The 57,671-nt window shown below is 56.5% G+C and carries 49 protein-coding genes and 1 tRNA gene (2 of these 50 running past the window's edge); 14 read left to right on the forward strand and 36 right to left on the reverse strand.

What is annotated here, in order from left to right:
- From obgE to Q1B27_RS05030, 8 genes are all read right to left on the reverse strand, one after another.
- Positions 1–925 carry the 5' portion of a GTPase ObgE gene (gene obgE, locus Q1B27_RS04995; RefSeq protein WP_299844454.1) on the reverse strand. The gene continues 113 nt to the left of window position 1, outside the view, so the window shows 925 of its 1,038 coding nt (coding positions 1–925); it begins with the start codon at positions 923–925; its stop codon lies beyond the left edge, outside the window.
- Between the two features lie 41 nt (positions 926–966).
- Positions 967–1,491 (reverse strand): GNAT family N-acetyltransferase, encoded by a 525-nt coding sequence (locus Q1B27_RS05000; RefSeq protein ID WP_299844457.1) that lies wholly within the window; start codon positions 1,489–1,491, stop codon positions 967–969.
- Positions 1,488–2,030: a GNAT family protein gene (locus Q1B27_RS05005; RefSeq protein WP_299844460.1), complete on the reverse strand. Its 543-nt coding sequence runs from the start codon at positions 2,028–2,030 to the stop codon at positions 1,488–1,490. The genes Q1B27_RS05000 and Q1B27_RS05005 overlap by 4 nt, the downstream gene beginning before the upstream one ends.
- Positions 2,027–2,632 carry a LysE family translocator gene (locus Q1B27_RS05010; protein WP_299844463.1) on the reverse strand — a complete coding sequence of 202 codons (606 nt, stop codon included), beginning with the start codon at positions 2,630–2,632 and terminating at the stop codon, positions 2,027–2,029. Before Q1B27_RS05010 ends, Q1B27_RS05005 begins: the two co-directional genes overlap by 4 nt.
- Before the next feature lie 82 nt (positions 2,633–2,714).
- Complete coding sequence (gene rpmA / locus Q1B27_RS05015) at positions 2,715–2,984, reverse strand: 50S ribosomal protein L27 (protein ID WP_299844466.1); 270 nt, start codon at positions 2,982–2,984, stop codon at positions 2,715–2,717.
- Positions 2,985–2,995: 11 nt separating this feature from the next.
- Entirely contained in the window at positions 2,996–3,694 is a 699-nt protein-coding gene (locus Q1B27_RS05020; protein WP_299844469.1) for a 50S ribosomal protein L21, read from the reverse strand.
- 190 nt (positions 3,695–3,884) lie between these two features.
- Positions 3,885–4,712 (reverse strand): DUF2059 domain-containing protein, encoded by an 828-nt coding sequence (locus tag Q1B27_RS05025; protein ID WP_299844472.1) that lies wholly within the window; start codon positions 4,710–4,712, stop codon positions 3,885–3,887.
- Positions 4,712–5,527: a DUF2059 domain-containing protein gene (locus tag Q1B27_RS05030; RefSeq protein ID WP_299844475.1), complete on the reverse strand. Its 816-nt coding sequence runs from the start codon at positions 5,525–5,527 to the stop codon at positions 4,712–4,714. The genes Q1B27_RS05025 and Q1B27_RS05030 overlap by 1 nt, the downstream gene beginning before the upstream one ends.
- 143 nt (positions 5,528–5,670) lie before the next feature.
- On the opposite strand from Q1B27_RS05030, the gene Q1B27_RS05035 reads away from it, so the two are divergent.
- Positions 5,671–5,760: transfer RNA gene (locus tag Q1B27_RS05035), tRNA-Ser, on the forward strand.
- A gap of 95 nt (positions 5,761–5,855) precedes the next feature.
- Here Q1B27_RS05035 and Q1B27_RS05040 read toward each other — a convergent pair.
- Positions 5,856–6,479, reverse strand: coding sequence for a peroxidase-related enzyme (locus Q1B27_RS05040; RefSeq protein ID WP_299844478.1), 624 nt, complete (start codon positions 6,477–6,479; stop codon positions 5,856–5,858).
- Positions 6,480–6,490: 11 nt separating this feature from the next.
- The gene (locus Q1B27_RS05045) at positions 6,491–7,567 is read right to left on the reverse strand and encodes a hypothetical protein (RefSeq protein ID WP_299844481.1); all 1,077 of its coding nucleotides are present in this window, start codon (positions 7,565–7,567) and stop codon (positions 6,491–6,493) included.
- A gap of 121 nt (positions 7,568–7,688) precedes the next feature.
- Here Q1B27_RS05045 and Q1B27_RS05050 point away from each other — a divergent pair, with 121 nt between their 5' ends.
- The 5 genes from Q1B27_RS05050 to Q1B27_RS05070 are packed head-to-tail and all read left to right on the forward strand — an operon-like array spanning position 7,689 to position 13,714.
- A complete protein-coding gene (locus tag Q1B27_RS05050) occupies positions 7,689–8,966 on the forward strand; it encodes an FAD-dependent oxidoreductase (RefSeq protein ID WP_299844484.1) in 1,278 nt (425 codons plus the stop codon).
- Between the two features lie 13 nt (positions 8,967–8,979).
- Positions 8,980–9,252 carry a sarcosine oxidase subunit delta gene (locus Q1B27_RS05055; protein WP_299844487.1) on the forward strand — a complete coding sequence of 91 codons (273 nt, stop codon included), beginning with the start codon at positions 8,980–8,982 and terminating at the stop codon, positions 9,250–9,252.
- A complete protein-coding gene (locus Q1B27_RS05060; protein ID WP_299844490.1) occupies positions 9,249–12,125 on the forward strand; it encodes a 2Fe-2S iron-sulfur cluster-binding protein in 2,877 nt (958 codons plus the stop codon). Before Q1B27_RS05055 ends, Q1B27_RS05060 begins: the two co-directional genes overlap by 4 nt.
- Complete coding sequence (locus Q1B27_RS05065) at positions 12,118–12,669, forward strand: hypothetical protein (protein WP_299844493.1); 552 nt, start codon at positions 12,118–12,120, stop codon at positions 12,667–12,669. Before Q1B27_RS05060 ends, Q1B27_RS05065 begins: the two co-directional genes overlap by 8 nt.
- A gap of 1 nt (position 12,670) precedes the next feature.
- Positions 12,671–13,714 carry an aromatic ring-hydroxylating dioxygenase subunit alpha gene (locus tag Q1B27_RS05070; protein WP_299844496.1) on the forward strand — a complete coding sequence of 348 codons (1,044 nt, stop codon included), beginning with the start codon at positions 12,671–12,673 and terminating at the stop codon, positions 13,712–13,714.
- Positions 13,715–13,827: 113 nt separating this feature from the next.
- On the opposite strand, the gene Q1B27_RS05075 is transcribed toward Q1B27_RS05070, so the two are convergent.
- Positions 13,828–14,733, reverse strand: a complete 906-nt coding sequence (locus Q1B27_RS05075) for a LysR family transcriptional regulator (protein WP_299844898.1) — start codon at positions 14,731–14,733, stop codon at positions 13,828–13,830.
- 243 nt (positions 14,734–14,976) lie between these two features.
- On the opposite strand from Q1B27_RS05075, the gene Q1B27_RS05080 reads away from it, so the two are divergent.
- Positions 14,977–15,765 (forward strand): SDR family NAD(P)-dependent oxidoreductase, encoded by a 789-nt coding sequence (locus Q1B27_RS05080; RefSeq protein ID WP_299844499.1) that lies wholly within the window; start codon positions 14,977–14,979, stop codon positions 15,763–15,765.
- 89 nt (positions 15,766–15,854) lie between these two features.
- The gene (locus Q1B27_RS05085) at positions 15,855–16,700 is read left to right on the forward strand and encodes an enoyl-CoA hydratase/isomerase family protein (protein WP_299844501.1); all 846 of its coding nucleotides are present in this window, start codon (positions 15,855–15,857) and stop codon (positions 16,698–16,700) included.
- A gap of 401 nt (positions 16,701–17,101) precedes the next feature.
- On the opposite strand, the gene Q1B27_RS05090 is transcribed toward Q1B27_RS05085, so the two are convergent.
- The 9 genes from Q1B27_RS05090 to Q1B27_RS05130 form a co-directional block, all read right to left on the reverse strand.
- Positions 17,102–18,118, reverse strand: coding sequence for a succinylglutamate desuccinylase/aspartoacylase family protein (locus Q1B27_RS05090; RefSeq protein ID WP_299844504.1), 1,017 nt, complete (start codon positions 18,116–18,118; stop codon positions 17,102–17,104).
- Complete coding sequence (locus Q1B27_RS05095) at positions 18,112–19,599, reverse strand: aromatic amino acid lyase (protein WP_299844507.1); 1,488 nt, start codon at positions 19,597–19,599, stop codon at positions 18,112–18,114. Before Q1B27_RS05095 ends, Q1B27_RS05090 begins: the two co-directional genes overlap by 7 nt.
- Positions 19,596–21,107, reverse strand: a complete 1,512-nt coding sequence (locus Q1B27_RS05100; RefSeq protein ID WP_299844510.1) for a trimethylamine methyltransferase family protein — start codon at positions 21,105–21,107, stop codon at positions 19,596–19,598. The genes Q1B27_RS05095 and Q1B27_RS05100 overlap by 4 nt, the downstream gene beginning before the upstream one ends.
- A gap of 110 nt (positions 21,108–21,217) precedes the next feature.
- A complete protein-coding gene (locus Q1B27_RS05105; RefSeq protein ID WP_299844512.1) occupies positions 21,218–21,967 on the reverse strand; it encodes an aspartate/glutamate racemase family protein in 750 nt (249 codons plus the stop codon).
- 15 nt (positions 21,968–21,982) lie between these two features.
- Positions 21,983–24,391 carry an FAD-dependent oxidoreductase gene (locus tag Q1B27_RS05110; RefSeq protein ID WP_299844515.1) on the reverse strand — a complete coding sequence of 803 codons (2,409 nt, stop codon included), beginning with the start codon at positions 24,389–24,391 and terminating at the stop codon, positions 21,983–21,985.
- 49 nt (positions 24,392–24,440) lie between these two features.
- Complete coding sequence (locus tag Q1B27_RS05115) at positions 24,441–26,093, reverse strand: ABC transporter ATP-binding protein (RefSeq protein ID WP_299844517.1); 1,653 nt, start codon at positions 26,091–26,093, stop codon at positions 24,441–24,443.
- A gap of 1 nt (position 26,094) precedes the next feature.
- Complete coding sequence (locus tag Q1B27_RS05120; RefSeq protein ID WP_299844520.1) at positions 26,095–26,958, reverse strand: ABC transporter permease; 864 nt, start codon at positions 26,956–26,958, stop codon at positions 26,095–26,097.
- On the reverse strand, positions 26,955–27,908 hold the full coding sequence (locus Q1B27_RS05125; RefSeq protein ID WP_299844525.1) for an ABC transporter permease: 954 nt from the start codon (positions 27,906–27,908) through the stop codon (positions 26,955–26,957). The genes Q1B27_RS05120 and Q1B27_RS05125 overlap by 4 nt, the downstream gene beginning before the upstream one ends.
- Before the next feature lie 114 nt (positions 27,909–28,022).
- Entirely contained in the window at positions 28,023–28,685 is a 663-nt protein-coding gene (locus tag Q1B27_RS05130; RefSeq protein ID WP_299844528.1) for a GntR family transcriptional regulator, read from the reverse strand.
- A gap of 219 nt (positions 28,686–28,904) precedes the next feature.
- On the opposite strand from Q1B27_RS05130, the gene Q1B27_RS05135 reads away from it, so the two are divergent.
- The 4 genes from Q1B27_RS05135 (at position 28,905) to Q1B27_RS05150 (ending at position 34,986) form a co-directional block, all read left to right on the forward strand.
- Positions 28,905–30,503 carry an ABC transporter substrate-binding protein gene (locus Q1B27_RS05135; protein WP_299844531.1) on the forward strand — a complete coding sequence of 533 codons (1,599 nt, stop codon included), beginning with the start codon at positions 28,905–28,907 and terminating at the stop codon, positions 30,501–30,503.
- Between the two features lie 66 nt (positions 30,504–30,569).
- Positions 30,570–31,982, forward strand: a complete 1,413-nt coding sequence (locus Q1B27_RS05140; protein ID WP_299844534.1) for a trimethylamine methyltransferase family protein — start codon at positions 30,570–30,572, stop codon at positions 31,980–31,982.
- 1 nt (position 31,983) lies between these two features.
- Positions 31,984–32,631 carry a glutathione S-transferase family protein gene (locus tag Q1B27_RS05145; RefSeq protein WP_299844537.1) on the forward strand — a complete coding sequence of 216 codons (648 nt, stop codon included), beginning with the start codon at positions 31,984–31,986 and terminating at the stop codon, positions 32,629–32,631.
- A 444-nt stretch (positions 32,632–33,075) separates the two neighbouring features.
- Positions 33,076–34,986, forward strand: coding sequence for an acyltransferase family protein (locus tag Q1B27_RS05150; RefSeq protein WP_299844540.1), 1,911 nt, complete (start codon positions 33,076–33,078; stop codon positions 34,984–34,986).
- A gap of 26 nt (positions 34,987–35,012) precedes the next feature.
- On the opposite strand, the gene Q1B27_RS05155 is transcribed toward Q1B27_RS05150, so the two are convergent.
- Positions 35,013–35,642, reverse strand: coding sequence for a pyridoxamine 5'-phosphate oxidase family protein (locus Q1B27_RS05155; protein WP_299844543.1), 630 nt, complete (start codon positions 35,640–35,642; stop codon positions 35,013–35,015).
- A 9-nt stretch (positions 35,643–35,651) separates the two neighbouring features.
- The gene (locus Q1B27_RS05160; protein WP_299844545.1) at positions 35,652–36,116 is read right to left on the reverse strand and encodes a nuclear transport factor 2 family protein; all 465 of its coding nucleotides are present in this window, start codon (positions 36,114–36,116) and stop codon (positions 35,652–35,654) included.
- Between the two features lie 135 nt (positions 36,117–36,251).
- Between Q1B27_RS05160 and Q1B27_RS05165 the strand changes: the two genes are divergently transcribed.
- On the forward strand, positions 36,252–36,815 hold the full coding sequence (locus tag Q1B27_RS05165) for a TetR/AcrR family transcriptional regulator (RefSeq protein WP_299844901.1): 564 nt from the start codon (positions 36,252–36,254) through the stop codon (positions 36,813–36,815).
- Here Q1B27_RS05165 and Q1B27_RS05170 read toward each other — a convergent pair.
- Positions 36,812–37,684 (reverse strand): NAD(P)-dependent oxidoreductase, encoded by an 873-nt coding sequence (locus Q1B27_RS05170; RefSeq protein WP_299844548.1) that lies wholly within the window; start codon positions 37,682–37,684, stop codon positions 36,812–36,814. The genes Q1B27_RS05165 and Q1B27_RS05170 overlap by 4 nt on opposite strands.
- Positions 37,685–37,761: 77 nt before the next feature.
- On the opposite strand from Q1B27_RS05170, the gene Q1B27_RS05175 reads away from it, so the two are divergent.
- Positions 37,762–40,236, forward strand: a complete 2,475-nt coding sequence (locus Q1B27_RS05175) for a penicillin acylase family protein (protein ID WP_299844551.1) — start codon at positions 37,762–37,764, stop codon at positions 40,234–40,236.
- Between the two features lies 1 nt (position 40,237).
- Here the strand turns inward: Q1B27_RS05175 and Q1B27_RS05180 are convergent, their stop codons facing one another.
- The 13 genes from Q1B27_RS05180 to Q1B27_RS05240 form a co-directional block, all read right to left on the reverse strand.
- The gene (locus tag Q1B27_RS05180) at positions 40,238–41,359 is read right to left on the reverse strand and encodes a M56 family metallopeptidase (RefSeq protein WP_299844554.1); all 1,122 of its coding nucleotides are present in this window, start codon (positions 41,357–41,359) and stop codon (positions 40,238–40,240) included.
- A complete protein-coding gene (locus Q1B27_RS05185) occupies positions 41,349–41,744 on the reverse strand; it encodes a BlaI/MecI/CopY family transcriptional regulator (RefSeq protein ID WP_299844557.1) in 396 nt (131 codons plus the stop codon). The genes Q1B27_RS05180 and Q1B27_RS05185 overlap by 11 nt, the downstream gene beginning before the upstream one ends.
- 80 nt (positions 41,745–41,824) lie before the next feature.
- On the reverse strand, positions 41,825–42,103 hold the full coding sequence (locus tag Q1B27_RS05190; RefSeq protein ID WP_299844559.1) for a DUF2160 domain-containing protein: 279 nt from the start codon (positions 42,101–42,103) through the stop codon (positions 41,825–41,827).
- A 1-nt stretch (position 42,104) separates the two neighbouring features.
- Positions 42,105–42,902 carry a carbohydrate ABC transporter permease gene (locus Q1B27_RS05195; protein ID WP_299844561.1) on the reverse strand — a complete coding sequence of 266 codons (798 nt, stop codon included), beginning with the start codon at positions 42,900–42,902 and terminating at the stop codon, positions 42,105–42,107.
- Positions 42,899–43,762, reverse strand: coding sequence for a carbohydrate ABC transporter permease (locus Q1B27_RS05200; RefSeq protein ID WP_299844564.1), 864 nt, complete (start codon positions 43,760–43,762; stop codon positions 42,899–42,901). The genes Q1B27_RS05195 and Q1B27_RS05200 overlap by 4 nt, the downstream gene beginning before the upstream one ends.
- Positions 43,759–44,835 carry an ABC transporter ATP-binding protein gene (locus tag Q1B27_RS05205; protein WP_299844567.1) on the reverse strand — a complete coding sequence of 359 codons (1,077 nt, stop codon included), beginning with the start codon at positions 44,833–44,835 and terminating at the stop codon, positions 43,759–43,761. Before Q1B27_RS05205 ends, Q1B27_RS05200 begins: the two co-directional genes overlap by 4 nt.
- Positions 44,835–45,911, reverse strand: coding sequence for an ABC transporter ATP-binding protein (locus tag Q1B27_RS05210; RefSeq protein WP_299844569.1), 1,077 nt, complete (start codon positions 45,909–45,911; stop codon positions 44,835–44,837). Before Q1B27_RS05210 ends, Q1B27_RS05205 begins: the two co-directional genes overlap by 1 nt.
- Positions 45,912–46,016: 105 nt before the next feature.
- The gene (locus Q1B27_RS05215) at positions 46,017–47,756 is read right to left on the reverse strand and encodes an ABC transporter substrate-binding protein (RefSeq protein WP_299844572.1); all 1,740 of its coding nucleotides are present in this window, start codon (positions 47,754–47,756) and stop codon (positions 46,017–46,019) included.
- Positions 47,757–47,868: 112 nt separating this feature from the next.
- Positions 47,869–49,605 (reverse strand): Mur ligase family protein, encoded by a 1,737-nt coding sequence (locus tag Q1B27_RS05220; protein WP_299844574.1) that lies wholly within the window; start codon positions 49,603–49,605, stop codon positions 47,869–47,871.
- A gap of 12 nt (positions 49,606–49,617) precedes the next feature.
- On the reverse strand, positions 49,618–52,419 hold the full coding sequence (gene cphA, locus Q1B27_RS05225; protein WP_299844577.1) for a cyanophycin synthetase: 2,802 nt from the start codon (positions 52,417–52,419) through the stop codon (positions 49,618–49,620).
- A gap of 47 nt (positions 52,420–52,466) precedes the next feature.
- Entirely contained in the window at positions 52,467–53,330 is an 864-nt protein-coding gene (locus Q1B27_RS05230; protein ID WP_299844580.1) for a cyanophycinase, read from the reverse strand.
- 132 nt (positions 53,331–53,462) lie between these two features.
- Positions 53,463–56,909, reverse strand: a complete 3,447-nt coding sequence (locus Q1B27_RS05235; protein WP_299844583.1) for a translocation/assembly module TamB domain-containing protein — start codon at positions 56,907–56,909, stop codon at positions 53,463–53,465.
- Positions 56,909–57,671, reverse strand: partial view of an autotransporter assembly complex family protein gene (locus tag Q1B27_RS05240; RefSeq protein WP_299844586.1) — the final stretch only. 980 nt of this gene lie beyond the right edge of the window; only the last 763 of its 1,743 coding nucleotides appear in the window; its start codon lies beyond the right edge, outside the window — the gene reads right to left on this strand; the stop codon is at positions 56,909–56,911. Before Q1B27_RS05240 ends, Q1B27_RS05235 begins: the two co-directional genes overlap by 1 nt.

Genomic DNA, 57,671 nt, shown 5'->3' on the forward strand with positions numbered 1-57,671 from the left:
CGGACATGACCATCACCGGGCCACCGACAGCCTCTTCCAGTTCCGCCTGTTTCACGGTGCGCTCTTCATCGTTCAGCGCATCGGCCTTGTTCAGAACCGTCACCCGCGGCTTGTCAGCCAGCACACCGCCATAGGCCTCGATTTCGTGGATGATCGTCGAGTAATCCTCCGCCACGGTCTCGGACGTGCCATCAACCAGGTGCAGCAGGACAGAACAGCGCTCAACATGGCCCAGGAACAAATCACCCAACCCGCGACCCTCTGAGGCGCCGTCGATCAGCCCGGGAATATCCGCAACCACAAATTCCACATTATCAACCCCCACGACACCCAGGTTGGGGTGCAGCGTGGTAAAGGGATAGTCAGCGATCTTGGGCCGCGCGTTCGAGGTGGCGGCCAGAAAGGTCGATTTGCCAGCATTGGGCAGGCCCAGAAGGCCCACATCGGCAATCAGCTTGAGCCGCAGCCAGATGGTCCGATCGACCCCCTCCTGCCCCGGATTGGCCCGTCGCGGGGCCTGATTGGTTGAGGATTTGAAATGCAGGTTGCCAAAGCCACCATTGCCACCGCGGGCCAGTTGCACACGCTGGCCAACCTCGGTCAGATCGGCAATCACCGTTTCCTGATCCTCGTCCAGCACCTCGGTGCCCACGGGTGCGCGCAGGACAATATCGTCGCCATCCTTGCCGGTCCGCTGCTTGCCCATGCCCGGTTGGCCGTTCTTGGCAAAGAAATGCTGCTGATAGCGAAAGTCGATCAGCGTGTTCAGCCCGTCTACGACTTCGATCCAGACCGAGCCACCTTTGCCGCCGTCACCGCCGTCAGGACCACCGTATTCGATGTATTTCTCACGGCGAAAGCTGACGCAGCCGCCCCCGCCGGCACCGGACCGGATATAGACCTTTGCAAGATCAAGAAATTTCATGTTCTGGCCTTTCAGCGCCACGGGCGCATCGACGCGATACTCTAAATCGCACCTGCTCTCAAGGAGGACCAGCGTGCCCTGGTCAATTGCATTCGACGGCTGCTTACCTCGGCTTGCCGAGCCATGCTGAAGGATGTCCCCGGCCCGATATCCACAAAGCCAACTTTCTCCAGAACGCGTTTGGATCCGGTATTGCCTTCAAAATAGCATGACTGGATCTGAGTATGATCCGAGTGGTCAAAAAAACGATCCACAACCATCTGGACGGCTTCGGTCATAAGCCCCCGGCCCCAAACAGAGGGGCAAAGCCAATACCCCAGGCTCGGTTCAATGCCGATCAGGCCAACGAACGTCGCTTCATGCTCAATCGCCCATAGATTGCCCTCGCCCCCTTGGCGGACCTTGTGCAAGAAATCCTCGGCGTCATCCCGGGTATAGGGATGTGGCACCGGTACCAGCCACTTTGACACCTCGAAATCGCCGACGATCCGTTGCAACGCCTCAAGATCATCCGTCGCCAGCTCCCGCAGCACAAATCGCTGCGTTTTGAGCGTCGCGACCGTCATTGTGACAACCGGTACGAATAGGTCCAGGTGGGGACCTTGGCGCCCCGCGCAACCGAAAAGCTTTCGGCGTCACCCAGATACTGGAATCCGCAATTGGTCAGCACGCGCGCGGAAACCGCGTTGTCCTGAAACACACTGGCAAAGAAAGTGTTGCATTTCTGCGGGTTAGCCTCAATCAAGGCGGATACGGCTGCCGAGGCCACGCCGGTATTCCAATAGGCTGGGGCAACCCAATAGTCGAACTCGGATTGATTGCGATCCATGCGTGTCAGGCTGATCACCCCCATCACCTCGTCGCGATCGCTTTTTCGACCGTCCATTGCCCAAAAATCTTCGACCCGGTCATCGGCCGTTGCACGGGCGATCAATGCCTCGGTTGTGCCGGGCGGTAACGGGTGCGGGATCGAACTGGTATACATCGCCACGCGCGCATCGCTGACATTCAGTTCGATCAGGCCCGCATCCGACGCAAGCAAAGGGCGCAGATCAAACCGTTCGGATGCGATCACCGGCTGAGTAACGATAGTGTCAAGCTTCATTTGTTCTCTCCTCCGAAAAGCACGAACAGCACCGAGGCAACGGTCAACGCCGCCAGCGCCCACATCAAATAACGCTCGGCTGGTGTTCCAGCCACCGTGCGCGCGATCCGGTCCCCGCTATAGGTCCAGATCGGGTGCAGAATGGTTTGCAGGGCCAGAAATGACATGGCCACGATCAAAGTCGCCTGCAAGGCCGGGGTGCCGGGTGTCACGAAATTGGTAAATCCCGTGACGATCATTGCCCAGGCCTTGGGATTGAGCGGATGCACGATCAGCCCGGCGGCAAATCCCGGCGCTTTTTCCACGCTGCGCGTCGAATCCAGCCGCATGTTGGCAACCTTCCAGGCCAGCCAGCATATGTAGGCCGCCGAGATCCACTTCAGCGCCAGAAAGACGCCCGGCGCCTGACGTGCAAGTTCCATCAGGCCAAAGCCGATGGGCCAGATGATCAGCTGCTTGCCAAGCGCCACGCCCGCCACGAACGGCAACGCCGCCCGAAAGCCGAACCGCGCACCGGTCGCGAGCAATGCCATATTGGCAGGCCCCGGTGTACCCACCTGGCTTGCCCCGAAGGCCAGTAAGCTGATCACGGCAACGCTCATCGCAATTGCCTCCCTCACGCAAATAAAAAAGGGACCGGCGGTATCGCCGATCCCCAAATGTGTCACTACCTTTCAGGTCGGCTTATTCAGCGGCCTCCGCCACTGGCAGGACCGAAATAAAGGTGCGGCCCTTGAGGCCCTTGTGGAATTTGACGGCGCCTTCCACGGTTGCAAAGATCGTGTGATCCTTGCCTTGGCCCACGCCTTCACCCGGCCAGAACTTGTTACCGCGCTGACGCACGATGATGTTTCCGGGGATAACGGCCTGACCGCCATAAAGCTTCACGCCAAGGCGGCGACCGGCTGAGTCGCGGCCGTTACGGGATGAACCGCCTGCTTTCTTATGTGCCATCTCGTCTCTCCTTAGCCTTTAGCCAGTTCTTTGGCCTGTTCGATCCAGCCTTCACGCTCGATCCGGCCCTTGAACGACAGTTTCTCGTCCATAGCAGCAACATCCGCTTCCGTCCATGCCGCGATCTGGGCAAAGGTGGTCACGCCGGCTTCCAGCAACTTCTTCTCAAGTGCCGGACCAACACCGCTGAGTTGCTTCAGATCGTCCGCACCCTTGTCGGCCTTGGCCGCTTTCTTTGGGGCTTCTTTCTTGGGCTCAGCCTTGGCTTCAGCTTTCTTAGGTGCAGCCTTGGCTTCGGCTTTCTTGGGCTCTGCCTTTTTGGCTGGCTTGGCCGACACGGCGGCAGCCGAGACCGATCCCGCACCCATTGCGGCTTTGACGCCCGACTTGTCGCCACCTTTTTCAAGGATATCGGTTACCCGCAACAGCGTCAGTTGCTGGCGATGGCCCTTGGTGCGCTGGCTGCCGTGCTTCCGGCGGCGCTTGACGAAATGGATGACCTTGTCACCCTTGATCTGGTCGACCACTTCGGCCTGAACAGCAGCACCGTCTACCAGAGGCGCGCCGACAACCGGCTTGTCGCCGCCCAGCATCAGAATCTCGTTGAATTGAACTTTTTCACCGGCATCCGCTGCAAGTTTCTCAACACGAAGCATGTCACCCGAGGACACCTTGTATTGCTTGCCACCGGTCTTGAGGACCGCAAACATATGCTTTTCCTTCGTTTTTCGCGTCCGCCGGTCCCCCGCATCCGGGGCGTTTCGGCCTATTGGCCACCTTGAACAGCGCGCCCGTTCGGGCGATATTTCAAACCCTCGCACAGGGACCACCCCTGCCGAGATGCGCGCTTATCAAGGCAAACCGGAAACAAGTCAAGCCCAGAGTTGGCCGCGCCGAAACCTATAAAGGTTCGCTGCTCATATGCTCTGCGACAGCCAGACCCATCAGATAGGAAAGCTCTTCGTACATCTGGTCGAATGCCGCGAAAATCGCCCGGTTCAACTCGCGTCCGGCGGGCGTTCTGTAAAACGATGCGTAAACCTCGAGCTTTTCCGGCTCCAGCGGTTGATAGGCTTTTGTCAGGAAGGCGCCAAGCCATTCGCGCGAACTGCGTCGGGTTTCTTCTTCTTGTGACCAGACATCTGCCAGGATTTCACTCTCCGGCACGTCATAAACCCCGCCCTCGCTCAGCCCGCGATAGAACATCAGGCTCGCGTTCAGCGTGCCCATGACGTTGAATTCAACCAGATCGCTGTCGGATATCAACGCTTCCACCTGATCGATCAGCGCCGAATTTTCACCCTTCATCGCCTCGAATTGATCAACCGCCTCAGCTTCTATCCCGGGGTTCAGAAAGGCGCGCCGGGCGTCCAGTTCAAGCGCGACCACTTCACGACCGTCAGCGCCTGAAAAATAGTCCAGCATCGGTGTCAGATCTGCATCCGAAAGTTCATTTCGGAAATCACGACTGATCAAGATCAGCATCTTTTCTTCATCATAGATGCGCGTCACCGTCGATTTCCAGCTCTCTGCATCCGCATCAGGCAGCATATCCTGCGCAAGCTGCCCACCATAGCGCAATCCCTCTTCATGCATGATTGCGATGGTTTCATCGAATGCCAGAAGGTCCATCAGACGATCAAGATCGCTTTCACGATCCGCCAAGGCGACACTGCCAATCGGAACCAGCAGGAAAACCAATCCGATCAGCCGAAAGAAACGAGCCATCACAGCTCCTGCCCCGGTGTCAGACCCGCCATGCGACCGGCAAGCGTTTCGAACCGATTGGCCATGATCTCGTACTGAACGGCATTCATCAGGACATAGACCTGCATCATATCCGGGTGTTCCAGTGCTTCGGCATAGGCTTCCAGGTCAGCATCACTCAGATCGCGATAGGTATAGGCGGCCGAAACCAGACCCGATTCCTTCAGGGTCTGACGCAGCTGATCTTCGGATTGCTTCAAAAGCGCGCGCAGCGCGGCCTCGTCGATTTCCCGTTCCAGTACTCCGGCGTTCGACGCGGCCATCAGAAACCGAATTTGGATTTCATGCACGCCCTTCACCGCCGTGCCCGCACTGTCAATGGCATCATTCATCCGGCGCAGGTTGGCGACGCGTTCACCGCCTGCCTCCACGACGGCGCCACCAATGCTTTCGCGCGCGTCATCGTCCTGATCCATATGCGCGGCATTCTCAACTTCGACCAAACGCTGACCCAGGGGTGATGCATAGAATCCGGCTGCGTGGGTCAGCAGATCATCGCTAAGGGTCTGCGATAAAATATCCAGCGCTGTCTCTCGCATCTTCGTGGTATCGAATACTTCTTCAGACATTCGCGACCAGTCCGCCCCGAACGCACTCGCATCCATGCCAAGCATCGCGGGCGCATCCGCTGCGGAAAGCGCGATACTATCCAGCGCCACGTCAAATCCTGTAACCTCAAGAAAGGCTTGCAACCGTTCCCGATCGGCGGCGCGCGCCGAGGTCATGAAAAACGCGAAGAGCGCCACCAGGAACGGCAGCAGAATTCGTTTGGGCATCGGGGAAATCGAGGCTGACATCTGAAAGAGAACCTTATGCTTGTGTTCTTCGTCTTAAACCTAGGTAATTTCTGCCGTCAAACAATGCAAAACCCCTTGTCTCGACCCGCAAAGGCAATTACACGCCCCTCCGTGACCCCCGCGGAGAGGTGCCGGAGTGGTCGAACGGGGCGGTCTCGAAAACCGTTGTGGGTGCAAGCCTACCCAGGGTTCGAATCCCTGTCTCTCCGCCAGCAAAAAATCCTGAGTAGTTCAATATGGCGCCCAGTTGGGCTTTGCCCGAAAAACGCTAGCCTTCTTTGCTGCCAAAACCGGTATTTTTCAGAGATCACTCTGATGATTTCTCGCGCGAAGGCTCTGTGGTTTCTTTCGCTATGCCCACAGATTCCCCAAGGCGCGTCCCCAAGCCGTTGATCATCCGGGACCAATAGGCAAAGGACGCAACAAGCTGGACCAGATAGGAAATGCCCTTGTCGCAATACCCGGCCGACCGCAGCGCCTCTATGTCCGCCTCATTGACCTGCGAAGGCTCCAGCGACAATTTTTGCGCGTAGCGAAGGGCGGCGATCAGCGCGCGGTCTTTCAAAGACGTCTCCCAGGTATTGTCCCGCAATGCCGTGAGAATTTCATCGGCCTGTACCTTGTTTCCAAGATACATGGCAAAGTTGGCACCGTGATTGCGGACTGCATAGTCGCATCCGCAAAGGATCGCCACATAGGTCGCGACCAGCTCGGCCAGCCAGGGCGCCAGTGGGCTATCCTTGTTGTGCAGCAGGGCACGATAATGGTCATCTGCGGGTCTTATGGCCTGCGGTGTCTGTGACATGGCCAGATAAAGGTTTTCGACCTCGCCATCGGTATCCTTCACCGCATCATAGGCGGCGGCCAGATCGCCGCTGGCCTGATCCTGAGGTATCAGGTCGACCCAGGCGATGGCCTTCTTCTCGGCCATGGCGACCCCCTCTAGATACCAATACTATGCAGCACGGACGCGTTCAGAAGCGCGCGCTGCGACGCATCCATCATGCCCTGAATTTCCGGCTTGTCCAGAAATACGAACCTGCCTTTTTCCCACACGATCTCATCATCGAATGAGATCGTCATGTCCATCAGATGAAGCGCCGCATCACCCGGATCGTTGCCGGCCACATGCATATGCGTATAGCGCGGTGACCCATAGGCCACGGTGCCCCAACGTTCGAGATCTGCATAGGGATCGCCTTTGAAATAGGTGTTTGGATTGATCCCGGTATGCCAGGAATTGATGCGAAACGGGTCACCGCCGGTTAATGCTGCCGCGCGCTCCAACTGCGCCTTCAATCGCGCCACCAGATCGGCGGGCCCTTCAAAATCCACCATTCGGGAATTCTCGACGCGCACATGTACGGGATGGTCGATCACCAATGTACTGTCCTCATACGCGCGGGTGGACGAAGAGGTGACGAAATGCTGGATCGCCAGGGTTCCGTTCATGTTGTGACAAATGACCGGCGGAAAGATCATTACCGGGAAAAGTTCCAGCGCGAATTCGGCCACGGCCTGATCTCGCCCCGTGGCCATTTCGCTTGTCAGGTCGGTGCCGCACGCGCCAGTCAGCCGATAAGTGCGGGCCTTCAGGATCAGCCCCAGCAGTGCATCATGCACCCGCTTCATCACCCCGAAATCAGCCGATGCAAAAGGCGCGGCCAGATACCCCAGGTCCAGTGTATATGTCATCACCGCCTTGGCCTGATCTCCCGGCAGGTTGAAGCGGACCTGATCCCCCAGACGCGAGAAAAAGATCGTCCGATCCGCGCGGAGCATTGCATCGTGGACCACGCGTGGAAAATGCGAGGCATCCGCGACCGGCGCGGCCATGACCACTTCGGGCACCATGTCATGGCGTTCGGCAATTTGGGCGACAGCCTCACAAATCGCCGGATCGAAATAGACGCGGTCTCCCTCTTCGCCAACAAGAAGGATACGATCCCCGGCTTGCGCCTTGGCGCAGTTCAGCAACAGATTTCGGACACCTTGTTCGATTTCGTCCGGCACTGCCATTGCGATTGCCTACCCCCGCAGTTCTTTCTGGTCATTCCAGCTATGACTCAACTGTGATCACAGATCAATTCAAAATCTCATCCTTGCCAAGATAGCCCTCAGCCGCTAACTGTGATCACAGATGGGCACGTGGACGTATTCGAAAATGGGCTATTCAGGATTTTCTCTGCTGAAGCACGCCGTTACCGGCAACAGGCGCTGGCCCGATGTACTGGCCGAGCCCGAGATGCGCGCATCTTATGACATTGTCATCATCGGGGGTGGTGGGCATGGCCTTGCCACAGCGCATTACCTAACCTCCAATCACGGCATCACCAACGTGGCAGTTGTTGAAGCGGGGTGGATTGGCGGTGGAAATACCGCGCGCAATACCACGATCGTGCGGTCGGATTACCTGTTGAACGCCAGCTTTCAGCTTAAACATTTTGCCCTGAAACTCTGGTCGGATCTGACCCAGGACCTGAACTTCAACGTGATGTACGAACCGCGCGGTTATGTCGATCTGGCGCATTCCGATGGTGAGCTGGAGCATTTCACCCTGCGCGCCAATGCCATGCAGCTGCGCGGCGCAGATGCCGCGATCCTGACCGGCGACAGCTTGCAACAGCGGGTTCCCGAACTTGATCTGTCCGGCGCGAAACGCTTTCCCGTCGCGGGTGCGCTGGTGCAGGAGGCGGGCGGTGTTGTCCGGCACGATGCCGTGGCCTGGGGCTTTGCCCAAAACGCTGCGGCCGCGGGCATCCATATCTTCCAGAACTGCCCGGCCATCAGTTTTGATATCGACGCGGGCCGGATCATTGCCGTGACAACGCCAAAAGGCCGGATCGCCTGCAAGCAGGTGCTGATCTCGGTGGCCGGATCCAGCAGCGAAGTGGCGCAGATGGCCGGTGTCGATCTGCCGCTGACGACAATCAACGTACAGGCGCTGGTAACGGAACCGGTGAAGCCCGCGCTGGATACGGTGGTCAATTACAATGCGGGACTCAGCTATGTCAGCCAGACTTCGAAAGGCGAATTTGTTCTGGGGGGCGCAACGGATGGATATGCGTCATTCGCGCGGCGCGGCAGCTTTGAGCGGATCGAGGACGTGTTGGCCCGCGCGGTACAGATGTTTCCGTTTCTGTCCCGCCTGCGCCTGATGCGGCACTGGTCCGGCTCGGCGGATATTCCGATGGATGGCAATGCCATAATGGGGCGCACACCGATTGACGGCCTGATGATCAACGCGGGCTGGGGCTATGCCGGGTTCAAGGCGACGCCAGCGGTCGGCTGGTGCATGGCCAACTTACTGGCCACGGGGGATATGCCTGATCTGGTGGCGCCTTTTGCGCTTGAACGCTTCGCCAATGGCGCGGAACAGGATGATGCGGGCATTGGCCCCTATCCCTGGCTGCATTGATGGGGATGTTGCGATGATCCTGCTCCCCTGCCCCAATTGCGGCCCTCGCGACGAAGGTGAATTCACCTATGGCGGGCCCCAGCGACAGCTTCCATCTCTGGACGGGCAATCCGGCACGGATGACTGGCTCAAGGCGTTGTTTCACCCGCAGAACCCGCGCGGCCCCATGGTTGAGCTCTGGTATCACGCCAGTGGATGCGAGGCCTGGATTGAAGTGACGCGCGACACCGGCACGCATGAAATCATCGACGTTGCCACGAACCGCTTGCGGGACGACAAACAATGACCCGCCTGCCCAAAGGCGGTTTGATAAATCGCGATACCAGACTGGATTTCACCTTTAATGGCCGACCCATGACAGGCCATCCGGGCGACACTCTGGCGTCGGCGCTTCTGGCGAACGGTCAGCATCTGGTTGCGCGCTCGATCAAGTACCACCGCCCGCGCGGCATCCTGTCGAACGGGCTGGAAGAACCTTGCGCGATGGTCACGGTCACCGATCAAACCGGCAACACTCCGAACCTCAAAGCCACCGAAGTGATGTTGCGGGGCGGCTTACATGTCACCAGTCAGAACAACTGGCCCAGCGTGACCCATGATGCGGGATCTGCGCTGCAATTGGGCGGCAGGATGCTTGCTGCCGGATTCTATTACAAAACCTTCAAATGGCCCCGCGACGGCTGGCACAAGCGGTATGCCGGGATCATCCGCCGTTTAGCAGGGCACGGGCAAATTGATCCAAGCGCTGACAATGCGCTGTATGACAAACGTCACAGGCACTGCGATATCCTTGTCATTGGCAGCGGTGCGGCAGGCCTCTCTGCCGCGCAGACAGCCGCCCACGCTGGCGCCACGACAATCCTGATCGAGCAGGATCACGTCTTGGGTGGAAGTCTTCTGTTCAGCCGAAACCAAATCGCCGGAGAGCTTGCGGCAGACTGGGCCAATGATGCCGTTGAGGCCCTGCAGGATTTGTCGAATGTCACTGTCATGTCACGCACACTTGCGTTTGGACAATATGACCACGGGCAGATTTTGGCGGTTGAGTCGATGCCCGCGGACAGCAACGCCCGGGCCATCCTGTGGAAAATCCGCGCGCGCCGCATCCTTCTGGCCTCGGGCGCAACCGAGCGACCGATCGTCTTTCCCGGCAACGATCGTCCGGGCATCATGCTGGGCGGGGCCGTGCGCAGCTATATCCGCCGTTTCTCGGTTGCACCGGGCACGCGCGCGGTTGTGGCCGTCGCCGACCCCGACGAAGGTGAGGATACCTTTGCCGCCCTGAAAGAAGCGGGCATTGATGTGCGGGCGGTGCTGCCACCAGGTGCCGCGATCACCGGCACATCCGGGCGGCTGCACCTCAGGTCTGTTGGGTGGCGCGACCCGGGTGGCAAACGGCACCGGACCGCCTGCGACCTGCTCTGCGTTTCGGCGGGCTGGATGCCCAATGCGCATCTCTTTGCCCAGATGGAAACAGGGTTGCAGTTTGACGGGACCACGCAAAGCCTGCTGCCACCCGACACCAGCGGCCCATTGCGTCCGATCGGTGGCGCGCGGGGCATCCTGAATACCGCTGACTGCCTCACCGATGGCAAGGCCGCAGCGCATCAGGCACTGGCTGAACTGGAGATGCACAAACATCTCAACCTGCCGCGACCCGCCGCGACACCAGCCGCCCCGGGCTTTGACAGCGGTACCGGCAAGGCCTTTGTCGATCTGCAAAACGACGTGACACGGGACGATGTAGCACTGGCCATGCGCGAAGGGTATAAGGACATCGAACTGGTGAAACGCTACACCACCCTCGGCATGGGGACCGATCAGGGCAAGACCAGCTGGACCAACGGTGTTCTTGAAATCGCTACCCAATCAGGCCGCGATCCGGCTGAAATCGGCCACACGACCTATCGCCCGCCCTATTCGCCAGTCACCATCGGCGCCCTGATCGGAACCGAAACAGGCGACGAAATGGTGCCGATCCGCCACACACCATTCCACCGGGCGTTCGAGCGCATGGGATGTGTGTTCCAGACCTCTGGGGATTGGCTCTATGCGCGCTATTTCCCTCGTGATGATGAGACCATGCAGGATGCCGTGATCCGGGAATGCAATGCCGTAAGGAACGGGCTGGGCTGTGTGGACATGTCTACCCTGGGCAAGATCGACGTGCAGGGTCCGGACGCGCTGGAATTCCTCTCGCGCCTTTATTGCAACAACATCAGCACCCTCAAACCGGGCCACGTGCGCTATGCGTTGATGCTGCGCGAGGATGGGTATGTCTTTGACGATGGTACCGTCGCACAGCTCGGTGACGACCATTTCAGTGTCACGGCAACCACGGCCAATTCCGCATTCGTCTGGCGGCATATGACAAAATTCGCGCAGGTCGACTGGCCGGAACTGGACGTGACGCTGACAGACATAAGCGATCATTGGGCGTCGCTTGCCATTGCCGGGCCTCATGCCCGCGATCTGCTATTGGCACTTGCCCCTGATTTCGACTGTTCCCGCGATGGTTTTCCCTTTGCCCGCCTGCGTGAGGGGTTTCTTGGCAATGACCTTCCGGTCCGCGTCGTGTCGGTCAGTTTTTCAGGAGAGCCGTGTTTCGAGATCAACACCCCGGCGGGTTTCGCCGAAACGCTGCTCGAACGGGTCACGAAGCACGGTGCCGGATGGGACATCACCGCATACGGGCTGGAAGCATTGGATATGCTTCGGATCGAAAAAGGCCACCTGTCGATCGGCACGGAAATCGACGGCCGGAGAACCGCAGACGATCTGGGTCTGGGCGCAATGGTGTCACAAAAGAAAGACTTTATCGGTCGCACCTTGCTTCAGCGCCCTGCCCTGCAAGCCTCGGAGCGGGAGCAACTGGTAGGTCTGACGCCCGAGGATGGCAGCAGCCCGATCCCCCACGGTGCCGTTCTGAGCGACCATCCCATCTCTGGGGATGGCCGGGCCTGTGGCTGCGGTCATCTGACGGCGGCCATTCACAGCCCTGCACTGGGCCACCCCATCGCATTGGGTTTTCTCACCAATGGTCGGGTCCGAACCGGTGATGTGCTCTGGGCCCAGTCACCGGTTTCGGGCCAATCAGTACGGGTCCGCGTCGGCCCGGTCTGCGCCTATGATCCGAAAGGGGAACGTCTGCATGGCTGAGCGTCTCACCCCGGTTCCCGCCACAGATGCCAAGGGATTTCTGCCCGGTCCGCTGGGTCTTCGGCTGGATGAAACTGCCCTGTCGGTTTTTGCGCTTCAGGCACCGCCTGACACACTGGACAGCCTTGTTGCCTTCGGACAGACGAAGCCATGGCCGGATGCGGTTCTGCTGCGGCTCTGGCCGGACAGGATCTGGGCTTGCGGCACACCGCCAGAGGGAGCATTTCGGGTGACCGACATCTCGCACGGCCATACCCACCTGCAACTGCGCGGTGTCGAGGCATTGCATTTCCTTGATCTCTACACCCGCGCGGATTTATTTGCCGCGCCGGTGCGCGCCGCCAAAACCATCCGCACCCGGTTAAACCACTATGACGCCCTTTTGTGGTGGACAAACACGCGCGATGTGCATGTGCTGGTGGCGCGTTCGCTGGCGCAATCCTTCTGCGATCATCTGGGCGCGCTTGCACAACGCCACAATCCCGCCGATCCTTCCCTAACCCCGCGCCCGGTGGCCCCGGACGCCCCTGACAGAAGAGGTTGATATGTATCTCCGCAACACATGGTATGTCGCTGCATGGGACAGCGAAGTCACCCGCGAACCGCGTCAGATCAAGGTTCTGGGCGAAAAGATCGTCACCTTCCGGACCGAGGCCGGTGACCCGGTCGCGCTGATGGATGCCTGCCCGCACCGCAAGCTGCCCCTGTCGAAGGGTCGGATCAAAGGCGACAATATCGAATGCGGCTATCACGGCCTGACCTTCGATTGCGCCGGAAGCTGCGTGCGCGTCCCCGGCCAGGACCGAATTCCGCCCTCGGCCAATGTCCATTCTTACCCGGTGATCAGCCGCTATGGTCTGGTCTGGATCTGGATGGGCGACCCGGCACTGGCCGACGCCGACACGATCTTCAAGGTCGACCATTTCGACGATCCCGCCTGGGGCATGAACCGTGGCGATGCGATGCCCTTCCCCTGCAACTACCTGCTGATCACCGACAATCTGCTGGACCCCAGCCATGTGGCCTGGGTCCATCAAAGCTCCTTCGGCACCACCGCCTGCGAAGAGGAACCGCTGACCGTCACCGGCACCGATACCGGCGTGATCGTCTCGCGCTGGATGTACGACACCGAGGTCGCGCCCTTTTACAAGAAACTCGTGCCCTTCGACGGCAATTGCGACCGAGAGCAACATTACGAGGTGCGCTATCCCTCGCTCGCCTATATCAAGGCGATCTTCACCCCGGCGGGCACGGGCGGCGACGCCTCGAACCTGCCCGAGGGGGAATACTTCCAGATGGACAGCTACAATTTCATGACACCGGTCGATGAAAAGACGACGCGATACTACTGGTTCCAGATGCGCAACGTGTGTCCCGACGATGACGAGATTTCGCAATACATGAGCGACTCGGTTCAGGTGGCCTTCAACGAAGACCGCGATATTCTGATCGAGGTGCAGAAGGGGATGGACGAAAAAGTAACCCGCAACATCGACATTGCCATCGACGCAGGCCCCCTGCTCTATCGCCGCCGTCTGCAAAAACTCATCGACGCCGAAGCCAGACAGCCAGACCTGGAGGACGCATAGCAATTGTCTAACGGGTCACCAGCCAGAAACCCCGCCGGTGGGTTCAAGCCCAAATCACCCAACGCGGCAACGCGTGGCCAATGACTGCGCTGTCAGCACGGCACGCCCCGGCTTCAGTTTTCCCACGGCGGGTTATTTCCGATTTCTCCGATCAGGAAATCCATGAACACGCGAACCTTTGGCGAAAGCACGTTGGACTTGGGATAGATGAGCCACAGCACATTGCCCTCGTCGCCTTCGTACTCCGGCAAAACGCGAATGAGCTGCCCCGAGGCGATTTCTTTATGAACGCTCCATAGCCCATTCAGGGAAATGCCCGCACCGGCCAGAGTTGTGTGTTTCTGGCTGAGCCCGTCATCCATGATCAACTGGCTTTTCGCCGCGCCGGGGTTGAACTGGCCGGTATCGCCCTGTGCAGTCCTGAGCGGGCGGGGACGCAGATGCCGGAAGGCGATAAGCTTGTGACCGGCCAGATCCGACAGGGCCTTCGGCGTGCCGTGCGCCGCAAGATAGGATGGGGCAGCACAAAGGATGCGCTTGTCATCGGCCAGCTTGCGGCCTTTCAGGCTGGTATCAGGCAAGGGCGCGTTGCGCAGCGCCAAATCATAACTGCCTTCGATCAGGTCAAACTGTACATCGGACAGGTGCAGATCCAGTGTGAGGTCAGGATACTGGTCAAGAAACTTTGGCAGGATGGGCGCGATGTAAAGCTGTGCGAATGTGCTCGGGGCAGCAAATCGCAGAGTGCCGCTGACCTGGGCTGTGCCTTTGCCGAGCGCTGCCAATGCGGCCTCCTCCTGGGCGATCATTTCACGCGCAAATGGCAGGAATTCTGCGCCCTCGATAGAAAGGGACACTTTGCGCGTCGTACGATGAAGAAGTTCGGCCCCGAGGGATTGTTCCAGTTTTGCCAGTTTCGTGCTGGACACGGCCGGGGCCATGCCAATGCGGCGCCCTGCGGCGCTGATGTTCAGCATGTCGGCGGCAAGAACGAACAACCGCAACCCGTCTGTATCCAGCCCCATTATATTCAATTCCCGAATTATCAATACTAATTTACGCTGTTTATTTATCAGATGGTAGCAATCATATTCAATTCCATCGCAAGGCAGCAGGCACAGGAGGTGACAAAGATGACAGGCACGGCAACAGTCAATTACCACGTCGCGCTCAACCTGCGTTTCAATCAGGCCCCGATCGACACCACCTTGAAGCAGCGTGCGAAAGACCTGCGGCCCGACTTTCACTAAAGGACCAGAAGCATGACCAAGACCATCCTCATCACAGGTTCGACCGACGGCATTGGCCTGCTGACGGCCCGGAAACTGGCCGCTGACGGGCATCGCGTTTTGTTGCACGGGCGCAGTGCCACGAAACTAGACGCTGCCGCTGACAGTATCGACGGTGGGACCGAAAGCTTCGTCGCGGATTTGTCGGATATGTCCGCGGTGAAAGCATTGGCCGCCGAGATCCGCGCCAAACACGAAAGGCTGGATGTGCTGATCAACAATGCAGGTGTTTTGCGGGCCCCGAACCCAACGCTGGAAAACGGGTTAGATATTCGCTTTGTGGTCAACTCCTACGCGCCCTACCTGCTGACCAAGCTTTTGCTGCCAATCATCCCACAGGATGGTCGCGTGGTGAACCTGTCCTCGGCGGCACAAGCCCCGGTGGACCGATATGCGATGCTGGGCCACCGGCAACTGGATGAAATGGCTGCCTACGCGCAAAGCAAACTGGCGATCACGATCTGGACCCGCGAATGGTCCAGGGCACTACCGAACGGGCCTGCAATGATCGCGGTGAACCCCGGCTCCCTGCTGGCCTCGAAGATGGTGAAAGAGGGCTTTGGCGTGGCTGGAAAGGACATGAATATCGGTGCCGATATCCTGATCGATGCCGCACTCGGGCCCCGCTTCGCCGATGCGTCGGGCACGTATTTTGACAATGACAGTGGCGCCTTTGCAGACCCGCATCCCGCTGCACTTGACGCGGCGCATTCGGCGGAAGTGATGGCAACCATCCAGTCTGTCCTCAGCCAGCAGCGTTAAGTCTGGCGGCCCAGGCACCGCCGCAAATCCCAACCAGTTTACCCCACCCCTCGCGTCCCTGATGCCGAGGTCCAAGAAAGGACTGCCTCATGAAATATGAAAACTTTCAAACCCTCGACGTGAAAATTGAAAACGCCATCGCCACGGTCACCTTCAATTTCGGCTCCGTGAACGTACAGGGCCAGGAAATGCTGGCCGATCTCAACAGCCTGGCGATGCGGCTGGAACGGGACCGCGGCACCAGGGTCGTCGTCTTTCAATCCGCCAACCCCGAGATTTGGGTCTGTCACTATGACACCGAACTGCTGAAAGACATGTCGACCGAGGCCGTATCGCGCGATGACGCGCAGCTTTTGGATTTACAAGCCGTGTGCGAGCGCATCAGCAAGGTTCCACAAGCCACCATTGCCAAGCTTGAAGGATTTGCGCGCGGTGGCGGGCACGAATTGGCGCTGGCTCTCGACATGCGTTTTGCCGCGCGCGGCAAGTTCAAGTTCATGCAGATGGAGGTAGGCATGGGCATTCTGCCTTGCGGTGGCGGCGCATCACGCATGGCGCGTCAAACCGGCCTTGGCCGCGCGCTTGAGATCATTCTGAGCGCGCAGGATTACGATGCCGATGATGCCGAGCGTTTGGGCACCATCAACAAGGCGTTGGACCCGGATGAGATCGGGCCCTATGTCGATGCGCTGGCCCATCGCATCGCGCAGTTTCCGGCAGAATCGATTAATGCCTGCAAACAGATGGTGTACGAATCCATCGACAAACCCATTGGTGACGCCCTGAAGGCCGAGGCCTATTGGCTCTATCAAGCGACCAGCAAAACCCCTGCCATCAAACGTTTCGCCATGGCGGACGCGCAAGGCTTGCAGCACGATATCGAAAACCAGCGCAACTGGAATGAACTGGTCATGAAGGTTCAGGACATCAACTGACAGGTTTTCATAAGCCCAAAAACCGATCGCCTTGCGTTTCAGGGCGGTCGGTCATCCATTTCACTCTTACCATTCGGCCCGCAGACGGCCGAGGCACGGCACCTTCTCTGCGCTGTTTTCGGGCATTGATACAGGTGCCGCGAAATGGTGCCTTGGCCGTACGGCAGTCGCCCGTTACCGCGCGCCCTGTTAACCCGGCCAAAAACCGATTTCGACACCGACGTAATACCGACAAAATACCGACGTTATACCAACATGGGTTTTTCAGCGTTTTCAGCGAATTAACCCGATTCTCTCGCACCAAGCGCCACAGCGGGAAATTTTGGTGTTCCGGACCGCCCCGCATGGTCGACGATAGCGCTCCGTGTGCCCGGTTAGCCAGGACGAAAAGCGCACCGGCTCTACGAGCCCAATACATCACCAGCGGGGATTTCAGGGGCCACGAGACAAAGGTGATCGCCGGGGTCAACGACCGGATTGCGCCGTTTGATCGCGACAATGCCATCACGGTCTGAATAAAGCTCATCCTGTATGATGCCGAAGTTATGCAGGTCGTAAACTGTTGCCAGATGCACGCCCTTAGTGACCACGTCCCCGAGGCGCACATGGAACTGTGCCAGACCGTGATGGCGCGCTGTAACATGAACGCTGCGATCACCAATATCAATGAAACGCGTCGGTTGCGCATCCGTTTGATCAGCAATCAACCCCAGATACGCCAACAACCGTAAAGTCGCCTGCAAACCGATCTCGAAAGAGCGTTTGGAAAATCGGCCCAGCCCGCCCAATTCGCATGCCAGGAAGCGTGTCTGTTGATGATATGCCGCTGTGTCAAAATCACCGCCCGTCCCGTTAATCGGGCAGACCATGGTGAAAGGTGCGCCAAAAACCTTTGCCATTTCCAGATTGGCCTGATTCAACACCGCATCAGACCCGAGGCACAGAAAACAGCAATCGACATATTGCGTCGCCGTACCACCAGAGTGGAAATCAACAACGACATCCGCCCGCGGTATCAGGTGGGCGTCAACGAACCCAGCGATGGTTCCGGTTGGTCCCGCCCCCGCAGAACCCGGAAAACTGCGGTTCATATTGCCTTGATCCAGCGGAGAGACGCGTGAACGGTCCCGTACGGCCGGCGCATTCAGCGCGGGCAACAAAATAAGGCGGCCTGACAGGTTTTCGGGCTCAAACATCTGCATCAGGTGATGCAAAATGACCTGCCCTTCGTATTCGTCGCCGTGACTTCCAGCGGTCAGCAGAACCGTTGGCCCCGGCCCACCGCAAATGACGCCGACCGGCACACAGACCGAACTGAAGGCAAACTGGTTGTCCGAATGCTCCAACGTAATCATCCCAGTGCGTTTGCCTGGGCTGTCAAAATCGACAGAGGATCTTGCGGAGCCAAAAATCAGCATGGGTCACCTAAATTCGTCACCAATGCTTTCACAACATCAATGACAGGACAGAAATTAAAAACCTCTTGCCCTTCACGCCCCAACGGCAGCATCGGGCCAACCTGATCGTAGGCGTTTCGGACCTCGGCACCAAGACCTTCTCTTGGAAGGTCACGTATTTTTATCGCCCAGATGGCAATCAGTATTTCGTTCGCTAAAATCTGCCAGCCAAGGTCCAGTACCTCTTCGGTCCGCTGCACCGAAAGCGGCGCCATTCCGGACACGTCAATGGCCCCATCAACGATACCGTAAGAACACTCAAGCAATACCGGGACGGACAGCGTGCGCAGTTCGGCAAGGCGGGCTGCCGTCAGGTGGGGCAAGATGATGTTCTGAAAGCCACTTTCCGCCCGCGCCGGATCGGCAAACGCGGCAGGCAGGCCCGAAAATGCAGGGTTCTGCACTTTCATCGTGCGCTCGAAACTGACTGAAACCGCCACGGCCAACACCTGTCTCAGCATATCCATCGCACAGGTCAGTGGCGTGCTATCCATGTTGATCCCTGTCACGACCTCCCCCAATTCCAGAGAAACAACAGGATTGTCGCAGACACAGTTCAGATCATCTTCAAAAGCCTTCACTGCTGAATCATGTGCCTTACGCACGGCTCCATTGACGCGCATGGCAAAACGAAAGCTCAGCGGATCATGCAATTGCCGCCAATTTTCTGGTTTCCACAAGGCCGAGCCTGATAGGGCGGCCCGGATGGCTTCAAGGGATTGTTTCTGATGTTGATTTCTGTAGCAGGCCGCCATTTCAACGCGCAGGTAGGACAGATTTCCACGATGGGCCTCAAGCGAAACAGCGGCGGCCAGATCGAGCGCCCGAAGAAGATGCTTCGCTTGGCTCAGAACGATCGCCCCGTGCGCGATTGCAAAACTGTTATTGTTAACAAGCGAAACGGCCTCTTTGGCCGAAAGCGTGAAGGACACGCTATCCTCTGGATCCGGCGGCAGGTTTAAGACAGCGCTGGATAGTTGTGCCAACGGACCCAAGTCAGAAGAGCCGGTCGAGATATTGCGCCGGATCTCGGGCATCTGACCGGTTTGAAAAAATTCCAGCAGGTGTCGGATCAAGACTGGGCGAATTCCCAGCCGACCTGTTGCCGCGTTGTTTAACAGTACCAGCAAGGCCGCACGAACCACCGCTTCGTCAAAGGCCGGGCCGGGAAAACTGGTTTGCTCCGAAATGATCACTGCGCGGTTGAACGCCTCGACCTCATCGTCGTGCAAGCGCCGATCCTTTTGCGAACCCACGCCCGTGTTGATGCCATAGAGTGGTTTGCCACTTTGCATCATTGCTTCGACTATGGCACGGGCCTCTCCAACCCGGTTCCACGCTTCCTCTGACAGATCGACAGCGCATTTCCCGCGCACAAGGGCAACCAGGGTATCAACAGTAAGGCTTTCGCCATCCAACAGGGTGGTTTCTGCATCTTTCATGGCCCAAGAATCTCCGCTTTCCGCCGCACCACATATGCTTCAAGCTCCTCTTCTATCGCCGGATCAATCGGGGGCTTTTCATAGTCACGCAGCAGCTGTTTCCAGATCATGTTAGCGCGCTCCGTTGCTGTCTTGGCACCATCCTCTTGCCAGGCCTCGAAATTCCGCCAATCAGAGAGCAAGGGGCTGTAAAAAGCTGTTTCATACCGGGCCAGCGTATGTGCCGTGCCAAAGAAGTGGCCGCCCGGCCCTGCTTCGGCCATGGCATCCAGTCCAAGCGCGTCTTCGCTCAAGTCGATTGGGTCAAGGAACGCCGCCTGCATTTGCAGCAACTCGGCATCGAGGATCAGTTTTTCAAACGAACAGGTCAATCCGCCTTCCAGCCATCCGCCCGCATGCATCATCACGTTGATGTGGCCTTGGATACAGGCATTGATCGACATGTCGGATTCGTAGGTTGCCTGAGCATCCATGCAGGCCGCTGCCGTCGTGTTGGAAGATCGGATCGGAATGCCATAGCGCCGTGCCATCTGGCCCGAAATGATCACGGATTGGGCATATTCGGGCGTGCCGAAAGCGGGTGAGCCGGTCCTCATATCCACGTTTGAGGTGAAATGCCCGTAGAACACGGGCGATCCGCGACAGGCCGCTTGGCCCAGCACAATTCCCGCCAGCGCCTCGGCATTCTGCTGCACCAGGGAGCCACCGATCGTGGCGGGACTCATCGCGCCTGCCAGCGTGAAAGGGGTGATATGTACCGGCTGACCGGCACGGGCAAATTCGATCACAGCTTCGGCCTGTCCATCGTCGAAAAGCAGTGGTGAATTGGTGTTGACGCCGCCCAGAATGCCCGGTTTTGCGCGCAGACCTTCGTCATCGGTGCCGAGCGCAATTCTAGCCATCTCGATGCAATCTCGCGCACGGGCGGCGGTGTTCATCCAGCAGGGTTGCCAACCCTTGTCGCAGAGTGTGGTTTGCGCCAGCATCATGTCCAGATGCCGGGTTTCGGGTGGCAGTTCCAGTGGCTCACACCCCGCCCCACCTTCATGGTGGAAGATGTTCAGCGATGCTGAAAGCCTGACGAAATTGCGCATATCCTCGAGCGTTCCGGCCCGTCGGCCCCGGTCAAGGTCAGAGACAAAGGACGGCCCGCAAACGGTGGCAAAAGTCAGGGAATTGCCGCCCACCGTCACGCTCTTCTCCGGATTTCGGGCATGGATCATGAATTCCGCCGGAAGCTCGGTTAGCGTCTCCTCGACCATGTCCGGTTCAAACCGAACGCGATCACCATCCACATCCGCGCCAGCCTTGACCAGAAGCCGGCGTGCCACCGCACTGTCGACCTTGAGACCGATATCGCGCAGCACTTGCAAACTGGCCTGATGGATGGTTTCAACTTGATCGACCGAGATCAACTCAGTCGGGCGTAACGGGTTCCGTACCTCGCCAAACGGTCTTTGGCCAAGACCTGTTTCACGAGTTCTGCGGGTGTTGCGGCGACGGGACATTTCTTTTCTCCTGAATTGACGTGGCATTTGGCGGTATGGCCGCCATCCCGCCCGCCCAGGTTTCTTCACCCATCACCGCAAAGAACTTACACATCAAAATCTCCCCCAACTCAGATATAACCACTGTAGCGCTTTGGCACGACAGCGCGATGCAACCACTCCACGCAAGCGATGAAGTCAAATACCGGTAGCCCGGTTGCGCTCCTCACCTCATTTGCAAAGGGTGGCAGACTGGTGCATTCCAGCAGGACTGCCCCAATATCGGGGTCTTGCTCCCGGCTCCCGGCGATTGCATTCAGAACATCTTTGCACAGGTCATCATATTCAAAACTGATAGCCGTACCCCCCATACAAACGGCGTTGAAAACCTTTGAGTCGTCCAGACCGGCAAGCGCGATCCTGTGACCCAAGTCAGCACCAACAGCAGAAAAAAACTCACTCGTCAGCAATTTTGCTGCGGCGGTTACAACCAACACTTTCTGATCCGGGTGGATCATCTGCTGGATAACGGGGAGCATCATCAGCGGCGACGTCATAACAGGGATGCTGACATGCTTCGCCAGAACCGGCTGGATCAACGAAAAAAATCCACAACACATTGCGATAGCGCGCACCCCGTCGCGTTCCAACTGAACAGCCGCGTCGATGCAACTCTGAACCTCGGCAGTATAGCTGCCATCTGCCTTGGTCAGCGGTGGGTATGGATTGTCCTCAAGCCCCTTGATCTGACGCAGCAGAACCGGAAACGGATAGCTTGTCGCATTTCCCACATCACCCGGCGGCATGGGAAATAGCTTGTTGTCGAACATCAGGATACCAACACTGTAGCCCTGATAAGAATGCCCGCCTTTGATGATCATGACCGCCTCCTCGCTTCAGGCTCGCATCCGAAGACCTTGGGGATCGTATAACGGCGCAGGGCACAGCGTTGCGGGGCGTAGCTGTCCTAGGATTTCCACCGCATAATCGCCATTCTCTCGAAAAGCATCCGGCGTCACATACCCAAGCGCGATGTGTTGTTCGACCTGCGGCCCCCAGCCACCGGATGAGATATATCCCACGGGCTCACCATCCAGAAAAACCGCCTCATCCCCCCAGATGGCGCAGTCACCTGCCTCCACTGTGAAGGTGACCGGGCGTTCTCGTGGGACGGCATAGGCCATCACCGCGTCGCGTCCGACGAAATCCCCCTTATCGGGCTTCACATGGTGCATCATCCCGCATTCATGGGCCAGGTAATCCGGGCTTAGTTCAGCACCCCAGGCCGGAAAGCTCTTTTCAAGCCGCAGCATCATCAGGCTACGCAATCCGGCCAATGTCAGACCCAGCGTTTCGCCCTCACGGCGCAGCGTGTCAAAAAGGGCAAGTTGGCGGTCACGCGGCATATAGATTTCATATCCCGTCTCCCCGGTATACGAGACCCGGATGGTCGTGACACCCGCGATCCCGGCGACGGTCATGTCGGCCGCATCGAGAAACCGGAAATGCGCGCTGTCCATCTGGTGATCAGCAAGCTTGCTGATCAGGGCCTGTGCGTTCGGTCCGGCAATATGCAGGCCGGCCAGCGTGTCGGACACATTCCGCAGACTGACCCCGTCAGCGGGCAGGTATTTCGCGAAATACCGCATGAAAGCCAGTTGCATCGCGTAGGAGCCGATGACCAGAAACCGGTCCCCCAGATTGGAAATGGTGAAATCGCCCAGCAATCGGCCCTTATCCGACAACATGGCGCTCAGGCACATGCGCCCCGGATTCGGGAGCCGGTTGGTCATTACGCGGTTCAGCCAACGTTCGGCACCCGCACCTGTGACTTCGAATTTCGCCATGTCGGAAAAATCGAACAGCCCTACAGCATCACGCACGCGCTTGCCCTCGTCCGCCACCGGCTGCCACCAGTTGGGCTGGCGATAGGTCAGGCTGTCTTGCGCCTTTGTTCCCGTGGGTGCGAACCACGTAGCGTGTTCGCCGCCAAACGCCGTGCCGAACACCGCACCGGCCTCTGCCTGCCGGTCATAAACCGGGTTCTTGCGCTGCGGGCGGGCGGCATCGAAGCTCTGGTAGGGAAATATCTTCTCGGACCGGTTTTCATAGAAATACCGGGTCATCTCTTCGGTGTATTTCCTGTCCGCCCAATCCCCGAACCGCGCCACATCCCAATTGAAAATATCGATCTCTGGCTCGCCACCGATGATCCATTCCGATATCACCCGGCCGATCCCCGCGCCCTGATTGAACCCCGCCATCACGCCATTGGCGCAGAAATAGTTGCGCAGGGCCGGGTGCGGGCCGATCAACGGGCTCAGATCCGGCGAAAAGATCATCGGTCCGTTGATCACTCGTTTTACCCCTGCCTCGGCAAGACAGGGCATGATTTCCACGGATTTCTCGAAGTTCCATTCCATGCAGGATAGATCGTCGGGCAACAGCTCGTGCCCGAAATCAGCGGGCGTACCATCCTTGGCCCAATGTGTGCAGGTATCCTCGTAAGCACCCAGCAGCATCCCCATGCCTTCCTGCCGCGCGTAACAACCGGTTTCATTGTCGTTGATCTGGGGCAGCTCAAAACCGAGGTTTTCGACTATCGGGATCGGTTCCGTCACCAGATAGTGATGTTCGACCGGCATCAACGGCAGCTCGATCCCGGCCAGCCTGCCCACTTCGCGCCCCCAGAGGCCGGCGGCATTGACCACATATTCGGCGTGAACGGTACCAGCCTTTGTCACCACGTCCCAGGTTCCGTCGACCCGCTGGCGGGTCGCGGTCACCGGCCTGTGGCGATGGATGGTTGCCCCCAATTGGCGCGCGGCGGCGGCAAATGCCTGCGTCGCCGAGGCCGGATCGACATGGCCGCCTTCATCCTCCCAGAAGGCGCCGATCATGTGAGTTGTGTCCAGCACCGGCGCCTTTTCCTTTGCTTCGTCAAGTGAGATGAAATGACCCTCAATCCCCAATCGTCGGCATGCACTTTGCATCATGGCGTTGCTGTCGATCTCCTCCTGTGTGCGGCAGATGTTGATGCCGCCGGTAAAATGGAATCCACAGGGTTGGCCGCTTTCTTCTTCCAGCATGCGATAGATCTGGAAAGTATAGCGGTGCATTTCCGCGGCTGAGTTGGGCCGCACGACGGTAAACAATCCACCCGCCGCGTGCCAGCTGGAGCCCGAGGTTAGTTCCTGCCGCTCAAGCAGCATCACATCGGTCCAGCCGTTTTTGGTCAGATGATAGAGGATCGAGCAGCCAACCACGCCGCCCCCGATTACAACAACACGGGCTGTCGCATTCATGCAGAGATACCTTCGGTTTTCGTTTCACTTCGGGCTCGTTGCCCGTCTTCTAATCTCCCAAGGCTGCCACCAGCTTGCGACGCTCGACGACGGCCTCATCCAGCCAGTCGGTGCGCATTTCCGGCACCGAGTTCAGCAATAATTGCGTGTATTCATGACAGGGCGGCGTCAGCACCTGATCCACGGTGCCTTGCGCCACGATACGTCCCAGCCGCATTACCGCGATGCGCTCTGATATCTTGGCGACCGTGGCGATATCATGAGTGATGAACATGTAGCTCAGGTTCAACTCGTCCTGCAGGTCTTCGAGCAGGTCAAGGATTTGCTGCGCCACGATTGTATCAAGCGCCGAGGTGATCTCATCACAAATGATCAGCCGGGGTTCTGCCGCCAGTGCGCGGGCCAGGTTGACCCGTTGCCGCTGTCCGCCCGAAAGTTCAGGTGGGAAGCGCCAGGCGAAATCGGTTGGCAGATCGACCCGTTCCAGCAGACGCGCGACCTCTTTATCGGCCTCACGTCGCGACAGGCCGCGATAGAACTGCATGGGTCGGCTGAGTATCTTGTTCAGGCGCTGACGTGGATTCAGCGCGACATCGGCCATCTGAAAGGCAAACTGTATCTGCCGCAGGTCTTCTTTTGAACGCTGCCCGACGCTCTGCGCAAGTTGTTGACCGTCCAGATATATCCCGCCCTTTTTGGCGCCCATCAAGCCCGAGATTAGGCGCCCAAGCGTAGTTTTGCCCGACCCGCTTTCGCCAATCACACCCACTGTTTCGCCCGCGTGGATGGTAAGGTCGATATCCTGCAGGGCGATTATGTCCTGGTTTGGTCCATAGCCTGCGGTTGCATTCCTGACCTGCAGCAGTGGCGCGTCCTCGTTGGTTACAACCGGCGGGGCGTGAATTTCGTCGGGCATCAGATGCGCCGCCGCCATCAGGGCCTTGGTGTAATCATGCTGCGGATCGCTGATGATCTGCTCGGTTGCACCATATTCGACCATCTGGCCGTCTTTCAGCACGAGAATATGGTCGGCCACCTGTGCCACCAGCGATAGATCGTGGGTCACGTAGATGGCGGCGGTATTGTGATCCTTAATCAGTTTCTTGAAGGAATAGAGAACCTCGATCTGGGTGGTCACGTCCAGCGCCGTGGTGGGTTCATCCAGGATCAGCAGGCGCGGGTCGCTGATCATCGCCATCGCCGCCATCAGCCTTTGCAACTGTCCACCCGACACCTGATGCGGGTAGCGTTTTCCGATATTGTCCGGATCGGGCAGTTCGAGATCACGATAGAGCTGTGCCGCCTTGGCCAACGCGTCGCTGCGGCTCATCGCGCCGGTGATGATCGGGATTTCCGTGACCTGCGCGTCGATTGTCATCGCCCCGTTGAAGGAGGCCGCAGCGGATTGTGCAACATAGGTGATGTCCTTGCCGCGCAACTCCTGCAAAGCTGCCAGGGATTGATCCAGCACATTGACACCGCCCAGCTCCACCGAGCCGCCGGTTATGTGGCAACCAGGCCGCGTATATCCCATGCACCCCAGCGAGATCGTCGTCTTGCCCGACCCGCTTTCACCGATCAGCGCGATCACCTCACCCGGCTGCACATCGAACGAGATATCATCCACGATCTTGAACTCGTGACCTTTCTTGTCACGGACCGAGACATCAAGATTGCGAACTTTCAACAGTGGCGCTGGCATATCAGATCTCATCCGGCAATTTCGCGCTGGACCGCTGCAACAGCCAGTCGACGAAGACGTTCATGGAAATGGCGATCAGAGCGATACCGAAAGCCGGATAGAGCGTGGTGTATTCGCCATAGAGGATCGCCTGCATGTTCTCCTTGACCATGACGCCAAGATCGGATTGCGGCGGCTGCACCCCCAGCCCCAGAAAACTGAGCGCCGAGATGAAGAGGATGGCATAGGTAAAGCGAATGCCGAATTCGGCGGCCAGCGGTGTCAGCGCGTTTGGCAGGACCTCGTGCCAGACGATCCATCCCTTGCCTTCGCCGCGCACAATGGCGGCCTCGACATAATCCATCACCATGATGTTGACCGCCAGCGCCCGGGAGACGCGGAAAACCCGGGTCATGTCGATAAACGCGATGGTAAAGACAAGCACCACGAAAGATGATCCAAGCGAGTTGATCACGATCAGCGCCAGCATCAGCGCCGGAAAGCTGAGCATCGCGTCGTTAACGCGGCTCATCCACATATCCACCCGGCCACCAAAGGCCGCCGCCAGAAACCCCAGGCCAACCCCTGCAAAAAACGACAGGAAGGTGATGACCAGAGCCAGAAACAGGGTAATCCGAACGCCGTAGATGAGGCGCGAAAGCACGTCTCTGCCAAGGTAATCACTGCCCAGCCACATGATGTCACTGGGCGGCTCAAAGCTTTCGTTGGTCAGGATTTCACCTTCTCCGTAGGGTGCGAACCACGGCGCAAATGCACCCACCAGAAAGACGAAGATCAGAAACAGCACCGCTAGGGTGACACCGGGTGTCAGATCTGAAACGGCCTCGCGCAGTTCTCCCTGCCATGTTCGCGCCTGTGCGGTCATTTCTTGTACCTCACACGCGGGTTGGCCATGATCGACAGGATATCCGCCGTCATGTTGAGGATAATGTAGACCGAGCAGAAGATCATGGCACAAGTCTGCACGATCGGCACATCCCGGTTGGTTACCGCCTCGACCATGTAGCGGCCCAGACCGGGGAAATTGAACAGCGTCTCAATCACAACGACCCCACTGATCAGGTAGGCAAGGTTCAGGGCAATCACGTTGATGATGGGACCAAATGCGTTGGGCAAGGCATGCCGCAGCAGAAGCCGTCGACGCGGGACACCTTTAAGGATCGCCATTTCAATCGCCGGGCTGGACAGGACATTCAGCACCGCAGACCGCGTCATCCGAACCATGTGTGCCAGGATCGTGAAGGTCAGCCCCATCACCGGTAGGATCAATATTCTTATCCAGTCCACAAGCTCGTAACTTGGCCGGATCGAGGCGATGGCCGGAAGCCACCTTAACTTGACGGCAAAGATCGTCACCAAGACCACGGCAACCAGAAAGTCGGGAAAGGAAATCAGCGCGAGCGAACTTGAGGTAATCGCCCGATCGACGATGCCGCCAGGTTTCACGGCCGCTGCAAGCCCCAGAATGATCGACAGCGGAACGGCAATCACTGTCGTGCAAAGTGCAAGAATGATCGTGTTGCTGGCACGCCGGCCGATCTCGGTTCCGATATCTGCGCCATTTGCCAGAGAAGTCCCGAAATCACCGGTGACGAAATTTCCGAGCCAGACAAAATAACGAATATGAAGCGGCTGATCGAGCCCCAAACGCTCTTTGATTTGCGCGACAAGTTCGGGTGTGGCCCCCTGCCCCAGAATGGCATGTGCAACGTCTCCGGGCAGGATTTCCGTCCCGATAAAAACAAGTACCGATACAAACAATAGCGTCCCGACGCCAAAAACCAGCCGCTTGCCGAGAATTTCCAGAATGCTCATCGCAAATCCCCCTCGCGCAGAGCCGTTATGGCTGGAGAATTGGATTAACTGTGATCACAGATTGCGAATAATGCAAGAAATACTTTGTTGCGCTGACATCTAATTCGACAAACGCTAGCCAAGTTCGCGAAAAAGTTCGACACCCCAGCGAGCATCTTCTTCCATGAGGCGGCGCGTTTCTGCCTTATCCCGCTGACCCAATGCAGTGATTATATGGTCGTGTTCGCCCATCCATTTGTCCGGTTTTACAAGATTGGTGATACCATAGGCCAGCCACGGGCCCGTTCGCACATAAAGCGCGTCGATCATGGATTGCAGCGCGCTGTTGCCAGTCAGCGAGTAAACATGCCGGTGAAACTGGTAATTCGCGAACAGGAAGTCCGAGGCATGCTGTTTTCCCCATGCCGCTTCCAGATCTATATTGTGTTTCCGCAGTATCTTTATATCTGCTTCGCTCACACGTTCCGCAGCGATCTCTGCAGCAGCCCCCTCCAGCACGGCGCGGACGAAAAACAAATCTGCTGCCTGTTCAGATGTCAGGTTGGGGACCCGGTAGGCTTTCTTAGCTGCGCCGATCAACGCATCTTCAGAGGCGAGTTGGCGCAATGCCTCACGGACCGGCATTGCCGAGACTTTGTATTCTTCAGCCAAGGTGCGAATGGACAAGTTTTCCGCAGGCCTTAGATCACCCACGATGAGTTTCCGCTGCAAGTCCGAATAGATGCCTGCGCTAAGATTTGCAGGCGCGCTGATATCCGGTTTGAGGGCCTGATTCATCTAACAGTTCTCTCTCATGATCTCTTTCGCGTTTAGCCCAGTAGAGGCCAAATTGCCAGATTTTACGTGCCACCACTTGTTGGTCGAAACACTTCAAAGTAGCTTGCTTTTGCATTCATTCTGTGATCACAGTTTATGATAACCTAAAAACAGGGCTGCCAAAGCCCGCATAAGGGTGGTGGCATCTGATCACCCCTTTCCAACAGCGGAGACACGCGAATGTCTGACAAAAAATTCAACGATTATCTCTTTCAGCAATACGTGGCGAATAAAATTTCTCGCCGCAGGTTCATGGGAACGCTCGCGGCGGCAGGGGCCTCTGCCACGGTCATCAGTGGTCTGACGGCGCAGCGCGCGCAGGCAGCGACACCCAAAACCGGTGGACGTCTCGTGGTTGGTGTCGAGGCGGCACAGGCGCAGGACAGTCTGGACCCGACCAAGTATTTCAGCACCTCGAATATCCAGATGGGATATGCAGTGCACGACAATCTGGTTAACCGCGACGCGGACCTGCAACCAATGCCTTGGCTGGCGACATCCTGGGAATCCAATGACGACGCATCAGCCTGGGTTTTCAATCTGCGCGAAGGCGTGACATTCCACGACGGATCGGATTTCGGCGCCGAAGATGTAATCTATTCGATGCATCGCCATTACCGCGAAGGATCCGAAGCCCCTTCGAAATCCTTCATGAGCCAGATTGCAAGCATCGACAAGCTTGGCGATTATCAGGTGCGGTTCAATCTGACCGCGCCGAATGCCGATTTCCCCATGATCCTATCGGACACTCGCGTACAGGTCACCAAACGTGATCTTGAGGATTTTACCGGAACACCGCCGGGCACCGGCCCGTTCAAAGTGGTTGAATTCACTCCAGGCAGCAACTACCGCTTTGCCCGCAACGAAAACTATTGGGGCGACGATGGCCCCTATGTGGACGAACTGGAATTCGTTGGCATTGCGGACAACACCGCACGGATCAATGCGCTGATTGCGGGCGATATCAATGTGCTGCTCCAGCTTGATCAGAAAGCCACACGGCTGATCGACAACAGCGGCGCGGCCTATGTGATCAACGCACCCTCGGGCGCCTTCCTGAATCTGGCCATGATGCTGGACCGCGAGCCGACCAACAATCCCGATTTCCGCCTTGCCGTGAAATACGCCATCGATCGCGAGGGGATACGCGACAACATCCTCAAGGGGCTTGGCTCGGTCGGGAACGACCACCCGATTGCACCAATTGATCCCTATTACAACGGCGATATCCCGCAGCGCGAATACGATCCTGAAAAGGTGCGGTTCCACATCAAGAAGGCCGGGTTGGAGAACACCCCGATCGACATTTACGGCTCGGATGTTGCCGGGACCGGTGCACTGGCCTCGGCCCAACATCTGCAACAAAGCGCTGCTGCCGGCGGTCTAAACTTCAATGTCATCAATCCACCGGCTGACAGTTTTTGGTCGGCGGTCTGGATTCAAAAACCGATCATCACCTCGGGCTGGGATCCGCGCCCCGTACCCGATCTAATATTCTCGATCGCGTTTTCCAAAGAATCCGGATGGAATGAAACGCTGTGGAAAGACGATGCATTCGAAAAACTCCTCATCGAGGCGCGTTCTGTCACGGATTTTGCCAAGCGCAAGGAAATGTATGGCGAAATGCAGCGCATGCTGCACGAGGATGGCGGTCACGCGACACTGGGCTTCCGCAACTTCGTAGATGCCGCCCGCAACGAGGTGCAGGGCATCTCCCCGCACGGTTCCGGTCCGCTGGGCTTTTACCAGATGCAGCGCACGGCCTGGCTGGACGAATAATCAGCGCGACAAACGATCAGGCCAGTGGCAAATTGCTGGCCTGAACCCCGGCATAGCGAGGGTGACATGGCGACCCGTGCAAAAAGTAGGCGGCGCAGAGCCGAGCGCCCACCTGTCGAAATACCATCCCGACGGATGCGATTACAGACAATTGATGCACTCGGTGCCGAAGAGATCTTCGAGGGAGTTCTCGAAATTCTTCACAGCGTCGGAATGCTGGTTGAGGATGACGAAGCGCGAACAATCCTCACCTCAGCGGGCTGCCGTGAAGAGGATGGGCGAATTTTCTATCCCCCCGACCTGGTCCGTCGGATACTTGAAACAGTCCCACCCAGGATCACGTTCTTCAACCAGAATGGTGAACAGGCGTTTGCCACGGACGACGAAACCGCGCGCTTCGGCACAGCTGTCAATTGCGTTCAGGTGCTGGACCCAAGAACGGATGAGTATCGCCCCTGCCTTTTGTCCGACATCTCGGATCACGGCTGTTTGCAAGACCAGCTTCCTAACATAGATTTCGCCGCCGCACTTGGCTATCCCAGTGATTTAGATGCCCAGATCGAGGCGTTGGCGAGCGCCCGCGCCCTGCTGGACAGCACGCGGAAACCGATATTCTTCACCGGTCACGACGACATTGGCGTACGCGCGATCTGGGATGAAATGGCGGCGCGGGTCGGCGGCATGGGCAATCTGGCCGACAAACCCGTCGGACTGGATCTGATCGGGCCGATATCCCCCCTAAAACTGGGTGGTGAAACCTGCCAGCGGCTTCTGATGGCGGCGCGGCTGCACCTGCCTGTTGTATGCTACCCTGCCATCTTTCCAGGCATGGCCTGCCCATTGACGCTGGCCGGTGCCATTACTCAGGCCACCGCGGAATCGCTGGCCGGTATTGTCATCAGCCAATTGGTGGCACCCGGTGCGCCAGTAATGTCAGGATCGTCTGTCATGCCGATGGACATGCGCCGCGCCGATATGGCGATTGGTTCACCGGAATATACGCTGGCGGGGTTGGGTGCTGCAGATGTGTTTGATCATCTCGGCATCCCCTGCTGGACTGGGTCCGGCTGCACCGACGCGCATGATATCGGCCCACAGGCCCTAGCCGAAGCAAGCGCCAGCCTGCAGGCCAGCACCCTTGGCGCGACGGCCCTGACGCATAACCTTGGGGTGCTTTCCAGTGGTCGCACCGGATCAATGGAGATGCTTGTGGCCTGCGACGAACTGGCCGCCATGGCCCGCAAATTCGGCGCTGGAATTGACGTAAGCAGTACCTCGATTGCGACCGAAGTCATTGCCCGCGCGGCAATCAATAACAGCTTCTTGACCGACCCACACACGCTCGCCCGCTACGAAACCGAAATGTGGATACCAAGCCTTTTCCAACGTGAAGGTATCGAGAATTGGCAAGAAACCGGCCAGCCTGATCTAAAAATGCGTCTAAAGGAAAAAACCATGTCTTTGTTGGAGGGCACCTAAATTGACCAAATATACCCTGTATTGCGCACCCAATACCTATGCCATGTGCGCCCATGCCGTGCTGGAAGAGGTCGGTGCAGATTATTCGGTACATTGGGTTGAGCTTTTTAACGATACTCCAGACCCAGCTTTTCTCACCGCCAGTCCGCACTGCCGCACACCGGCGCTTTTGGGCCCGGACGGCACAATTTTCGAGACCGGTGCTGTGGCTCTGTACATGGCTGAGCAATATCCCGAAGCTGGGCTGGTCATACCGCCCGGTGACGCGCGACGCGGCGCATTTCTGCAGTGGATTCATTATCTGGCCTCGACCCTTCAACCAGATGTCATCATCCAATACCATCCAGAGTTTTATCACGCGCAACCGGAGCTTCAGGATGCTCTCAAACAAACATCAATGATCCGGCTTTCGAAGGTGTTTGAAACGCTGGACGCCGCCCTCTCGGTCGGTCCATATTTTTTTGGTACGGCACCGACTGTGCCCGATTTCATCCTGGGAACACAGGCACTGTGGGACGTTATCTTTCCAGATAGCGACATTTCCCGCTATCCCAATATTGCGCGCCACCGCAACACTCTCTGCAACCGATCATCTGTACAGAGTATGCTGGCACAACATCAGGCCGAAGCTTCTTGTCGGCACAACTAAACTACCTAAAAGCCGGTAGTGGGTCACTTTTGTTATACTTTATTCTGTCAAATTGAGCCTATGCGTGAGGCTTGCAAATCAAAGCTGAGAAACTTCATTTTCAAAGTGTCCCGCTATCAGTGCTTAGTCGCGCAAAGCGCGCGTTTCGAGCAATGTTCAGGGATTTCGAATATAAATTTCCTTTCCTCAGGAATTCTTGAGCCGAGACCGGTTCGCTGCGGATTGCCTGAACCGCCATTTCAGGCAATTTCAAGAGATTTGTGACTGGAAGATCAAGACTCCATGAGGAAAATCGTAATTTAAAATTTAGCGTTCCTTTGCTGCAATGACACTAATCGCTTAGCTTCGGTGAAGAAGTGTCTAAGCACGGGAAACATGGTTGATTTCCAGTTTTTTCCCGCCGATACCTGCATCGAGGGAGGACTTGGTTCTGAGGACGTTGTGTTGAAGTATCGTGCAGAGATTGACGGATTGCGTGCTGTTGCCGTGCTGCCTGTCATTTTTTTCCATGCGGGGTTTGCGCCCTTCAGTGGCGGGTTCGTGGGGGTTGATGTCTTCTTTGTCATCAGCGGGTATCTGATCACCAGCCTGATCCTCGAAGAGCTCAAGACCGGCCGTTTCAGCATCGCCGGGTTCTATGACCGGCGCGCCCGGCGTATCCTGCCGGCGCTCTTCTTCGTGGTCGCCTGTACGATCCCGATCGCCTGGTTCACGCTCTTGCCCAAGGACCTGACCGATTTCTTCCACAGCGTCATGGCGGTCAGCCTGTTTTCGTCGAATTTCCTCTTCTGGTTCCAGAGTGGCTATTTCGACACCGGGGCCGAGCTGAAGCCCCTCCTCCACACCTGGAGCCTTGCCGTCGAGGAGCAGTTCTACATCATCTTCCCGCTCTTGCTGATGGCGCTTTGGCGGTTCGGCCGCAAAGTCCTGATTTGGGTGTTGGTTGTGCTTTTCGTGATCAGCGCGTCATTGGCGGAATGGGGCGCGCATAATTATCCGTCTGCAACGTTTTTCCTGCTACATGCGCGCGGCTGGGAGCTTCTGATCGGGGCATTTGCCGCATTTTACCTGCAGGGCGGCGGGCAGATACGGCCCGGGGTGATCAGCAACATTCTGTCGGCGCTTGGCCTGTTGCTAATTTTCTATGCGGTCGTTGACTATAACGAGCGTACCCCCTTTCCCAGCGTCTATGCGCTGGTGCCGACGGTGGGCACGGTCCTCGTGATCCTCTTTGCGGTGCCCGGCACGGTGGCGCACCGGCTTCTCAGCCTGAAGGCTTGTGTCGGGATCGGGTTGCTGTCCTACAGCATGTATCTGTGGCACCAGCCGATTTTCGTCTTCGCGCGTTACCTGTTCGGCCTGCCGGTGGGGTCGTATGTGTTCCTGGCGCTGACCGTTCTGGCCACGCTGCTGGCGCTCTTCTCCTGGCGATTTGTCGAACGGCCCTTCCGGCGCAAGGGCTTCGCTGTGAGCCGCGTCCTCACCGCCGCCGCCGCCGCCAGCATCGCAATCCTGGCCACAGGATACTTCCTGCCCAAAATCGAAAACCCAACAACCGATGAACTCGACTACGCGACACACTGGATTGGGTGGACCACATGCTACCCGTTTGGAACGCGTGAAGAAGCGGGTGGTGGGTGCAGGATTCTAAAAAACGACGCTGCGCCCACTTTGGCGATCATCGGCGATAGCCATGCCGGGCATCTGGCAACTGGGCTGAAAGCGATACTCGACGCATCAGACGAAAATCCCTTGGTTCTGCTGAGTCCCGGTTGCTATCCGGCGATCACGCAACCCAATGAGTACGAGCGCTTCCTGAAGTGTGAAAACAACTTCATCGACAAAGCAATCACCTATGTGTCTCAGAAACCATCGATCAAGAAAGTCATTCTAAGCGGATATGGCAATCTGGAGCTTCATAAGTACAAAGTACACCAAACTCAGAAACTCGATCCGGCAGAAACTGAGATACGAGAAGGTCTGTTACTCAACGGATTGCGCGAAGCAGTGGGATTACTGCTTTCTTCTGGAAAGAAGTTGCGGCTGATCTCGGAAAACCCGGAAATGATAGACCACCCCGCCCATTGCAGCACCAAACTTGCGAGATGGCTTGGAACCTGTCCCCAACGCGTCGCTCTGAGCGACGTCAACGCCAGAGCGACGCAGATAGATCGAATTATCCGTGGTGTTAAAGACTTTCATCCCAAGCTAGAGGTTTTTGACCCAAGGTCCGTGCTTTGCGACGCAGAATTTTGCTATTCAGGAAGCACCGAAAAGAACTGGTATCAAACCCGCGATCACCTGACACCAGCAGGCTCGATCAAACTGGTCAAAGAGGCTCTTAAGGGTTTTTGATTAATCGCCAAGAATCGGCTTTCAGCTTATTCACCCCGAGCCAATTGCGCTTTCAACGTAGAATTTTCTTCCTTCAGTTGGGCCAATTCGCTTTGAAACGGTTCCAGAATTGGCTGCATCTCCTCCATCGTCAGACGTACCGGCAAGTGCTGAGGGCAATTCCAGTCGAAACCTTCAAGAGTGATCACGGCAGCACGTTCGGGCCGTCCGCGATATGTATCATCATGCAGTGTCTCGATCAGAAATGGATCATCGGAGACTTCAATCAAACGGACTCGTCCTAGTATCTTCAATCTGGCGGAGTTGGGGTAATCAACAAGGATCATTGCAATCCGGTTGTCCTTGGTCAGATTGCCCGCGCTGATATATTGCCGGTTTCCGCGAAAATCGGCATAGGCTATTGTTTTATCATCCAGCACTTTCAGAAATCCACGCGGCCCGCCCCGGAACTGGACATAGGGCCAACCGGTTTCAGACACTGTTGCCTGATAGAACCCATCGCGCATTTGAATGAATTGCTTCTCTCGCAATCCGAACGCATTGTCCGCTGACGCATCCGGCTGCAGGAAACGGTCATAAGCCTTTGCCGATCCCTGTGCTTTCTGAATCCTCCGCACTTCGGGCGTAAAGGTCAGTTCTGCAAATGCTTTAGCCATGATCGCCTCCTATAGCCCTAAATCGCTTAATCCGGGATGGTTGTCTGGTCGTCTGCCCAATGGCCAAAGAAATTTACGCGCCGTTTCATCAATTGCGAGATCATTGATGCTGGCGAAACGTCGGGCCATCAATCCGTCCGGATCAAACGCCCAATTTTCGTTGCCGTAAGACCGAAACCATTGCCCGGTCTCGTCATGCCACTCATAAGCAAATCGAACGGCGATGCGATTTTCGCTAAATGTCCATAATTCCTTGATCAGCCGGTACTCCTGCTCACGTTGCCACTTGCGGGTAAGAAAGGCTTCGATTTCATCGCGACCTTTCGGGAATTCCGCGCGATTGCGCCATTCGCTATTAACCGTATATGCCAGCGCTACCTCAGCCGCATCGCGTGAATTCCAACCATCTTCAGCCGCGCGTACCTTTTGGGTGGCGGTTTCAGAAGTAAATGGCGGTAGAGGGGGGCGGGTCATAAGTTTACCTAAGTGTACAGGTCGGTACTCCTATATTCTAAAACTGTACCGATCTGTCAACCTTTTTACTCGCAATTGGCAGAAGATTCGCATATCATCTTCATATCAATCAGGAAATTTGGAGGGAAATCTCTCTTGAGACCTACAAAACGCGACGAGCTTGTAGAAAAAGCCCTGGCCATTTTTTACCAAAATGGATTTCATGCTACCGGGATGGACCGGCTTGTGGCAGATACCGGCATCTCGAAAACCTCAATGTACAAGCATTTCAGAACTAAAGAGGACTTAATCCTTGCAGCGCTAACGCTGCGCGACAAGCTATTTCGCGACTGGTTGGTTCAGCGCATCGAGGAAGCTGCCGCGACCCCCAGAGAACGCATCCTCGCATTGTTTGATGTGCTGGGAGAATGGTTCGCCTCGGCTGATTTCCGAGGATGCATGTTTATCAAGGCCTCCGCAGAGTTTCAGAATCACAATCATCCGGTCCGCCAGCAATCGGCCGAACACAAGCAACTGATCCAGAAGTATATCCAGAAACTGGCTGAGCAGGCAGGCCTGCCACAGCCTGTAAACCTCGCGCGCCAGATTATCATCCTGAAAGAAGGCGCCATTGTCGCGACCCATGTTTCGGGCAGTAAAACGGCCGCAAGTGACGCAAAAGAGGCCGCAGAGCAGCTATTGTCGTCGCCTCGCTCCTAGTCCAAAGCGCGAAGGCGCTTGAACAGGCTTGAGGTATCCCATCGCCCGCCGCCCATTTTCTGGACATCTTTGTAGAACTGATCAACCAAGGCCGTCACTGGCAGTGATGCACCGTTCTCGTCTGCAGTTGAAAGACAAATGCCAAGGTCCTTGCGCATCCAGTCGACCGCAAAACCGTGTTCGAATTCGTCGTCAATCATGGTCTCAAAGCGGTTGGTCATCTGCCAACTGCCAGCTGCACCCTGACTGATCACCTCGACCACGGCACGACCGTTCAAGCCTGATTTTTCGGCGAAATGCAACGCTTCACTTAAGCCTTGAACCAATCCGGCGATGGCTATTTGATTGCACATCTTTGTCATTTGTCCTGCACCGCTGTCGCCAATGCGGCGGCACATCTTGGCATAGGTATTGATGATCGGCTCAGCAGCATCGTAAGCGCCCTGATCCCCGCCACACATGACAGATAACTGAGCGTTTTCAGCCCCTGCCTGCCCGCCTGAGATCGGCGCATCAACATAAGAAAGACCCATTTTTCCTGCCGTATCATAAAGCTCTGATGTTACCTTGGCGGAAACGGTCGTGTGATCAACAAAGGTGGCCCCCTTCGTCATACCGGCAAATGCTCCGCCTTCATCTAGGCAAACCGAACGCAAATCATCGTCGTTCCCGACACAGGCCATGATAAACTCAGCCCCGGTTGCAGCGTCTTTTGGTGTCTCCGCCATGGTACCACCGTGCTGCTCCACCCATTTCTGCGCCTTCGCGGCGGTGCGATTGTAAACACAGACCTCGTGACCGGCCGCCTGAAGGTGCCCAGCCATCGGATATCCCATCACACCCAGACCTAGAAATGTCAGCTTTGCCATCTTCTTTCCTCTTGCCATTGTCTCGCTCTGGATTTCTGACTATCCCAGCCTTGGATGCAAGGAAAATCGGGGCGCAGATGGCTCAGGTCTTTAAATGGTTGTTGCGGATCGCAGGCGGCATGGTGGTGCTGGCCGTTGTTGTGGTAATTGGACTCTATTTTCTCTTGTCACGTTCCCTGCCTAATTACGACAAGACCTTAACGGTTGCTGGGATCACGTCCCCCGTCGAGATTGTGCATGACAACGCTAATGTGCCGCACATCTTCGCGGAAAATGACGTCGATGTCTTTTTCGGGTTGGGTTACGCCCATGCGCAAGACAGGTTATGGCAAATGACGATGCTTCGGCGCACGGTGCAGGGTCGATTGTCCGAAGTTTTTGGCCATCGAACCGTCAACATCGACAAGGCGTTGCGCCGTTTCGACCTTTACGGCGCGGCGATCAAATCTGTTGAGGTTCAGGACAAGCGAACACTCGCCGCGCTTAACGCCTATGCTGCGGGGGTCAACGCCCGGCTACAAGAAATCAATGATTCCGCTCTGGGACGCGGCGCGCCTGAGATGTTCGTCTTTTCCAACCCGATTGCGCCCTGGCAGCCCGCAGATTCCATAGCAATCATCAAGCTCATGGCAGTACAGCTCTCTTCGCACCTTGAAAACGAGGTACTATACGCCCGCACATCATTGCAGCTGGACGACCCTGTACGGCTGGCGGACATCATGCCGCTGTCACCCGGTGGTGGTATCGCCGCGCTGCCGGAATATGCCAGCTTTTGGCCCGACGCCCCCCTACCGAAGATGACGGCCACACTGGACATCCCGAAAAACCCTCTTTCACCGTTCCACAAACGCGCCTTTGCCGGCGCATCGAATGCCTGGGCGGCGGCCCCTGCCCGTTCGGCTTCGGGTGGCACATTGCTGGCCAATGATCCGCATCTGGGCTTTTCTGCACCCGGCATTTGGTATCTGGCGCGGTTGGAGCTTTCCTCAGGCGGTGTCATTGGCGGCACTATACCCGGCGTTCCAACCGTAATGACCGGTCGTAGCGCCAATCTGGGCTGGGGAATAACAGCATCTTATATGGACGACCAGGATGTCTTTATTGAGAAGATAAACCCGGAAAACCCAGCAGAATACCTAACACCTGGTGGATACAAACCCTTCGTCACCCAAAAATCGATTATCCGCATCAAAGACGCGGATCCCGTTACGCTGACCCGCCGCTGGACAGAAAACGGACCAGTGTTGCCCGGCTCTCATTACAACCTAGATCAAGTTACGCCAGCAGGCCATGTCGCTGCCCTTTCCTGGACAGCGCTGAGCTCAGCAGACACGACGATGAGCGCTGCGATTGAGCTGATGTATTCCAAGACCATTACCGAGGCATTGGAGGCAGGAAAACGCTACATCACACCGTCGCAAAACCTGACCTTGGTTGATCAGACCTCGATCGCGCTGAAAACGATCGGCGCGATGCCAAGACGATCTGCCAAACATGAAAGCAAGGGCCGGATGCCTTCGCGCGGTTGGATTGCCGACAACCGATGGCAGGGGATCAGCCCCTATTCGGCAAATCCGGAATTTGTGAAACCTGCCGGTGGACTTTTGGGCAATACCAATAACAAGACTGTTGATCGCCCCTTTCCGCTGCATGTCAGTTATGAATGGGGTGATACGCAGCGAGTGCACCGTTGGCGCAAGTTGATGCAGAACCGTGAGGTACATACCCGCGACAGCTTTATTGAAGCGCAGTTGGATACGGTAAGTTTCACAGCGCGGTCCTTGTTGCCGCTAATCGGTGCGGATCTGTGGTTCACCGGCGAATCTGCCCCCGAAGGAACGCCTGAAAGGCAGAGGCAGCGTGCCCTCCAGCTACTGTCAGACTGGAACGGAGAGATGAGCGAGCATCGACCCGAACCGCTGATCTATGCTGCCTGGCTGCGTGCCCTGCAGGATAGGCTAATCCGAGATCAACTTGGACCATTGGCAAATGAATTCCGCCATCCTGATCCTATTTTCATCGAACGCGTGTACCGAAACATCGACGGGGCTGCGGCATGGTGTGATGTAATGCAATCATCGCCAGTTGAAACCTGCACAGACATTGCGCGGCTGGCATTGGACGACGCACTTATCTGGATTGGTGAGCGTTATGGAACGGCCCTGGAAAGCTTGCGTTGGGGGGATGCGCACCAGGCGACCCACGACCATCAGGTTCTGGGCGAGGTCCCGGTGTTGCGCTACTTCGTCAATATTCGGCAATCTACATCAGGTGGAGACAACACCCTTCTTCGCGGACGCACCAAGGGTAGTGGTGATGAGCCCTATCAAAACGTCCATGGTGCTGGATATCGCGGTGTCTACGATTTTGCCGATCCGGATAGCAGCGTCTTTATCACCGCCACCGGGCAATCGGGTCATTTCCTGTCACGGCACTATGATGATCTCGCGCAACTCTGGCGGCGCGGAGAATACATCCCGATGTCTCTTGACGCGGAACTGGCCCGCGCCGCCGCCGTTGGCGTGACCGTTCTAAAACCTGCCACGCAATAAATTAGTACTGCGTCGCCAAAGTCCGCTGATCCAGTCGCTCAAGATTGACAATCGTCGAAAGCATCAGCCTATCCTGACTCCAGTCACCATTGCTTTGCGTTGCAATGGATCCAATGCTGATAAATGCCAACAGTGGCAGCACCAAAATGCACGACACCCACCGCCCCGGTAGCACCCGTCCGCGAGACAGCATCGACATAACCCGAAATCTAAGAAATTTAGCAGCATGCTTATCTTTCGGTGAAGAAACCAGAGGCACACTGGGAACCAGGATCTTACGGGCCCCATTGGGTTTGATCGCATTCCGACATACCCTCAGAAGACAATCACAATATTCTCTGATCCCGATCTGCTTGCGCATCAAAACTTGCTGATCGCAGGCCAGCTCACGCAACGCCTCAACCTCACGTTTGAAAAACGCGAATCCCGGGTTCCAGAAAAACAGCGGGCGCGCTAACTCCAATGCAAGCTCCCAATCCAAATCACCTTGCCGCATATGCTGTATCTCATGGGTAATCGCGATCTTCAGATCATCGGCCTCTAACAAAAGCGTTGACGGTAGTACTATGTAACGACGCCTTAGACCGCGCGTCGAAAAGGGAATGTCAGATCGATCTGTCAACCGAATTTCCAAGCGACCGGAGCGTCGCCACAAATAACTGCGCTGGATCGTTTTGCGGATGGAGAGCGCGTTACCCAATAAACGTATCGAGTATACCAAGATGCCCAAACCCAGTGTCGCCGCAATGGCTATACCCGCAGACGACCCCAAAGAAACAACATTTTGGATGAATAAGGTCCGTGACATCCAGAGCGTCTCAAAAGTTGATGGTGCCATCTGGAACTTGCCATTCAGATACTGCGAAAGCGCGTAATCCGAAATGCTGGGTACATATCCAGAATTCACCAGACCGATCTGTGTCAACCAATTGTGCAGGCAGATGATCACCGGTGCGATAGCCACGGCCAGAAGAAGCCCATAGAGAACCTGCAAATGCGTTGAAAAAGCGCTGCGCAAGTACGAACGCTTCAGCAGCGTCCTTGTTGACAGCCATAAAAATGCTGCCAGCATAAGCATGATGTTTGTATCAATATAAGCGTTGAAAACTGAGCTAGCCGTCATTGTCGGTCAACCTCCTATCCAATAGCGCCCGTATTTCTTCCAATGCATCCTCGGATAATCCATCGTCATCCACCAAGCGCGCCACCAAGGATGCAGGCGTGCCATCAAACAACTTGTCTGATAGATTGCGAAGGGATTTTGATTGATAGGCCGAGCGGGCAAGCGCGGGCCTATACACAAGCGATTTGTTTCGCTTTTCGCTTGTGACAAATTCTTTTTGTTCCAAAATACGCAGAATCGTCGCGGCCGACGTGTATGCTAGATTTCGCCCCGGCGCCAATCTGGCCAGCACATCGCGCACACTTCCTTCGCCAAGGGCCCAAAGCTCGGTCATGAACTCCAGTTCAACCTCGGTCAGAAATTCGCTTTTTTTCTTTTGCCGCATCCAGTGATCCGTCTATGCCCAAACTGCTCGTACCACCATCAACGTTAATCGCTGCGACCGCTGCTTGCCAAGTTTTAAGACTAAACCTTCAAAAAACAGAACACACCCCATGCGATACTAAGTGCCAGCGGACCCCAAAGGGGCATTCCAATCAGACCAAGCCATGCCAGGAAAATATAGACCGCCCCCAAAAGCGTAATGAAAAGCCGATCGCCCCGTGTTGTGACAAGGCCCAGAACCCCTTTGCGTTCATCGCCGCCCGGCCGTTTGATCTCTAGCACCGTTATGATGCCCATGGCGCTGAAGATCCCGATGAAGACCAGTGCCGTCGGCCATGTCCATGCCATCCATCCCAGCATATCAGACCCTCCCCAGGGCAAAGCCCTTGGCGATGTAATTCCGCACGAAATAGATCACGATGGCGCCGGGAATGATCGTCAGCGTCCCGGCGGCAGCCAGCAACCCCAGCTCATAGCCGGCGCTTGAGGCGGTCTTGGTCATGGTCGCAGCAATCGGTTTGGCGTCGACCGCGGTCAGCGTCTTGGCCAACAGCAATTCCACCCAAGAAAACATGAAGCAGAAGAAGGCGGCAACACCGACACCCGCCTTGATCGACGGCAGAAAGATCGACACGAAAAACCGGGGAAAGGAATAACCATCGACATAGGCGGTTTCATCCAGTTCTTTGGGCACGCCGCCCATGAAACCCTCCAAAATCCACACCGCGAGAGGGATGTTAAAGAGGCAATGCGCCAGCGCCACAGCAAGATGTGTGTCGAAAAGGCCCACGGCGGAATAGAGCTGGAAGAACGGCAGCGCGAACACCGCGGCTGGAGCCATCCGGTTGGTCAGAAGCCAGAAGAACAACTGCTTGTCACCGAGAAACCTGTAACGACTGAAAGCATAGGCCGCCGGCAACGCCACAACGACCGAAATCACCGTGTTTATAGAGACGTAGAGGATAGAATTGATGTAGCCCCAATACCAGGATGGGTCGGTGAAAATGACCCGGTAATTCTCTAGCGTAAAGGTTTGCGGAAAAAGCGAAAACCCGGCCAAGATCTCGTTGGTGGTCTTGAAGCTCATCGCTACCAGCCAATAGATCGGCAGCATCAGGAATAGGATGTAAAGGATGGGGATCAAGCTGCGTTTTCTCATTTCGCATCATCCTTCGTCATCAACGTATAAAACAGCCAGCTGACCAGCAGCGTGATCGCGAAATAAATCAGCGACATCGCCGCCGCTGGCCCCAGATCGAACTGCCCGAGGGCGATCTTTACCAAGTCAATCGACAACAGCGTGGTAGAGTTACCCGGCCCGCCGCCCGTCAACACGAAAGGCTCGGTGTAGATGTTGAAACTGTCCATGAAGCGCAGAAGGATCGCGATGGTCAGCACCGTCTTCATTTTCGGCAGCTGGATATATCGGAAGACCGACCAGGCACTGGCGCCATCAATCTTGGCCGCTTGATAGTAGGCGTCGGGGATCGACACGAGGCCGGCATAGGACAAAAGCACCACAAGCGATGTCCAGTGCCAGACATCCATCACGATGATCGTGATCCACGCCGCTAGCGGGTTTTGCGTCATGTCATAGGCAATGCCAAGCGTGTGGTTCATCACATAGCCCAGCAAACCGATCTCGGGCAGGGTGAAAATGTTCCACATCGCGCCGACAACATTCCAGGGGATCAGCATCGGCAGGGCCATCGTGACCAGGCAGACCGGCACCCAGATACCCTGACGCGGCATACTGAGCGCGATGATGATGCCCAGGGGCACCTCGATGGCCAGAATGATCCCGGTAAATAGAAACTGCCGCCCAAGCGCCGCGTGGAACCTGTCCGAATTCAGCAATTCTTCGAACCAGCGTAAGCCTTCAAAGAAAAAGACGTTGTTCCCAAAGGTCTCTTGCACCGAGTAATTGACCACGGTCATCATCGGAATAAGAGCGTTGAACGCCACCAGCAGCAGCACCGGTAGCACGAAGAACCATGCTTTCTGGTTCTGTGTCTTCATGTGCCTGCCCTTTCCGTTGCCAACCAGCCGTTGCGATAGACGCGTGTGTGTTCCTGCGCAAAAGACAGGTGTATCTGTTCGCCCTGCCCCGGCACATCGCTTCCGGTGACGGCCTTGATCAGCGTGTCACCAACCACAGCATCAACAACGCTGTGGCGGCCAACCTCCGCTACTTTCCGCACCGTAGCGGGCATACCATACGATCCAAGCTTGACAAATTCCGGCCGCACACCGATCTGGGCCACGCCATCACCGCCCTTTACGGCGCCCTCGACAGCGATTGGATGCCCTTCAAAATAGGCTCCACCGTCGCGAATCTCTGCGGGCAGCACATTCATGCCGGGTGACCCGATAAAATGGCCGACAAAGGTATGTGCCGGACGTTCGAACAGCTCGACAGGCGTACCGATCTGCACGATCTCTCCCTCCTGCATCACCACCACCTGATCCGCAAAAGTCAGCGCCTCTGTCTGATCATGCGTGACATAGATCATCGTTGCGCGAACTTTTTGATGCAACTCTTTCAGTTTACTGCGCAATTTCCATTTAAGATGCGGGTCAATCACCGTCAATGGCTCATCAAACATCACCACGTTGACATCGTCGCGCACCAGCCCGCGCCCCATGCTGATTTTCTGCTTGTTGTCAGGCGACAGGTTGGCGGCGCGGGTGGTCAGCATATCCGTGACCTCCAGCATCTCAGCGATTTCCAGAACCCGGGCTTTGACGTGATCCTCGGCCACTCCCCGGTTGCGCAGCGGAAAAGCTAGATTGTCGAAGACGCTCATCGTGTCGTAGATCACTGGAAACTGGAAAACCTGCGCGATGTTGCGCTGATTGGGCGGCAAACCAGTAACATCTTTGTCGTCGAACAGAATCCGGCCTTCGGAGGGTGCCAGGAGACCAGAGATGATGTTGAGCAAGGTTGATTTTCCGCAACCAGACGGGCCCAACAGCGCATAGGCGCCGCCGTCACTCCAATCCAGGTCAATCTCTTTCAGCGCATAGTCATCCGGCCCGTTGGGTGCAGGGTAATAACTGTGCTTGAGTTTGGACAATGTAATCTTCGCCATCAATCCGCGCCCCGCGTAACCAATTGCCCATCGGGCGCAAAATAAAAACAGGCCGAAGGATCGAGAAAGAACTGGTGATCCTCCCCGATCTCGAACGGATGCACGCCATGCGCCAATGAAACCCAGGCTGCAGAGCTCATCTGAAAATGTGCGCTGCTTTCCGACCCGCTAAGCTCGGTCACTAGAACCTTGCCAGTCAGGTCGACACTGTATTGCTCAGAACTGACGGGCGCTACGTGATGCGGCCGTACGGCCAGCGTATAAGCACCATCCGTCAAACCGGCCACTGCGCCCTCTACTTGCCAGGCGGCATCGTTGCCCATCCGGATTGTCGACCCCTGTTTGGTCACCTCAGCCCTATTGATCGGCGGGTCGGAAAACACCCGCGCAGCCATCAACGATTGCGGTTGACGGTAAATCTCGGCGGTGGCGCCGAACTGCACGACATGCCCGTCCTCCATCAAACCGGTCTTGCCACCCAGCAAAAGTGCCTCTTCCGGCTCAGACGTGGCGTAGACCACCACGGCACCGCGCCCAGCGAAAAGCTCGGGAAGTTGCTCGCGCAGTTCCTCGCGCAGCTTGTAGTCCAGATTGGCCAGCGGTTCGTCCAGAAATACCGCACGGCTTTCCTTGGCAATGGCGCGCGCCAGAGCCGTGCGCTGTTGCTGACCGCCCGACAACTCGTGCGGTCGGCGGTTGAGCATCGGGCGCAGCTGCAGAATATCGGCAGCCTCTTCAACACGTCCTTGAATTTCGGATTTCGGCATGCCCGCCACCTTGAGCGGCGAGGCGATGTTATCGAACACCGTCATATGCGGGTAGTTGACGAAAAACTGGTGCACCAAGCTGATATTGCGCTTTTGCGTCGACAGGCGTGTCACGTCCTGTCCGTCCATCATGATCTGCCCGCTGGCAATCGGGTCGAGCCCCGCCATCAGCTTGATCAGCGATGTCTTCCCGGCACCGGTCTCGCCCAGCAAAACATTGAAGTGCCCTGTTTCCAACACCAGAGATGTCGGTTTGATATGGGTCTGGCCCGCGACTTCCTTGGTGATGTTTCTTAATTCTACGGTCATCTTGGCCCTTGCCGGAAATGTCGTCGGCGATTGGATGGCCGGGGCACTTACACGCCCCGGCCAGTAAAGTGCCGCACCCCTGCCGCACCTTACAGGAAGCTTACTTTATTGAGCGGCCCAACGGGCGACGAGTTCGTCATAGTTGACGGTCTGGCCCTGTGGCTTTTCATTCTCAAGCTTGGCTTTTGGCGAACCGGGCTTGGACAGCCACTCTTGCGGATCGCTCTCTTCGTTCAGGCGCGGACCGCACCCGCCATAGACATTGGCACCTTCATCAGCCGCCTGCATACGCGACATGGTGATGTCCATTTCCTGCGCCAGACGATCCATCGCTTCTTGGGGCGTAAACGCGCCTGAGTTCACGTCACCGATCTGCTGCCACCAGATTTGGGCCAGCTTCGGGTAGTCCGGAACGTTGACACCTGTGGGCGACCACGCAACCCGGTCCGGCGACCGGTAGAATTCGACCAGACCGCCCAGCTTGGACGCCCGTTCGGAAAAGCTTTCGTGATTGACCGAACTGTCGCGGATGAAGGTCAGCCCAACATGGGATTTCTTCACGTCCACTGTCTTCGACGTCACGAATTGCGCGTAAAGCCACGCAGCCTGAGCCCGATCGCCTGGTGTGGATTTCAGGAAAGTCCACGAGCCCACATCCTGGTAGCCGACTTTCTGACCTTCTTCCCAATAGGGGCCATGCGGGCTGGGTGCCATCCGCCACAACGGATTGCCATCGCCATCGACCGTATTGTTACCCTCGGACTGAGGTTTGACCATGTCGGCGGTAAAGGCCGTGTACCAGAAGATTTGCTGGGCCACGTTTCCCTGGCTCAGCGCGGGAAGCGACTGGTAGAAGTCATAGGACGCCGCGCCGGGAGGTGCATAATTGCGCAGCCATTCATCCCATTTACGGATGGCATAGACCGCCGCCGGGCCGTTAGCTGCGCCGCCACGGGAAACGCTGGCGCCTACCGGGTTACAGGTTCCCGCCTCCATGCGGATGCCCCACTCGTCGACAGGAATACCGTTCGGCTCGCCCTTGTCGCCCGCACCTGCCATCGATAGCCACGCATCGGTCATACGCCAGCCAAGGTCGGGTGCGCGCTTGCCATAATCCATATGACCATAGATTGTGGTACCATCGACTTCTTTCACATCCTTGGTGAAGAACTCGGCAATATCTTCATAGGCTGACCAGTTGACCGGCACCCCCAGATCATAGCCGTACTTTTCCTTGAAGGCAGCCTGAAGGTCTTCGCGGTCGAACCAGTCTTTGCGGAACCAGTAAAGGTTAGCAAATTGCTGGTCGGGCAGCTGATAGAGCTTGCCATCGGGGCCCGTGGTGAACTGAATGCCCATGAAATCATCCAGATCAAGCGTAGGTGACGTTGTCGCCGCCCAGTCCCCGGACATCTGATCGGTCAGGTTATATGCCAATTGAAGGCGCGAATGGGTACCAATCAGGTCGCTGTCATTGACATAACCATCATAAAGGTTCCGGCCCGTCTGCATTTGTGTCTGCACGGCCTGCACCACCTCTCCTTCGCCAAGGATCTGGTGGTTGACCTTGATGCCGGTGATTTCTTCAAAAGCTTTGGTCAATACGTCGGATTCGTATGAATGGGTCGGAATACCTTCCGACAATACATTCACTTCCATCCCCGCAAACGGCTGTGCTGCATCGATGAACCATTTCATTTCGGCCATCTGTTCATCTTTCGACAAGACCGATGGCTGGAATTCCTGATCAATCCAACGTTGCGCTGCCGCTTCATCCGCAATGGCCATGTCGGACGCTGCAATAACAGCCGACGCGGCAACCGCGCCCAGCAGATACCTACGCATCTTTTCTCCTCCCATTTGTAATTCTAAGCCGGATTTCGCCGACCGTTTCAGTGTTGTCGGGAACGCTGGGATTTGCAAACTAAAAATTTAGTAGGAAACTCATCGCGTCAATTCAGCGCTGTAAAAGTTCAAAAACCTTATCCCGTTCCGACAGGACCAACAGCAATGCCACATCGCCCGGCTGCAAGGCCTTGATGACTTTCGCAACCGCCTCCGAGGGCGAACCAGATTCAATCACCCGATCTGCGGGCATTCCATTTTGCTCACAGGCTTCAACAATGAGGCGCGTCACATCACCCAACTCGCGACCCCTTAGGTAATCTTCCAATTCGGCAGCGAAAACAAAATCCGGATTCAGTTCAAGGGCCGATTTTGTCACTTCACGGATATCGTCATCCGACCTGTCGCCGGCATGACTGAGTAGAACGAAGCGTCGTCTAGCTTCGATCCCGCCGACGGTTTCAGTCACCGCAGCTATAGAATGGGGATTATGGGCGAAATCCACAAAAACCCGCGCGCCGTTCACGTCGAATTCGTTGAAACGCCCGGGGTTGTCGTTTGGGTCACTCTGAAAATTTGCAAGTCCCTTGGCAATATGGTTCGGCGCGATCCCGATCGCGTAACATGCGCAGGTTGCGGCTAGGACATTCCTAACATTGTGACGCGCCGCGCCGGAAACGGTTATTGGAATATCCGAGACATCGGCGATGCTCAAGGTATCTCTGCCATCGAAAAAAACGATCTTGCCGTCTTGCTCCCAGGCACACGAAACTCCTGCAGCGCGCGCCTGTCTGATCTGCGGCGCATCCGCATCAAGAGAAAACCACCAGATCGTTACATCGGTTTGCGCCGCTTCGGTCACCACATAAGCGTCATCGGCATTCAGCACCAACACGCCATCCCGAGCTAACGCTCGATGCACCGAAAATTTCGCGCGTGCCAGCTCTTCCACCGTATTCACACCGTATTGCCCCAGATGGTCTGCGGCCACGTTGGTGACGATTGCCACCCGTGCTGACCGCGTTGCCAACCCGCGACGCAGAATTCCACCACGAGCCACTTCGAGGAACGCCACCTCAAGCCTTTTATCACGCAGCAACAGCCGTGCACCGCCCGGTCCTGAATAGTCACCTTTGTCGAGCACTTCGTCACCGACACGCACAAAATCTGTCGAGGTAAGCCCCGAGACTTTGCCCGCTGCACGCGCAATAGCCGCGCAGAGGCGGGTGGTCGTGGTCTTGCCATTGGTGCCAGTTATCAGTGCAACAGGTGCATTACGAAGCTCTCTCCAGTCGACATCTTGCGGATCGGGAAGGTTTGACACAGGCCAAACCTGAGAATACTGGCCATGACCGATAGAAACCTCATCATCGTCACATAAAATCTCGACACCGTGAGCCTGCCCTGCCTCGATCAAATGGGTCAGATCGGGATTGGCCTCTCGTTGCATGACCGATTTAAGATTGTTGATCATTTCATCGAAATCGCCGGTCTCTGATGCCAGCAATTTTGCTGCTCCGAAATGCCATGCAGTCTCAGCAATAAAAATCGCAGAATAAAGCTGATCCATGGGTGCTGAAATCGCCAGATTATGCCCACCCTCAAAACCACGCTCAGTGATCAACTGATCCTGCCATCCCACTGCATCCAGTACCGATCGTGCATATTTTTGCCAAAGATTTGCAATCTGCTGCGGATCAAAACCCTCATAGTGAATCTCCAGGACAGCACCGGTGTGATCCCATAATAGTCCGGGACCTGTCAGACGACGACTATCTTCCAACCTCAAAGAACCGCTGGACGGTATATCAATCTCCAAAGCGTTCTCGATGTCGTCAACGGTATGCACTGCGGACTCCTCTCAATCACCGCCCTCATCGTCATTGCGCGCCAAACGGACGCCTCGCTCATCACGAATTAAAGATTCACCACCGCCAAGGATTTCATCAAACTCCGGTGGTGCAGGCTGCGGTGCGACGGGTGTCGTCTCGGGCTCGGGGGCGTCCTCGCTATGGAAGTAAATCACCTGCTTCCAGCAACGCGCGCTGTCATCACCCAGGATGACCAGAAGATCGCCGTCTTCAGCCATGTTCAAGGCATGATCGACAGCGGTAACCTCATCCGGGATGACCGAAATCGCGGCGGCGTCGACCCCGTTTTTCATCAGACCTTCTCGTAACATCTGGGGAATTTCGTCTTCACCGCGACCTCGGCGGTTATCGTCCGCCTTGCAGATGTAGTGATCGAAATGCCCTGCAAGCGTACTGGCCGCGTCATGTACATCTTCATCCCGTCGGTCGCCCGGCATGGACATGACAACGAGCCTACGGCCCGAAACATCCAGTCGCATGGCCAGATCGGAAATAGCCCCGATAGCGGCCGGGTTATGCGCATAATCAAGGATTACCTTGAAAGGGTGTTCATCAAAAACGTTGGTTCGCCCGGGCGCTTGGAAATAACTAGTGTCGAATGTACGTAGACCATGGCGAATATTGTCCAGATCAACGCCGAAACAGAAGGCCATCGCCGCAGCGACCATTGCATTCTGTACATTATAAAGCGCCTTGCCCTCCAGCGTAGCCGGTATCAGATGCGACCACAGAACCGGCAAATGCGTGCCCTTGTGGTATATGGTGATCATGTCACCATTCATTGCCTTTTCCAGCACCACAGCCTGACCACCAGCCTGTATATGCTCTTTCACCAGCGCATGGTCGGAGTTCATGGTGATATAGCAAATCGAGTCGGCCTCGGAGAAATCTGCCATGCGCAGGCAATTGATATCGTCAGCATTCAGAACAACGGTGTCGGTTGCGGATTCCACCACAACCCTTTTGACAACAGCCAGTTCCTCAACGGTATTAATGCCGCGCAATCCCAGATGGTCGGCCGAAACATTCAGGCAGGCCGCAACATTGGATCGCTGGTAGCCCAAACCGCTACGCACCAAACCGCCACGGGCCGTCTCCATTACTGCGAAGTCGACCGAAGGGTCACGCAACACGATCTGTGCCGATGTGGGCCCGGTCATGTCGCCTTTGACGCTCAGCTTGCCATCGACGTAAACCCCATCGGTCGAGGTCATGCCAACGATCTTGCCACTGGTTTTCATGATGTGCCCCAACATACGTGACGTTGTCGTCTTGCCGTTGGTTCCCGTAATCGCCGCAATCGGGATGCGTTTTTCCGAGCCCACTGGGAAAAGCATGTCCATGACGGCACCTGATACATCGCGCGGTGTCCCCTCGGACGGGGCCACGTGCATCCGGAAACCGGGTGCCGCGTTCACTTCGACAATCGCGCCACCGATTTCCTTGTAGGATCGCGTGATGTCATCAATCAAAAAATCCACGCCACCAACATCAAGGCCCACGGCCATAATCGCACGCTCCGCCATGTCGCGGTTATCAGGGTGCACCACATCGGTCATATCGATGGCTGTGCCACCTGTTGATAGGTTAGCGGTCGAACGCAGATATAACGCTTCGCCATCGGACAAGACCGTGTCCTCTGTGACACCGGCATCTGCCATCAAGCGTTTGGCCTGACTGTCCAGTTCCAAGTTGGTCAAGACTTTTTCATGACCAATGCCACGGCGTGGGTCACTGTTCACCTCTTCGATAAGTTGAGTGATCGTCTGTTTGCCATCGCCCACCACATGACCGGGTACGCGTTTGGCGACGGCCACCAACTTGTTATCAACCACCAGCATACGGTGATCAAACCCGGTTACAAAACTCTCCACAAGGATCGCGCGGCTTTTGGAATGCTCTTTTGCTTCATCAAAGGCGGTCGCAACCTCGTCGTCTGTGGTCAGGTTGATCGACACGCCACGCCCATGATTGGCGTCAAGCGGTTTGACCACAACGGGATGACCGATCCGCTGCGCTGCCCGCACAGCCTCGCGAGCGTTGTAGACCATGCGCTGTTGTGGCACTGGAAGGCCCAGATCGTTAAGCAGGTTATGCGTATCTTCCTTATCGCAGGAAATCTCGACCGCGATGTGGCGGGTCTGCGAGGTAATGGTCGCTTGAATGCGCTGCTGGTATTTACCGTGGCCGAATTGAACCAACGAATAGTCATTGAGCCTGATCCAGGGGATTCCACGCTCCTCCGCCGCCTTGACAAGAGAACCGGTAGAGGGGCCAAACTCTTTGCGTTGCGCGCGCAGGACAAAGGAACGCAACTCCTCGTCCCAGTCGAACTCGGGATCGAAATCATATTCGACCTGCGCTTTCAGGGCATCGGGCAACAGATGCATCAACAGTCGCAACGCCAGTTGACCCGCCGCCAAACCAACATCGCGCTGACGGTATTGATAGACCATGTTGTACTGCGCCGGATCGCCAGTCCCTCGGGTCCGGCCAAAGGTCACCTCAGTGCCGGCTACCCCCTGAATTTCCAGCGCGCAATGCTCCATTATGTGACCCATCCAAGTGCCTTCATCTTCGCGCAGACGTCGAATGAAGCCACCCGGTTCACGGTAAGAGCACCCATGCTCGTCCAGACCCGGCAAAGCATTGGTCAGCCCTTCAATGAACTCTTCACCGATTCTGGCGGAAGGCCATTCTTCCAACACACCAAGATCAACAACATGGCGGATTACGGGGAACCGAGCCCAGACGTTTGGCCCTACAAAGACGTTGGTTGAAACGATTTTCATTATCGGCTCCCTCTTTTTATTTTTAACGCGCCAACATTGGCCTCCGCTTACTCGCTGGAGACCAGTAGGCTGCAGAAATGAGCATGTTCGTCCGGTGGATAGGCCTGACGTGCGTTTAGATCATAACGGCATCCCTGACCCAAAACGTCAATGCGTAAGCCCAAAAGACTGATGGCTTCGCCATTGGATGCTTCCCACATGGAGGAATGCGTCAGTTGGCTGGCATCGACGACTGTCACCGTACCGCTGCCAACGACCTCGAAAACATTATCCGGCCCGATAAACGCCGCCGTATCCTCGTCAATACCAAGCCCGATCAGAAACGGGTTGTATGAGGATGCCGTCAGTAACCGGCCCAAGCGGTTTCGTTGTGTGAAATGCTGGTCGATTATCACCGCATTGGTCAGGCCCATACCTGGTGCCAGGCTGATATTGCCCTCGGCTGGGGCGCTATTGCTGCTACCGCCAGCCACCATATGTTCGGACATGATCGAGGCACCGGCAGAAGTGCCTGCCACAGGCACGCCAGCCGCGTTCTGGCGCCGAATTTTTTGTGCCACCAACGTGCCGCCGATAATGGTCGACAAGCGCAGTTGATTGCCACCAGTCATAAATATGCCCGTTGCGCGGTCAAGCATATGTGCGAATTCCGGGTTATCGCAATCCGAGCGCCGGGCGATCGGTAGATACTCAACCTGCGCGGCACCGAGGTCCGAGAATATCCGGTGATAATCTGGACCGGTCTCTTCTAACCGCGACGCTGTTGGGATCACAACGATATCTGCCCTGTCGCCGCCCGACATCTCAACAAAACGACGATGAATCTGCATCTCTTTCTTGCGATCCTCACCCCCACCAATTGGGATGATAAATCCACGTTCCGTGTTGTCGGGCACTGGGGCTGGACACATTCTGATTTATTCTCGAGTTATTGGAGCGCGCGGGCGAGCGCGGCTTGGTTACGGTGTTTTCAGATGTCCCAGTCAAATGAGGCTGTCAGGTGGGGTCAATAGGAAACCGTTAAAAAAACCGGCAAAGGGTAACTAATAATCCTTTTCAAAGAAAACTCCGACGCCAGAACTGCCATCCGAGCCAAATGAACCGCGCACTTTGGTGCGGCGCGAAAGGTCGATATTAAGATTGATTTCCGTGTTGGATTCATCTCCGATCTGAACGTCGGTATAAACCTTGTCGCCGATGTACTTGCCGATACCAACCGAGGTTTCACCATCATCATCGGCGTTTACACTGAAGTCATCTACGCCAGTGGCTTCTCGGACGCGTTCGGCCAGACTTATACCACCCCGACCCGCAAGCGTTGCCACGGCTGATGCCAATTGCAGCGCCTGAAATGCGGATAGTGAACCGACATCACGTCCGAACAAAAGTCGCGCCAAAACCTCGTCCTCCGGAAGTGACGGGTCTGACTCGAACGTCACTTCGGGTTCATCAGCGCGTCCCTCGATTACGATCCGAACCACGGTATCGTCGTCGCTGACAGTACTTGCCACAAGCCGGAGACCGGGCACAAAATCACCCTGCAATCTTGCCCGCCCCTCATCCAAAGTCAGCCGCTTGCCCAGAATATCAAGCCGTCCCCGGATCAGATCGAAACCGCCAATGGGAATGATATCCGCGGTCGTGCCTGTCACCCGAAACCGGCCGCCCAATTCCGCATCCACTCCGCGACCGCGCACAAAAATCCGACTGTCCGACACGATCAGGATATCCAGGCCGATGGCCAAACCGCCCGATTTGGCCTCGTCCTCTGAAGGTTTATCCAGCAGTCCGGCAAAACGGCGGGTCTGGCGCACGTCACCAGGTTCGTTCACATGCGAAATCTCGGGAATACTGCCAACGCCCAAGCTACTTGAGGGAACGCGAATTTCGGTGTTATCCAGATTGATCCGACCAGCGATATTCAGGCTGTCGGGCACCGTGCCTGACAAAAGCAGGTTCCCTCGCGCGGTCGTCTCAAACAATTTAGCGTCGCGTATGACGGCATCTAGGATCTGTATCCCCAGATTTGTCGCATAAGGTGCACCCGTACCGACCTGACCCGCAATCACGAACCGACCGCCAGTGGCGAGCGTTGCACTTGCCTGGACCTCTGCGAGGTTACCACTCAAATTGATAGCGACATCAGTATCCGTCAGGGCATTTTGCAAATCCGGAAGTGAAAGCCGCGCGCCGCTTGTATTCAGTCGCCCCGACAGTGACGAGACCTTCAGAGGGCCGTCCAGTTTCAGATCGAACTCCGCCATACCTTGAGCCGCGTTGGGGTGCAGGCGTCGGTTGGCTAAGGCCAGTGGCAATGTCCCATCGATTTCCAGATTTGCACGGGTAACATCTGATCTGACGGTTCCGGCAACTGCGAAAGTACTTCCACCAGGTCCCTGCCCGGTCGTGTCGACAGTCCAGTCACTACCTTTCTGCCGTATCGACGCGTCAAAGCTGGCGCTCCCAGGCAAATCAGGCAATAGCGCCCCGACATTGCCAATATTACCCGAAAGCTTCACGCTGGGTTCACCATCGTTGGGAACGGTCAACCGGCCTTTGGCATCTGATTGAAAGGGTCCACTTCCTTCAAGGTCGATCAACCAGCCCGTATCATGCTCCGTGGCCTCACCGCTCAGGTTTACTGGCCCGGCAATGCCACTGACAAATCGACTGATATCATCCAACGCTGCACTGAATTCGAAATTGGTCTGACCGGAGTTAATGAACCCGTCCGCCGTCGCGCGACCTGCCAGTGTTTTCACCTCCGCCGCGTGCAATGTCAGCCCGTTTTCGTCCCGTTTGCCTGATGCAGAAAATGTACTGTCACCAACCAGCGCCGAATCCACCTTGTCGATGCCGATTGTCAGATCAGTCCCCGTGGCATTCAGGTCCAGATCGAACGCACCAGTAAGCAATGCGGCCTCACCGCTCAATTTGGCGTTGACCGCGCCCGACAATGGCCGCCCAGAAATATCCGATAACCTTTCCAGATTTTCGACCTCTGCCTGGAATTCACCTGTGAAAGTGGCAGCACTATCCAACCCGGACAATTTTCCCACCCCGGAGAGTTGCATGCCATCACCAGTCAACCTGAAATCATTCAAGTCGAGCAGCTGTCCTTCACTCCAACCCAGATCGCCTGTGATCTCAAGGTTATCACCTAACGCTTGCGTCAACGCTTCGTCTTTGAACGCAATCCCGCGCACAAGACTGTCGATCTTCGCGGTCACTGCGCGCGTATCACCACTCTGAATGACACCATTCGCAGCAAGCTCCAGCTTATCCAGCGTCACGTCCGGCCTTTCGAAGCCGGTCATGTCAACCTCAAAAATCCAGACATCCCCCTCACTTGCATCAAATAGCGCTGTTAGCTCCGCTCGGCGTAGTTTTGTTTCCGGCCCAGTCACAGGCAAAATCACCGGCGATTGGTCAGCGTTTTCCATCACCCCTCTGAATTCAAACTGTTCTGGCAGACCATCGGCGGTAACGGAAAGCTGACCTTCCAATAAGAGCGCCGCCGCTTTCAGCTTGAGCTTTTCAAGCGTCACACGACCGTCAGGGAACAACTGGACCAGACTTTGCAGACCAACATCCCTGCCAAAGAAAGGTTGGTATTGCGGTGCAAACAGAGGGGCTAGATCGCCAGAAACATCGACCGAGATAATTCTTGGGAGTTCCTGATTTTCGTCCTGCACAGGACTGCCCTCGGCACTCACTGTTTGGGTGCTTACCTGTCCCGTCAGACGATCTTGGCCATCGCTTCGAAGGCCAATCTCAGCCACAAATTCGTCAATTGGCGCGTCACCTTTGACCGTCAGCTCCAAGGCCGGTTTCCCAGGCAGGTTCAAAAGCGTGGAGGTGATCCCGTCCTTCGCCTCATCCAGCGTCAGATCCAGCGCCAGTTGACGTGTCAGATTGGCATAACTGCCATCCAACTCAAAGCTTCCACGCGGCCCCTTGCTTCGGACAATATTCAGCTTCGCCTGACCTTCGCCACCTTCCAGCGTCACCGAGCCGTCGACTGAAAGCGTAATTACCTCACCCAGCAAAGTCTCACCCAATGTGACTTCCTTGACTGAAAGAGACCCAATATCAATGCTGACGGGCAGTTCGGGCAATGAAAAGCTTCCCGACGCTTCGGGACTTACCTCGTCATCAGGCACGGGCGCGCGTGCCACGTCGATCTTTGCAGCTGAAATCTGTTCGATGTTGATCCTACCTTGCAGGATCGCCAGGCGGTTCCAGTCCAATACCGCGTCGGTCAGCGTCAGCCAGATTCCGTCAGCATCGGCAATCGTCATACGATCCATGCTGACACGAGAACTCAGCGCACCCTTAAAGCCGTCAATCTGAACATCCCGACCAAGTCCTGAAAGAGCGTCTTCCAGATAGCGTGTAATCCGTCCTTTATCTTCCTCGCTCGTGCTCTCTTGCGCGAAGAAGGTCAATGGCCAGGCAATCAGAAGGAAAATAGCAAATAATCGACGCATCAGAAGGCCTGTCCTATGCCGATGTAGAATTCGAAACCGCTTGTGTCGGGACCCGTCACTGGAACCGCCACGTCGAACCGGACGGGACCGAATGCTGTCTTATATCTGGCACCCAGCCCTGCCCCACTATGCCAATCGCCGGTATCATCCGGAAAACTGTTTCGCCCAACATAGCCAATATCATAGAACGCCACGCCGCTGAAATTCCCAACCAGAGGAAAACGCGCTTCTCCAGCAAGGCCGACAAATGATCGTCCACCGGTTCGGGCCGTCCCGGTCAGGACAGACAGGGATTGAAAAGACTGTCCACGAACCGTGCCGCTACCTCCTGACAGAAAGAGCAAGTCCGAGGGTGTTCCCGCCAGAGACGACCCAATAATCGTGCCTAACTGCACACGTGTTGCCAGCACGACCTTGCTGTCGCCTAATGTCCAATACCCCCGTGCATCCCCATATGCTCGGGCACCGCTTTCACTGCCATCAAGTCCGTAATAGGGAAGGCCCTCAAACGCGAGGTAGAAACCTTCGGTCGCATCAAGTTCATCGTCGCGTTTGTCCCAAGTGGCGGACAGCGGCAGTGTAAGGTGAGTAAAGGTTCGATTACCCAATTCATCGCTGACATCGGAATAGCGATATGCAAGACCTATCTGGGCTTCCAATTCTTCCGAATAATAGTGGTTGATCCCGGCCCCAACCGTAACTTGGTCTGAGAAAAACAGCTCTTCATCAAGTTGCTCGACTTCGATCAGCGCATAGAGGTCG

Origin of the sequence: uncultured Roseovarius sp., assembly GCF_947489715.1 — a bacterium.
In the GTDB taxonomy this organism is placed as follows: domain Bacteria; phylum Pseudomonadota; class Alphaproteobacteria; order Rhodobacterales; family Rhodobacteraceae; genus Roseovarius.

Coding starts and splice junctions, on each gene's coding strand:
- cphA (WP_299844577.1), bottom strand. CDS start 52,419: ATGAAAATCGTTTCAACCAACGTCTTTGTAGGGCCAAACGTCTGGGCT.
- Q1B27_RS05160 (WP_299844545.1), bottom strand. CDS start 36,116: ATGACCCGCCCCCCTCTACCGCCATTTACTTCTGAAACCGCCACCCAA.
- Q1B27_RS05010 (WP_299844463.1), bottom strand. CDS start 2,632: ATGAGCGTTGCCGTGATCAGCTTACTGGCCTTCGGGGCAAGCCAGGTG.
- Q1B27_RS05050 (WP_299844484.1), top strand. CDS start 7,689: ATGGGCACGTGGACGTATTCGAAAATGGGCTATTCAGGATTTTCTCTG.
- Q1B27_RS05085 (WP_299844501.1), top strand. CDS start 15,855: ATGAAATATGAAAACTTTCAAACCCTCGACGTGAAAATTGAAAACGCC.
- Q1B27_RS05055 (WP_299844487.1), top strand. CDS start 8,980: ATGATCCTGCTCCCCTGCCCCAATTGCGGCCCTCGCGACGAAGGTGAA.
- Q1B27_RS05170 (WP_299844548.1), bottom strand. CDS start 37,684: ATGGCAAAGCTGACATTTCTAGGTCTGGGTGTGATGGGATATCCGATG.
- Q1B27_RS05155 (WP_299844543.1), bottom strand. CDS start 35,642: ATGGCTAAAGCATTTGCAGAACTGACCTTTACGCCCGAAGTGCGGAGG.
- Q1B27_RS05210 (WP_299844569.1), bottom strand. CDS start 45,911: ATGACCGTAGAATTAAGAAACATCACCAAGGAAGTCGCGGGCCAGACC.
- Q1B27_RS05205 (WP_299844567.1), bottom strand. CDS start 44,835: ATGGCGAAGATTACATTGTCCAAACTCAAGCACAGTTATTACCCTGCA.
- Q1B27_RS05045 (WP_299844481.1), bottom strand. CDS start 7,567: ATGGCAGTGCCGGACGAAATCGAACAAGGTGTCCGAAATCTGTTGCTG.
- Q1B27_RS05105 (WP_299844512.1), bottom strand. CDS start 21,967: ATGATCATCAAAGGCGGGCATTCTTATCAGGGCTACAGTGTTGGTATC.
- Q1B27_RS05110 (WP_299844515.1), bottom strand. CDS start 24,391: ATGAATGCGACAGCCCGTGTTGTTGTAATCGGGGGCGGCGTGGTTGGC.
- Q1B27_RS05125 (WP_299844525.1), bottom strand. CDS start 27,908: ATGAGCATTCTGGAAATTCTCGGCAAGCGGCTGGTTTTTGGCGTCGGG.
- Q1B27_RS05195 (WP_299844561.1), bottom strand. CDS start 42,902: ATGAGAAAACGCAGCTTGATCCCCATCCTTTACATCCTATTCCTGATG.
- Q1B27_RS05065 (WP_299844493.1), top strand. CDS start 12,118: ATGGCTGAGCGTCTCACCCCGGTTCCCGCCACAGATGCCAAGGGATTT.
- Q1B27_RS05100 (WP_299844510.1), bottom strand. CDS start 21,107: ATGTCCCGTCGCCGCAACACCCGCAGAACTCGTGAAACAGGTCTTGGC.
- Q1B27_RS05200 (WP_299844564.1), bottom strand. CDS start 43,762: ATGAAGACACAGAACCAGAAAGCATGGTTCTTCGTGCTACCGGTGCTG.
- Q1B27_RS05080 (WP_299844499.1), top strand. CDS start 14,977: ATGACCAAGACCATCCTCATCACAGGTTCGACCGACGGCATTGGCCTG.
- Q1B27_RS05215 (WP_299844572.1), bottom strand. CDS start 47,756: ATGCGTAGGTATCTGCTGGGCGCGGTTGCCGCGTCGGCTGTTATTGCA.
- Q1B27_RS05040 (WP_299844478.1), bottom strand. CDS start 6,479: ATGGCCGAGAAGAAGGCCATCGCCTGGGTCGACCTGATACCTCAGGAT.
- Q1B27_RS05115 (WP_299844517.1), bottom strand. CDS start 26,093: ATGCCAGCGCCACTGTTGAAAGTTCGCAATCTTGATGTCTCGGTCCGT.
- Q1B27_RS05090 (WP_299844504.1), bottom strand. CDS start 18,118: ATGCTGATTTTTGGCTCCGCAAGATCCTCTGTCGATTTTGACAGCCCA.
- Q1B27_RS05060 (WP_299844490.1), top strand. CDS start 9,249: ATGACCCGCCTGCCCAAAGGCGGTTTGATAAATCGCGATACCAGACTG.
- Q1B27_RS05180 (WP_299844554.1), bottom strand. CDS start 41,359: ATGACGGCTAGCTCAGTTTTCAACGCTTATATTGATACAAACATCATG.
- Q1B27_RS05000 (WP_299844457.1), bottom strand. CDS start 1,491: ATGACGGTCGCGACGCTCAAAACGCAGCGATTTGTGCTGCGGGAGCTG.
- Q1B27_RS05130 (WP_299844528.1), bottom strand. CDS start 28,685: ATGAATCAGGCCCTCAAACCGGATATCAGCGCGCCTGCAAATCTTAGC.
- Q1B27_RS05095 (WP_299844507.1), bottom strand. CDS start 19,599: ATGAAAGATGCAGAAACCACCCTGTTGGATGGCGAAAGCCTTACTGTT.
- Q1B27_RS05135 (WP_299844531.1), top strand. CDS start 28,905: ATGTCTGACAAAAAATTCAACGATTATCTCTTTCAGCAATACGTGGCG.
- Q1B27_RS05005 (WP_299844460.1), bottom strand. CDS start 2,030: ATGAAGCTTGACACTATCGTTACTCAGCCGGTGATCGCATCCGAACGG.
- Q1B27_RS05175 (WP_299844551.1), top strand. CDS start 37,762: ATGGCTCAGGTCTTTAAATGGTTGTTGCGGATCGCAGGCGGCATGGTG.
- Q1B27_RS05030 (WP_299844475.1), bottom strand. CDS start 5,527: ATGCCCAAACGAATTCTGCTGCCGTTCCTGGTGGCGCTCTTCGCGTTT.
- Q1B27_RS05120 (WP_299844520.1), bottom strand. CDS start 26,958: ATGACCGCACAGGCGCGAACATGGCAGGGAGAACTGCGCGAGGCCGTT.
- Q1B27_RS05025 (WP_299844472.1), bottom strand. CDS start 4,712: ATGGCTCGTTTCTTTCGGCTGATCGGATTGGTTTTCCTGCTGGTTCCG.
- Q1B27_RS05185 (WP_299844557.1), bottom strand. CDS start 41,744: ATGCGGCAAAAGAAAAAAAGCGAATTTCTGACCGAGGTTGAACTGGAG.
- Q1B27_RS05190 (WP_299844559.1), bottom strand. CDS start 42,103: ATGCTGGGATGGATGGCATGGACATGGCCGACGGCACTGGTCTTCATC.
- Q1B27_RS05140 (WP_299844534.1), top strand. CDS start 30,570: ATGGCGACCCGTGCAAAAAGTAGGCGGCGCAGAGCCGAGCGCCCACCT.
- Q1B27_RS05235 (WP_299844583.1), bottom strand. CDS start 56,909: ATGCGTCGATTATTTGCTATTTTCCTTCTGATTGCCTGGCCATTGACC.
- Q1B27_RS05020 (WP_299844469.1), bottom strand. CDS start 3,694: ATGTTTGCGGTCCTCAAGACCGGTGGCAAGCAATACAAGGTGTCCTCG.
- rpmA (WP_299844466.1), bottom strand. CDS start 2,984: ATGGCACATAAGAAAGCAGGCGGTTCATCCCGTAACGGCCGCGACTCA.
- Q1B27_RS05230 (WP_299844580.1), bottom strand. CDS start 53,330: ATGTGTCCAGCCCCAGTGCCCGACAACACGGAACGTGGATTTATCATC.
- Q1B27_RS05070 (WP_299844496.1), top strand. CDS start 12,671: ATGTATCTCCGCAACACATGGTATGTCGCTGCATGGGACAGCGAAGTC.